The 57,671-nt window shown below is 60.1% G+C and carries 50 protein-coding genes and 1 pseudogene (2 of these 51 cut by a window edge); 22 read left to right on the top strand and 29 right to left on the bottom strand.

Going from position 1 to position 57,671, the window contains the following annotated elements; genetic code table 11:
* From gltB to ABTV22_RS01840, 9 genes are all read right to left on the bottom strand, one after another.
* Positions 1-2,693, bottom strand: partial view of a glutamate synthase large subunit gene (gltB, locus tag ABTV22_RS01880; RefSeq protein WP_433738296.1) — the 5' portion only. Its footprint begins 1,753 nt before the window's first position; only the first 2,693 of its 4,446 coding nucleotides appear in the window; it begins with the start codon at positions 2,691-2,693; the stop codon falls past the left edge of the window.
* Between the two features lie 349 nt (positions 2,694-3,042).
* Positions 3,043-4,635 (bottom strand): AAA family ATPase, encoded by a 1,593-nt coding sequence (locus ABTV22_RS01875; protein WP_433738295.1) that lies wholly within the window; start codon positions 4,633-4,635, stop codon positions 3,043-3,045.
* 10 nt (positions 4,636-4,645) lie between these two features.
* The gene (aroB, locus tag ABTV22_RS01870) at positions 4,646-5,746 is read right to left on the bottom strand and encodes a 3-dehydroquinate synthase (protein ID WP_433738294.1); all 1,101 of its coding nucleotides are present in this window, start codon (positions 5,744-5,746) and stop codon (positions 4,646-4,648) included.
* 151 nt (positions 5,747-5,897) lie between these two features.
* Positions 5,898-6,416 (bottom strand): shikimate kinase AroK, encoded by a 519-nt coding sequence (gene aroK, locus ABTV22_RS01865; RefSeq protein WP_015093141.1) that lies wholly within the window; start codon positions 6,414-6,416, stop codon positions 5,898-5,900.
* A gap of 4 nt (positions 6,417-6,420) precedes the next feature.
* Positions 6,421-8,490 (bottom strand): type IV pilus secretin PilQ, encoded by a 2,070-nt coding sequence (gene pilQ, locus ABTV22_RS01860; protein WP_433738293.1) that lies wholly within the window; start codon positions 8,488-8,490, stop codon positions 6,421-6,423.
* A gap of 13 nt (positions 8,491-8,503) precedes the next feature.
* Positions 8,504-9,031, bottom strand: coding sequence for a pilus assembly protein PilP (locus tag ABTV22_RS01855; protein ID WP_433738292.1), 528 nt, complete (start codon positions 9,029-9,031; stop codon positions 8,504-8,506).
* Positions 9,028-9,651 (bottom strand): type 4a pilus biogenesis protein PilO, encoded by a 624-nt coding sequence (gene pilO, locus ABTV22_RS01850; RefSeq protein WP_433738291.1) that lies wholly within the window; start codon positions 9,649-9,651, stop codon positions 9,028-9,030. The genes ABTV22_RS01855 and pilO overlap by 4 nt, the downstream gene beginning before the upstream one ends.
* Entirely contained in the window at positions 9,648-10,214 is a 567-nt protein-coding gene (locus ABTV22_RS01845; RefSeq protein ID WP_433738290.1) for a PilN domain-containing protein, read from the bottom strand. The genes pilO and ABTV22_RS01845 overlap by 4 nt, the downstream gene beginning before the upstream one ends.
* Complete coding sequence (locus ABTV22_RS01840; protein ID WP_433738289.1) at positions 10,214-11,275, bottom strand: pilus assembly protein PilM; 1,062 nt, start codon at positions 11,273-11,275, stop codon at positions 10,214-10,216. The genes ABTV22_RS01845 and ABTV22_RS01840 overlap by 1 nt, the downstream gene beginning before the upstream one ends.
* A 217-nt stretch (positions 11,276-11,492) precedes the next feature.
* Between ABTV22_RS01840 and ABTV22_RS01835 the strand changes: the two genes are divergently transcribed.
* A complete protein-coding gene (locus ABTV22_RS01835) occupies positions 11,493-13,931 on the top strand; it encodes a penicillin-binding protein 1A (RefSeq protein ID WP_433741271.1) in 2,439 nt (812 codons plus the stop codon).
* Between the two features lie 185 nt (positions 13,932-14,116).
* On the opposite strand, the gene ABTV22_RS01830 is transcribed toward ABTV22_RS01835, so the two are convergent.
* From ABTV22_RS01830 to rpmE, 3 genes are all read right to left on the bottom strand, one after another.
* The gene (locus ABTV22_RS01830) at positions 14,117-15,385 is read right to left on the bottom strand and encodes a malic enzyme-like NAD(P)-binding protein (protein WP_433738288.1); all 1,269 of its coding nucleotides are present in this window, start codon (positions 15,383-15,385) and stop codon (positions 14,117-14,119) included.
* A 183-nt stretch (positions 15,386-15,568) separates the two neighbouring features.
* Positions 15,569-16,357, bottom strand: a complete 789-nt coding sequence (locus ABTV22_RS01825) for a thermonuclease family protein (protein ID WP_433738287.1) — start codon at positions 16,355-16,357, stop codon at positions 15,569-15,571.
* A gap of 35 nt (positions 16,358-16,392) precedes the next feature.
* Entirely contained in the window at positions 16,393-16,611 is a 219-nt protein-coding gene (gene rpmE, locus ABTV22_RS01820; protein ID WP_008047849.1) for a 50S ribosomal protein L31, read from the bottom strand.
* A 285-nt stretch (positions 16,612-16,896) separates the two neighbouring features.
* On the opposite strand from rpmE, the gene ABTV22_RS01815 reads away from it, so the two are divergent.
* From ABTV22_RS01815 to ABTV22_RS01770, 10 genes are all read left to right on the top strand, one after another.
* Positions 16,897-19,116: a primosomal protein N' gene (locus tag ABTV22_RS01815; RefSeq protein WP_433738286.1), complete on the top strand. Its 2,220-nt coding sequence runs from the start codon at positions 16,897-16,899 to the stop codon at positions 19,114-19,116.
* 204 nt (positions 19,117-19,320) lie between these two features.
* Positions 19,321-21,057 (top strand): arginine--tRNA ligase, encoded by a 1,737-nt coding sequence (gene argS, locus ABTV22_RS01810; RefSeq protein ID WP_433738285.1) that lies wholly within the window; start codon positions 19,321-19,323, stop codon positions 21,055-21,057.
* A 1-nt stretch (position 21,058) separates the two neighbouring features.
* The gene (locus tag ABTV22_RS01805) at positions 21,059-21,775 is read left to right on the top strand and encodes an SPOR domain-containing protein (protein WP_433738284.1); all 717 of its coding nucleotides are present in this window, start codon (positions 21,059-21,061) and stop codon (positions 21,773-21,775) included.
* A 230-nt stretch (positions 21,776-22,005) separates the two neighbouring features.
* Complete coding sequence (gene hslV, locus ABTV22_RS01800; protein ID WP_110965957.1) at positions 22,006-22,545, top strand: ATP-dependent protease subunit HslV; 540 nt, start codon at positions 22,006-22,008, stop codon at positions 22,543-22,545.
* 52 nt (positions 22,546-22,597) lie between these two features.
* Positions 22,598-23,935 (top strand): ATP-dependent protease ATPase subunit HslU, encoded by a 1,338-nt coding sequence (gene hslU, locus ABTV22_RS01795; RefSeq protein WP_433738283.1) that lies wholly within the window; start codon positions 22,598-22,600, stop codon positions 23,933-23,935.
* 120 nt (positions 23,936-24,055) lie between these two features.
* On the top strand, positions 24,056-24,436 hold the full coding sequence (locus ABTV22_RS01790; protein WP_433738282.1) for a gamma-butyrobetaine hydroxylase-like domain-containing protein: 381 nt from the start codon (positions 24,056-24,058) through the stop codon (positions 24,434-24,436).
* Between the two features lie 271 nt (positions 24,437-24,707).
* On the top strand, positions 24,708-26,387 hold the full coding sequence (gene phaC / locus ABTV22_RS01785) for a class II poly(R)-hydroxyalkanoic acid synthase (RefSeq protein WP_433738281.1): 1,680 nt from the start codon (positions 24,708-24,710) through the stop codon (positions 26,385-26,387).
* Between the two features lie 130 nt (positions 26,388-26,517).
* Positions 26,518-27,372 (top strand): poly(3-hydroxyalkanoate) depolymerase, encoded by an 855-nt coding sequence (phaZ, locus tag ABTV22_RS01780; RefSeq protein WP_433738280.1) that lies wholly within the window; start codon positions 26,518-26,520, stop codon positions 27,370-27,372.
* A 125-nt stretch (positions 27,373-27,497) separates the two neighbouring features.
* Positions 27,498-29,180 (top strand): class II poly(R)-hydroxyalkanoic acid synthase, encoded by a 1,683-nt coding sequence (gene phaC, locus ABTV22_RS01775; RefSeq protein WP_433738278.1) that lies wholly within the window; start codon positions 27,498-27,500, stop codon positions 29,178-29,180.
* 174 nt (positions 29,181-29,354) lie between these two features.
* Entirely contained in the window at positions 29,355-29,975 is a 621-nt protein-coding gene (locus ABTV22_RS01770) for a TetR/AcrR family transcriptional regulator (protein ID WP_433738277.1), read from the top strand.
* Positions 29,976-30,159: 184 nt separating this feature from the next.
* Here the strand turns inward: ABTV22_RS01770 and ABTV22_RS01765 are convergent, their stop codons facing one another.
* The 3 genes from ABTV22_RS01765 to ABTV22_RS01755 all read right to left on the bottom strand — a co-directional run bounded on the left by ABTV22_RS01765 (position 30,160) and on the right by ABTV22_RS01755 (position 31,923).
* Positions 30,160-30,969, bottom strand: coding sequence for a phasin family protein (locus ABTV22_RS01765; RefSeq protein ID WP_433738276.1), 810 nt, complete (start codon positions 30,967-30,969; stop codon positions 30,160-30,162).
* Between the two features lie 10 nt (positions 30,970-30,979).
* Entirely contained in the window at positions 30,980-31,402 is a 423-nt protein-coding gene (locus ABTV22_RS01760; RefSeq protein ID WP_433738275.1) for a phasin family protein, read from the bottom strand.
* 245 nt (positions 31,403-31,647) lie between these two features.
* Positions 31,648-31,923 (bottom strand): polyhydroxyalkanoic acid system family protein, encoded by a 276-nt coding sequence (locus ABTV22_RS01755; protein WP_110965947.1) that lies wholly within the window; start codon positions 31,921-31,923, stop codon positions 31,648-31,650.
* A gap of 166 nt (positions 31,924-32,089) precedes the next feature.
* On the opposite strand from ABTV22_RS01755, the gene ubiE reads away from it, so the two are divergent.
* From ubiE to ABTV22_RS01700, 11 genes and pseudogenes are all read left to right on the top strand, one after another.
* Positions 32,090-32,860, top strand: coding sequence for a bifunctional demethylmenaquinone methyltransferase/2-methoxy-6-polyprenyl-1,4-benzoquinol methylase UbiE (gene ubiE / locus ABTV22_RS01750; protein WP_007989286.1), 771 nt, complete (start codon positions 32,090-32,092; stop codon positions 32,858-32,860).
* The gene (locus tag ABTV22_RS01745) at positions 32,860-33,483 is read left to right on the top strand and encodes a ubiquinone biosynthesis accessory factor UbiJ (protein ID WP_433738274.1); all 624 of its coding nucleotides are present in this window, start codon (positions 32,860-32,862) and stop codon (positions 33,481-33,483) included. The genes ubiE and ABTV22_RS01745 overlap by 1 nt, the downstream gene beginning before the upstream one ends.
* Positions 33,480-35,084 carry a ubiquinone biosynthesis regulatory protein kinase UbiB gene (gene ubiB / locus ABTV22_RS01740; protein ID WP_433738273.1) on the top strand — a complete coding sequence of 535 codons (1,605 nt, stop codon included), beginning with the start codon at positions 33,480-33,482 and terminating at the stop codon, positions 35,082-35,084. The genes ABTV22_RS01745 and ubiB overlap by 4 nt, the downstream gene beginning before the upstream one ends.
* Positions 35,085-35,166: 82 nt before the next feature.
* Complete coding sequence (gene hisI, locus ABTV22_RS01735; protein WP_433738272.1) at positions 35,167-35,568, top strand: phosphoribosyl-AMP cyclohydrolase; 402 nt, start codon at positions 35,167-35,169, stop codon at positions 35,566-35,568.
* A complete protein-coding gene (locus ABTV22_RS01730; RefSeq protein ID WP_007952422.1) occupies positions 35,561-35,893 on the top strand; it encodes a phosphoribosyl-ATP diphosphatase in 333 nt (110 codons plus the stop codon). Before hisI ends, ABTV22_RS01730 begins: the two co-directional genes overlap by 8 nt.
* A gap of 25 nt (positions 35,894-35,918) precedes the next feature.
* Positions 35,919-36,191: a twin-arginine translocase TatA/TatE family subunit gene (locus ABTV22_RS01725; RefSeq protein WP_433738269.1), complete on the top strand. Its 273-nt coding sequence runs from the start codon at positions 35,919-35,921 to the stop codon at positions 36,189-36,191.
* Positions 36,192-36,201: 10 nt separating this feature from the next.
* Positions 36,202-36,630, top strand: a complete 429-nt coding sequence (tatB, locus tag ABTV22_RS01720) for a Sec-independent protein translocase protein TatB (RefSeq protein WP_433738268.1) — start codon at positions 36,202-36,204, stop codon at positions 36,628-36,630.
* Entirely contained in the window at positions 36,627-37,421 is a 795-nt protein-coding gene (tatC, locus tag ABTV22_RS01715; RefSeq protein WP_433738267.1) for a twin-arginine translocase subunit TatC, read from the top strand. Before tatB ends, tatC begins: the two co-directional genes overlap by 4 nt.
* A complete protein-coding gene (locus ABTV22_RS01710) occupies positions 37,418-38,125 on the top strand; it encodes a 16S rRNA (uracil(1498)-N(3))-methyltransferase (RefSeq protein ID WP_433738266.1) in 708 nt (235 codons plus the stop codon). The genes tatC and ABTV22_RS01710 overlap by 4 nt, the downstream gene beginning before the upstream one ends.
* A gap of 167 nt (positions 38,126-38,292) precedes the next feature.
* Positions 38,293-39,327: pseudogene (locus tag ABTV22_RS01705) on the top strand (methyl-accepting chemotaxis protein); the annotation flags it as partial.
* A 39-nt stretch (positions 39,328-39,366) separates the two neighbouring features.
* Positions 39,367-40,230, top strand: a complete 864-nt coding sequence (locus tag ABTV22_RS01700) for a methyl-accepting chemotaxis protein (protein ID WP_433741269.1) — start codon at positions 39,367-39,369, stop codon at positions 40,228-40,230.
* Positions 40,231-40,345: 115 nt separating this feature from the next.
* On the opposite strand, the gene ABTV22_RS01695 is transcribed toward ABTV22_RS01700, so the two are convergent.
* The 14 genes from ABTV22_RS01695 to ABTV22_RS01630 form a co-directional block, all read right to left on the bottom strand.
* Positions 40,346-41,080, bottom strand: a complete 735-nt coding sequence (locus ABTV22_RS01695; RefSeq protein ID WP_433738265.1) for an amino acid ABC transporter ATP-binding protein — start codon at positions 41,078-41,080, stop codon at positions 40,346-40,348.
* Positions 41,073-42,032 (bottom strand): amino acid ABC transporter permease, encoded by a 960-nt coding sequence (locus tag ABTV22_RS01690; RefSeq protein ID WP_433738264.1) that lies wholly within the window; start codon positions 42,030-42,032, stop codon positions 41,073-41,075. Before ABTV22_RS01690 ends, ABTV22_RS01695 begins: the two co-directional genes overlap by 8 nt.
* Positions 42,033-42,162: 130 nt before the next feature.
* The gene (locus ABTV22_RS01685; protein ID WP_433738263.1) at positions 42,163-42,960 is read right to left on the bottom strand and encodes a transporter substrate-binding domain-containing protein; all 798 of its coding nucleotides are present in this window, start codon (positions 42,958-42,960) and stop codon (positions 42,163-42,165) included.
* Positions 42,961-43,223: 263 nt separating this feature from the next.
* Positions 43,224-45,794: a glucans biosynthesis glucosyltransferase MdoH gene (gene mdoH / locus ABTV22_RS01680; RefSeq protein ID WP_433738262.1), complete on the bottom strand. Its 2,571-nt coding sequence runs from the start codon at positions 45,792-45,794 to the stop codon at positions 43,224-43,226.
* Positions 45,787-47,607 (bottom strand): glucan biosynthesis protein G, encoded by a 1,821-nt coding sequence (locus tag ABTV22_RS01675; RefSeq protein ID WP_433738261.1) that lies wholly within the window; start codon positions 47,605-47,607, stop codon positions 45,787-45,789. Before ABTV22_RS01675 ends, mdoH begins: the two co-directional genes overlap by 8 nt.
* Before the next feature lie 321 nt (positions 47,608-47,928).
* A complete protein-coding gene (gene dtd, locus ABTV22_RS01670; RefSeq protein WP_103397253.1) occupies positions 47,929-48,366 on the bottom strand; it encodes a D-aminoacyl-tRNA deacylase in 438 nt (145 codons plus the stop codon).
* On the bottom strand, positions 48,363-49,334 hold the full coding sequence (gene pip, locus ABTV22_RS01665; RefSeq protein WP_433738260.1) for a prolyl aminopeptidase: 972 nt from the start codon (positions 49,332-49,334) through the stop codon (positions 48,363-48,365). Before pip ends, dtd begins: the two co-directional genes overlap by 4 nt.
* Positions 49,335-49,526: 192 nt before the next feature.
* A complete protein-coding gene (gene hutG, locus ABTV22_RS01660) occupies positions 49,527-50,330 on the bottom strand; it encodes an N-formylglutamate deformylase (protein ID WP_433738259.1) in 804 nt (267 codons plus the stop codon).
* Positions 50,331-50,340: 10 nt separating this feature from the next.
* A complete protein-coding gene (gene hutI, locus ABTV22_RS01655; protein ID WP_433738258.1) occupies positions 50,341-51,546 on the bottom strand; it encodes an imidazolonepropionase in 1,206 nt (401 codons plus the stop codon).
* Between the two features lie 98 nt (positions 51,547-51,644).
* Positions 51,645-53,177 (bottom strand): histidine ammonia-lyase, encoded by a 1,533-nt coding sequence (hutH, locus tag ABTV22_RS01650; protein WP_433738257.1) that lies wholly within the window; start codon positions 53,175-53,177, stop codon positions 51,645-51,647.
* A gap of 129 nt (positions 53,178-53,306) precedes the next feature.
* Positions 53,307-54,830, bottom strand: a complete 1,524-nt coding sequence (gene hutH, locus ABTV22_RS01645) for a histidine ammonia-lyase (protein ID WP_433738256.1) — start codon at positions 54,828-54,830, stop codon at positions 53,307-53,309.
* Between the two features lie 143 nt (positions 54,831-54,973).
* Entirely contained in the window at positions 54,974-55,804 is an 831-nt protein-coding gene (locus ABTV22_RS01640; RefSeq protein ID WP_433738255.1) for a quaternary amine ABC transporter ATP-binding protein, read from the bottom strand.
* Entirely contained in the window at positions 55,801-56,652 is an 852-nt protein-coding gene (locus tag ABTV22_RS01635; RefSeq protein WP_433738254.1) for an ABC transporter permease, read from the bottom strand. The genes ABTV22_RS01640 and ABTV22_RS01635 overlap by 4 nt, the downstream gene beginning before the upstream one ends.
* Before the next feature lie 71 nt (positions 56,653-56,723).
* Positions 56,724-57,671, bottom strand: the 3' portion of a protein-coding gene (locus ABTV22_RS01630; protein ID WP_433738253.1) for an ABC transporter substrate-binding protein. 21 nt of this gene lie beyond the right edge of the window; the window shows 948 of its 969 coding nt (coding positions 22-969); its start codon lies beyond the right edge, outside the window — the gene reads right to left on this strand; it ends in the stop codon at positions 56,724-56,726.

The following is a 57,671-nucleotide window of genomic DNA, read 5'->3' as shown; positions in this document are numbered from 1 at the left end:
TAGCGCGCCGGGTCTTCACCACCTTCGCCGGAGTTTGAACGCGCGCCGAGGCGGTTCATGGCTTCGGCCAAGGCTTCGTGAGCCTCTGGCGACAGGGCGCCCAGCGAGATACCGGCGGAGTCGAAGCGCTTGAGCACCGATTCCAGCGGCTCGACTTCGCTGATGTCCAGCGGCGTGTCGAGGGTCTTGACCTTGAGCAGGTCACGGATCATCGACACCGGACGGTTGTCCACCAGCGAGGTGTATTCCTTGAACTTGGCGTAGTCGCCCTGCTGCACGGCGGCTTGCAGGGTGTTGACCACGTCCGGGTTGTACGCGTGATATTCGCCACCGTGGACGAACTTCAGCAGGCCGCCTTGCTGGATTGGCTTGCGCGGGCTCCAGGCTTCGGTGGCCAGGGCTTTTTGCTCGGCTTCGATGTCGACGAAACGCGCACCCTTGATGCGGCTCGGTACGCCCTTGAAGCTCAAGTTGCAGACTTCTTCCGACAGGCCGATGGCTTCGAACAGCTGCGCACCACGGTACGAGGTGATGGTCGAGATACCCATCTTCGACAGGATCTTGAGCAAGCCCTTGGTGATGCCCTTACGGTAGTTCTTGAACACCTCGTAGAGGTCGCCCAACACTTCACCGGTACGGATCAGGTCGCCCAGCACTTCGTAGGCCAGGAACGGATAAACGGCAGAAGCGCCGAAACCGACCAGCACGGCGAAGTGATGCGGATCGCGAGCGGTCGCGGTTTCCACCAGGATGTTGGAGTCGCAACGCAGGCCTTTTTCGGTCAGGCGGTGGTGTACCGCACCGGTGGCCAGGGAAGCGTGGATCGGCAGTTTGCCCGGTGCGATATGACGGTCACTCAGCACGATCTGGGTACGACCGGCGCGCACGGCTTCTTCAGCCTGATCGGCGACATTGCGGATCGCCGCTTCCAGGCCGACGCTTTCCTCGTAGTTGAGGTCGATGATCGCGCGCTCAAAGCCCGGACGATCGAGGTTCATCAACGAGCGCCACTTGGCCGGGGAAATGATCGGCGAGCTGAGGATCACGCGCGAGGCGTGTTCCGGCGACTCCTGGAAGATGTTGCGCTCGGCACCGAGGCAGATCTCCAGCGACATGACGATGGCTTCACGCAGCGGGTCGATCGGCGGGTTGGTCACCTGCGCGAACTGCTGGCGGAAATAGTCGTACGGCGTGCGCACGCGCTGGGACAGCACGGCCATTGGCGTATCGTCGCCCATGGAGCCCACGGCTTCGTAGCCTTGTTCGCCAAGCGGACGCAGTACCTGATCGCGCTCTTCGAACGTGACCTGATACATCTTCATGTATTGCTTGAGCTGATCGACGTCGTAGAACGCCGAACCGTGGTCGTTGTCTTCCATGGTCGCCTGGATACGCAGGGCATTCTTGCGCAGCCATTGCTTGTACGGATGACGGGACTTCAGGCGGTTGTCGATGGCGTCGGTGTCGAGGATCTGGCCGGTTTCGGTGTCCACGGCAAAGATCTGGCCTGGGCCAACACGGCCCTTGGCGATCACGTCTTCAGGCTGGTAGTTCCAGACACCGATTTCCGAAGCCAGGGTGATGAACCCGTTCTTGGTGGTGACCCAGCGCGCCGGACGCAGACCGTTACGGTCGAGCAGGCACACCGCGTAGCGACCGTCGGTCATGACCACGCCAGCCGGGCCGTCCCACGGTTCCATGTGCATCGAGTTGTATTCGTAGAACGCACGCAGATCCGGGTCCATGGTTTCGACGTTCTGCCACGCAGGCGGAATGATCATCCGCACGCCACGGAACAGGTCGATGCCACCGGTGACCATCAACTCGAGCATGTTATCCATGCTGGAAGAGTCGGAACCAACGCGGTTGACCAGAGGGCCCAGTTCTTCCAGGTCCATCAAGTCGTTGGTGAACTTGGTGCGACGGGCCACGGCCCAGTTGCGGTTACCGGTGATGGTGTTGATCTCGCCGTTGTGCGCCAGGAAGCGGAACGGTTGAGCCAGCGGCCATTTCGGCAAGGTGTTGGTGGAGAAGCGCTGGTGGAACACGCAAATCGAAGTTTGCAGGCGCTCATCGCTCAGGTCCGGATAGAAGGCGGCGAGATCCGCCGGCATCATCAGGCCTTTGTAAATGATGGTCTTGTGGGAAAAGCTGCACACGTAGTGGTCAACGTCGGCGGCGTTGGCCACGGACGAACGACGGCGAGAGGTGAACAGCTTGACGGCCATGTCCTGGTCGCTCAGGCCTTCGCCACCGATGAACACTTGTTCGATCTGCGGCAGACGCTCCAGGGCCAGGCGGCCGAGGACGCTGGTGTCGATCGGCACTTTGCGCCAGCCGACGAGCTGCAGGCCGGCGGCCAGGATCTCGCGGTTCATGTTCTCGCGAGCGGCTTCGGCTTTGACCGGGTCCTGATTGAAGAAAACCATGCCCACGGCGTATTGCTTGGGCAATTCGACGCCAAAGGTTTCCTGGGCGATGGCTCGCAGGAACACGTCCGGCTTTTGAATCAGCAGACCGCAACCGTCACCGGTCTTGCCGTCGGCATTAATCCCACCGCGGTGGGTCATGCAGGTCAGGGCCTCGATGGCCGTTTGCAAAAGGGTATGACTGGGCTCGCCCTGCATATGGGCTATCAGGCCGAAACCGCAGTTATCCTTGAATTCATCTGGTTGGTACAGACCTGCTTTCATAGACACTTTCTCACCAGGCTGCCTCTCATCGAGGCAAATTTCTTTTTAATTCAACCACTTGCACACCGCGCCGAACGTACGCCAGCTTTGCGGGGGCAAAAGGGAGGTCATTGTACACACCGACACTTGGCCTCACAAATTTGACGACGAAATGTCGCAAATCTATGTCGCATTTGTGAAAGGTTTAAAGCGATCCGCTGTGCTAGTCAAAACTTTTTTAATTTTGACCGCTACGACTCAAAGACTACTGTGACGCAGACACCACAAGGCACGCAGCCTGGAAGGTTGCGCGCACTTGTAGAAATTTTGAGGTGCCGGGAGAGGCGGCCTGGGTAAGGCCGCCGAATCTTCAGCGAGTTGTTGCCAGTTCCTGTTGGACGCTGGCGACAGTGCGAGGCCAAGGTTTACCAGCCTGAACCTTCGCTGGCAAGGCCTTGATGGCAGATACGGCTGCATCGCGGTTGGCGAAGTTACCGTAGGTGATGACGTAAAGCGGTTTGCCATTGAGGACTTTCTTGAAATAACGGTACTCGCCGCCCTGTTCCTTGACGAAGTTTTGCGCGGTCGCTTCGGAGCTGGTGCCGAGGATTTGCACCACGTAGTTACCCGGAGCCTGACCGGCGTACCAGGTACCGCCAGCGGCTTTGGCTGCGGCAGCCGGCTTCTCGGCAGGCTTGGCAGCGGCGGCAACGGCAGGTTTGGCCGGCGCCGGGGCAGGCTTGGCAGCAGGCGCTGGAGCCGGTGCTGGCTTGGCGGTAGCCACTTGAGTCGGGGCTGGTGTTGGCTTGGCCGCAGGTGTCGGTGCAGGGCCGGCAGGAACGCCAGCAGGCGGTGCAATAGTGGTCACGGTCGGAGGTGTCGCGCTTGAACCTTCCACCGGTACACCATCGTCACCCTCGGTGATGCCACCGGCCGCTTCGGCCAGCGGTTTGCGCATCACCGGTTGCGAATTACCGACCAATGGCAGTGGCATCGGCTGCGTGTTACCCGCGAATTCGACGGACGGCGCACCACCCGTTTGCGGCTGACCCTGGCCAAGTGGCAGTTGCGCCTGCTCGTTGGCGGGCGCACCCGTGGTCGGTGCTTTACTGCGACCTGGCATCAACCAGGCGGCGGCTACCGCGACCACAACGACGGCGGAAATCGCCAATACGTGTTTCTTCGGCATATTGAACCCCATACTTGGACGCTTTACCGCTGAGCGGCTGGCAATCATGGCTTCGATCATTGCATCGCGGGCGACCTGATTGATGTTGCCAGGCCAACCTTCGGAGCTTTCGTGAATATCAGAGATCTGATCCGCGGTAAAAAGTTCGATACCCCGGCCCGCGCCCTCAAGACGCTGCTCCAGATATTCGCGGGTTTCTTCTTCGGTATAAGGCTGCAGCTCGATGACATGGAAGCGCTCTTCCTCGAGGTGCAACGCCTCAAGCTGAGCGATCAGCGACGACTCGCCGAACAGGAACACATGCGGGCGACCCTCCGGCGCACCAGCGCCCAGCGCCATCAACGCCTCCAGCGCGGACTCGTCGAGCTGCTCGGCATCATCAACCAGCAGATAGACTTCCTGACCGGTCAGGGCCAACTGCACCACTTGGTTCAGAATGGCACCAACTTCGGCCTGGGCAACGTCCAGCGCCTGGGCGACCTGACGCAGCACACCAGCAGAATCGCCAGCGCCACGGGCGGACACCACCACACTTTGTACTGACTGCTTGTTAGTGCTGGCCACCAAAGCCTGGCGCAACAGGGTCTTGCCACTGCCTTGCGGCCCGGTGACCACCAGCAGCAACTGGCTGTAACGCGCCAGGTGGTGCAATTGCCCCAACACCGGTTTGCGCTGGGCCGGGAAAAACTTGAAGCCAGGCACCCGTGGAGCAAAAGGGTCATGACTCAACTGGTAATGGCCGAGGAAAGCCTCGTCGGCATGCAAACTAGTCATCGCGTTCTTATTAACCTTTAAGCTGAGCCAGGGCGCGGTAATCCGCTCCCAGCGTGGCCTGTAGAACCTCTTTTGGATAATCGTCAGTCACCACCGCTTCGCCCATGCGGCGCAGCAGCACCAGGCGCAAACGACCGTCGATCACTTTTTTATCAATTGCCATATGTTCGAGGAAATCGGCTTCGGTCATCTCTTCAGGCGGGATAACCGGCAAACCGGCGCGCAGGAACAAGCGAATGCCGCGATCGCGATCCTGTTCACCGATCCAGCCGAGGCGCGCGGACATTTCCAGCGCCATCACCGTGCCAGCAGCCACGGCTTCGCCGTGCAGCCAGACGCCGTAACCCATGTGGGTTTCGATGGCATGACCAAAGGTATGGCCCAGGTTGAGCGTGGCGCGCACACCGGTCTCTTTTTCGTCAGCCCCGACGACCGCCGCCTTGGCCGCGCAGGAGCGCTCGATGGCGTAGGTCAGGGCTTGCTGGTCCAGATTGCGCAGGCGATCAACGTTATCTTCGAGCCAGGTCAGGAACGGCTCATCGCAGATCAGACCGTACTTGATGACTTCAGCCAGCCCGGCGGACAGCTCGCGTGCCGGCAACGTCTTGAGGGAGGCCGTATCGATCAGCACGACATTGGGCTGATAAAAGGCGCCGACCATGTTCTTGCCCAACGGGTGGTTGATACCCGTCTTGCCACCCACTGACGAGTCGACTTGCGACAGCAAGGTGGTCGGAACCTGAATGAAGTCGACGCCACGCTGGTAACAGGCAGCGGCAAAACCGGCCATGTCACCAATCACGCCGCCGCCGAGAGCGATGACCGTGGTGCGACGGTCGTGACGTGCAGTCAGCAAGCCATCGAAAATCAGTTGCAGGGTTTCCCAGGTCTTGAAAGCTTCGCCGTCGGGCAGCACCACGGAAATCACCGAGAACTGCGCGAGGCTGCGGGTCAGACGTTCGAGGTAGAGCGGCGCAACGGTTTCGTTGGAGATAATCGCCACTTGCCGCCCGCGAATATGCGGGGCCAGCAGTTCAGGCTGGTCCAACAAACCTTCGCCAATATGAATCGGGTAGCTGCGCTCGCCTAGGTCGACCTTGAGTGTCTGCATGTGTCCCCACAGTGAAGATGGAATCAGGCATCCTGCCTTGAGTTAACGAATGTCCACGGCCTCAGCGGGTGTGACGCCGTTCGGTAGCTGCTCGCCACAACCTAGAGCGATCGTGGCAGGACGCCGAGGATAGCGCATTTCGCGCTATGCATTAACGGGGAGGCAGCTGTTGCAAGCGTTCAAGAATGTCGAGCACGACCATTCGCGGTGGCCGCTCATCGGTTTCCACCACCAGATCGGCAATTTCCCGATAAAGCGGATCACGGATCGCCAGCAAATCCCGAAGGGTCTTGGCCGGATCGGCTGTACGCAGCAACGGCCGATTGCGATCACGAGCGGTACGACCGACCTGCTGCTCCACCGAAGCATGCAGATAGACCACCCGTCCGCCAGCGTGCAGCGCTCGACGATTGGCTTCGCGCATGACCGCGCCGCCACCGGTGGCCAGCACCACACCATCGTAATCGCATAGTTCGGCGATCATCGCCTGCTCGCGGTCACGAAAGCCCGGTTCGCCTTCCTTGTCGAAGATCCATGGGATATTGGCGCCCGTGCGCAATTCAATTTCCTTATCGGAATCTTTGAATGGCAAGCGCAGCTCTTTGGCCAGCAACCGGCCGATGGTGCTTTTTCCAGCCCCCATCGGTCCTACAAGAATCAAATTTCGCACAGAATCAATGACTCACAGCAATCGCCTGGTTATTCATGATACGCGGAGTGAGAAACACCAACAGCTCGGATTTTTTCTCCGACACCACGTCACGCCGGAAAAGGCGGCCAAGATACGGCACATCGCCAAGAAATGGCACCTTATCTACAACCTTGCTTTGAGTATTTGAGAAAACACCACCAATCACGATGGTCTCGCCGTCGTTGACCAGGACCTTGGCGTTGACCTCGTTTTTCTTGATGGGCGGCACATCCTGCACCTTGTTCAGGTAGTCCGGCTCGTCCTTGGTGACCTTGACCTCCATGATGATCCGGTTGTCCGGAGTGATTTGCGGTGTCACCTCCAGCGACAGCGAAGCCTCCTTGAACGACACCGACGTCGCGCCACTGGAGCTGGCTTCCTGATAGGGAATCTCGGTGCCCTTGAGGATTTTCGCGGTTTCCTTGTCCGATGTAACCACCTTGGGTTGCGAAACGATTTCGCCGTTGCCGGTCTTCTCCATGGCGGTCAGTTCCAGGTCCAGCAAGACGTTATCGGTAATGAACGCGATGCCAATCCCCGAGGTGTTGGATGCAGCCCCCATGTCGACGAACGGTGTATTGGTACTGGTGCTGCCTGGCGTGCCGATCGTCGTCGACCCGTTGGCGCCGTTGCTGACACCGGAGGTGTTCCAGTTGCCCTTGTTCTGGATCGAGCCCCCCCAGCGCACGCCTAGACTCTTGTCGTAGTCGACGTTGGCTTCGACGATTCGTGCCTCGATCATCACCTGGCGCACCGGGATATCGAGCTGCGCCACGATTCGCCGCAACTCGTCGAGCCGATCCTGGGTCTGGTAGGCAATGATGTTGTTGGTGCGATCATCGACGGTGATCGAACCCCGTTCGTCGATTTTCGTCTCGGCGCTGGTCACTGACTGGAACAGCTTTGCAATATCGGTGGCCTTGGCGTAATTGACCTGCAATAACTCCCGTCGCAGGGGCGCCAAATCGGCGATCTGTTTCTGCGACTCCAGCTCCTGGCGCTCCCGGGCGGCGATTTCATCGGCCGGGGCGACCAGCAGGACGTTACCGATCTTGCGCTTGTCCAGCCCTTTGGTTTTCAGCACCAGGTCCAGCGCCTGATCCCACGGCACGTTTTGCAAACGCAGCGTGATGCCACCTTGCACCGTATCGCTGGCCACCAGGTTGAGATTGGTGAAATCGGCGATCAGTTGCAGCACCGAGCGCACGTCGATGTCCTGGAAATTCAGCGAAAGTTTTTCACCGTTGTAGGCATAGCGGTCGGCGTTACGTTTCTGCAAGTCGTCGACGGTCATCGGGCGGATGCTGACAGTCAACTTGTTGTCAGTCTGATAAGTCGAGTAATCGAAGGCACCGCTGGGTTCGATGGTGATCGTGGCCCTGTCACCCGAGGCACTGGCATTGACGAACTGCACCGGCGTCGCGAAATCCTTGACGTCCAGGCGCACGCGCAGGGGTTCGGGCAATCGGGTTCTGGCGAAACCAAGCACGATCTTGCCTTCGCGCTCCTGAATATCCGGCGCGATGGACGGGTCCGACAAATCGATCACCACATTGCCTTCACCCTGAGTGCCACGCTGAAAATCCACTGCACGAATGGCCTTCGCCGCTGGCACAGTTGCGCGAGCCGGGGCCGGCACTACAGAAGCGGGCGGTCTGGAGGCCGTGCTTTTGGCACCCTGCCCCACCACCACGAACAAATTTTTGCCCTCGACCCGCGTGTCGTACGGCGTCAATTGGGTCAGATTGATGATCAGCCGCGTGCGATCCTTGGCTTCGACCACCGTCACACTTCGGGCATTGCCGCTGCCAAGGTCTCGAGTCTTGCTCGCCAGTTGATTGACGACACCGGGCAAATCCAGCGCGATCCGCGCAGGGGACTCCGTCGTATACCCACGGGGCGTCGGTGGTTGCTCATCGAACGCCAGCTTCAACTCGACGCGGTCTCCGGGCAGCGCAGCGACATCCAGCGCCTTGAGGTTGGCCGCTTGTACCATCGGCGACAGCAGCGCTATCCATAGCGACACTCCGAAGGTGGAGAAAATCCTGTTCATTTTTCGAGTTCCACTATGAGTGCTCTTTCAAAGGGATGGTCCGCGGCCGTTCCAGCCATGCACCTTCACCATCAGGGACGATTTCGACCACATCGACTTGCGAGGCGTTGATGGCGACGATCCGCCCCTCATTACGCCCCAGGTAATCTCCGACCTTGAGTCGATGCACCCCGCCAGCTCCACGTAGCAGCGCAAAAAAGCCTGTTGCATTGGAAATCGTGCCAACCATTTCAAACTGCTCGATGTTGAAACCTTCGAGGAACTGCTTGGCTCGGTAGGGATCGGGCTTGACGTTGCGTGAGCCGCGCTTCTGGCCGGCCAGGTCGACCCTGACTTGCTGCGAAAACGGACTGCGCAAGCTGGCGGCGTTGTAAGTGAATGTCGGGTAAGACCGGAATGTCGGCGTTGGTTCAATCTTTCCCGGTGCCCGCAGAAGCATTTCGTTCATGTAGGCGTCCAGGTCGCTGAAGTCATCACCGCTGCCACAGCCGGTCAGGACGGCCAATACGGCGACCAGGGAAAAAACACGAAGCGGGCTCATGGGTGCAGCCCTTTGTCGTTGTAGCGGTAGGTCTTGGCCAGAATGCTCATGCGCAACTTGGCGCCCTCGTCGGGATTGACCGGCGCCAGGTCGAAATCATGCAGGGTGACAATGCGCGGCAACCCGGCCACACCACTGACGAACGTCGCCAGAGCGTGATAGGCGCCAGTGACGGTAATTTGGATCGGCAGTTCGATGTAGAACGGCTGAGTGACCTCGGGTAGCAGCTTGATTTCTTCAAACTCCAGACCGCTGCCCAAGCCGGTACGGGTGATGTCTTCCAGCAGGCCAGGCACCTCGGTGTCGCTGGGCAGTTGCCGCAGTAGCACACCAAAGGAGTTTTCCATCTCCTTCATCTGTTGGGTGTACAGCTCCAGATTCGCGGCCATGCGGGCCTTGGTGGCAAATTGCTCCTTAAGCGTCGACTCCTCCTCGCGTTTGAGATCTAGCTGGCTCTCAAGCTCGCTCGTGGAAAAGCTGTAACCGAACGCCAGTACCAGCACCATGACCAGCACCCCCACCAGCACCTTGATCGCCGGAGGCCATGAACCAATGTTGTTGGTATCCAGATCATTGATGTCGATGTTGCGCAGCCCTTCAACCCATCCAGACAGATTCATTTCCCGTCCTCGACGGCAGCAGGCTGGGATTGACGGACTGTCAACTGGAAGACGTTGGCCTGATCCAATTGACCGGCGGTATTTGCCTTGACTTCAGTCAGACTGGGCGCATCGAACCAATCTGACGCCTCCAGGTTGCGCATCAGATCGGAAACACGGTTGTTGGATTCTGCCGCGCCGTTAATGGACAAGGTCTTGCCGGCCATTTTCACTTCCGTGAAATACACCCCGTCGGGCAGGGTCCGCGCCAATTGGTCAAAAATTCGCCCACTGATCGGTCGATTGCCTTGCAAGTCCTGGATGATGCGCATGCGTTCGACCAGTTGCTGGCGACGGGCCTTGAGATCGCTGATTTGCTTGATCCGCTCGTCAACCACGGTGATCTGCTTGTTGATGTAGTTGTTACGCGCAACCTGCCGGTCTATCGCGTTATTGATTGCCTGATTGGCGATCAACACCGCGCCTGCCGCTCCCGCCAGCACACCGACCAGAATCAGTAAAAAGCGCTTGCGACGCTGCTCGCGCAGTTCTTCGCGCCAAGGTAGAAGATTGATCCGCGCCATCAGTCAAAACTCCTGAGGGCGAGCCCGCAAGCGATCATCAAGGCTGGTGCATCGCTGGCAAGTGCTGTGGCGTTGACTTTGTTGCTCAGGGTCATGTCAGAGAACGGGTTGGCCACATGCGTCGGCGTGCCCAACTGCTGCTCGATCAGCCGATCCAGGCCTGGGACCGATGCCGTGCCGCCAGCGAGCAAAATATGATCGACCGAGTGGTATTGACCGGAGGCAAAGAAAAACTGCAACGAACGCGAGACCTGCTGGACCAATGCCTCGCGAAATGGCTGCAAGACTTCGCTGGCGTAATCGGCCGGCAAGCCACCCTGTTTTTTTGCCAGCCCCGCCTGTTCGACGGTCAGGCCGTATCGACGCTGAATTTCCTCGGTCAACTGGCGACCGCCGAACAATTGTTCACGGGTGTAGATGATCCGTCCGCCCAGCAGCACGCTCAGGGTGGTCATGGTTGCGCCGATGTCGACCACTGCCACCAGACGCTCCCGGGAAGCGATCCAGTGATTGCCCAGCAAACCAAAGGATCGCTCCAGGGCATAGGCTTCCACATCGACCACTCGGGCAGTCAGACCGGCCAGCGCCAGGGCGGCTTCACGAACCTCGACATTTTCCTTGCGACAGGCCGCAAGCAACACATTGACCCGCTCGGGGTTGCGCGCTGACGCCCCCTGGACTTCGAAATCGATGGAGACTTCATCCAATGGATAAGGAATGTACTGATCGGCTTCGACCTTCAGCTGGCTTTCCATCTCGTCGTCGCTAAGGCCAGCGTCCATCTCGATGGTCTTGGTGATCACCGCCGATCCGGCCACGGCCACAGCAACATTCTTGAGGTTGGTTTTGGCCTTAATCAGCACCCGAGAAAGCGCGAGCCCAACACCTTCGAGTTCGGCGATATTTTTTTCGATAACGGCGTTGGCGGGCAGCGGCTCAACCGCATAGGCCTCGACCCTGTAGCGATCACCCTGGCGACTCAGCTCCAGGAGCTTTACCGATGTGGAGCTAATGTCGATACCTAAAAGCGCATTGGCTTTTTTCTTGAAGAGTCCTGGCACTCGCAATTCCCTATGACTATCCGTGAGTTACGGACTCTGTAATGTGCGTTGCGTTCCATCCGCCCGTCTTGACAGCAGCCGCCAATGACGCCTGCGGCGGAAAAATGCTTATAATGCCCAGCGTTTTTTTCCGCTTTTTCTCAAGCGCGGGTCGTTCGCCATTACCCTGAACCCTGATGCCTAATTCATTCTTTGCCCTGGATATCCAAAAGCCTTGATTCGTCTGCTGAAATTTCTCGGTTGGTCCATCGTCGCGGTTTTCTGCGGACTGCTTCTGGGTCTGAGCGGGGCGTTTCTTTACCTTAGTCCCGGATTACCCTCCGTGGAGGCGTTGAGAAGCATCCAGTTGCAGATTCCATTGCGGGTCTATAGCAGCGACAACAAGTTGATCGCAGAGTTTGGCGAAATGCGCCGTACTCCCATCCGTTTTGCCGACATTCCGCCAAATTTCATCAATGCGTTACTAAGTGCTGAAGACGATAACTTCGCCAATCACTATGGCGTTGACCCCAGCAGCCTGATGCGCGCCGCCACCCAATTGGTCAAAAGCGGGCACATTCAGTCCGGCGGCAGCACCATCACCATGCAGGTGGCGAAGAACTTCTTCCTGACCAGCGAGCGCAGCTTTTCGCGCAAGACCACTGAAATCCTCCTGGCGCTGCAGATCGAACGGCAGCTGACCAAGGACGAAATCCTTGAGCTGTACGTCAACAAGATCTATCTGGGCAACCGCGCCTACGGCATCGAAGCGGCGGCGCAGGTCTACTATGGCAAGTCGATTCGCGACGTCAGCCTGGCGCAGATGGCAATGATTGCAGGCCTGCCAAAGGCCCCGTCGCGCTTCAACCCGCTCGCCAACCCCGCACGCAGCAAGGAACGTCGCGACTGGATCCTGGGGCGCATGTACAAGCTCGGCAAAATCAGCGAAGCCGATTACACCGCCGCGATCAACGAGCCGCTGAACGCCAGCTATCACGTACCGACGCCGGAAGTGAACGCGCCCTACATCGCCGAGATGGCCCGCGCCGAAATGGTCGGTCGCTATGGCAGCGACGCTTACACCGAAGGCTTCCGCGTCACCACCACGGTGCCGAGCAATCTGCAGGAAATGGCCAATACCGCCGTCCACGAAGGTTTGATGACCTACGACCAGCGTCATGGCTATCGTGGCCCTGAATCACGCCTGCCGGGCAAGACCCGCGAGGCGTGGGCGACCGAACTGACCAAGCAACGCACCATCAGCAGCCTTGAGCCGGCCATCGTCACCCAGGTCGAAAAGAACGGCCTGCAGGTCCTGACCCGCACCGGCAGCGAGCATGTCGGCTGGGACAGCATGAAATGGGCGCGTCCATTCCTGAACACCAACAGCATGGGCGCCAATCCGAAGCAGCCGTCGGACGTTGCGCAGGTCGGCGATCTGATTCGCGTACAGCGCCAACCGGACAATTCGTTGAAGTTCAGCCAGATTCCCCAAGCCCAGGGTGCACTGGTATCCCTCGACCCACAGAACGGTGCGATCCGATCGCTGGTCGGTGGCTTTGCTTTTGAACAGAGCAACTACAACCGTGCCTTGCAGGCCAAACGCCAGCCGGGTTCGAGCTTCAAGCCTTTCGTCTACAGCGCCGCACTGGACAACGGCTACACCGCCTCGAGCCTGGTGAACGACGCACCGATCGTGTTCGTCGATGAGTACCTGGACAAGGTCTGGCGCCCCAAGAACGATACCAACACCTTCCTCGGCCCGATTCGTCTGCGTGAAGCGCTGTACAAGTCGCGCAACCTGGTATCGATCCGATTGCTGCAAGCGATGGGTGTAGGCAAGACCATCGATTACATCACTCGCTTCGGCTTCAACAAACAAGACTTGCCACCTAACCTGTCCCTGGCGCTGGGCACTGCAACCCTGACGCCGATGGAAATCGCCACTGGCTGGAGCACCTTCGCCAACGGCGGCTACAAGATCACCCCGTACATCATCGACAAGATCGAAAGCCGCAATGGCGACACCCTGTTTGTCGCCAACCCACCAAGCGTTCCGAAAGGCGACGCTGCCAGCGACGGCATCGCTGCGCCAGCCGCACAGGCCTTTACGGTCAACGCCACGCCTGCCGACGCCCCGACCGCGCCAGCAGCGCCACAGGCACCCGCCGTGGCTGAACGCGTCGTCGATGGTCGCACCACCTACATCCTCAACAGCATGCTCGAGGATGTGATCAAACTCGGCACCGGTCGTCGCGCCTTGGCCCTGGGCCGTAGCGACATCGCCGGCAAGACCGGTACCACCAACGAATCCAAGGACGCGTGGTTCTCCGGCTACAACGCCGATTACGTGACCACGGTCTGGACGGGGTTCGACCAGCCGGAAAGCCTGGGCCGCAAGGAATTCGGCGGCACGGTCGCACTGCCGATCTGGATGAACTACATGGGCGCCGCGCTCAAAGGCCTGCCGCCACATACGCAGCAGGAGCCAGAAGGCATTCTGAGCCTGCGTGTCGACCCGATCAGCGGCCGCGCAGCCACCCCAAGCACGCCTGGCGCCTACTTCGAACTGTTCAAGGCCGAAGACACACCACCGTCGGTCAATGAACTGGGCAACGGCAATGCACCGGGCAGCCCGCTACCAGCGGATGAAGCGGCGCCGATCGATTTGTTCTAATAACGCAACGCATTGAAAGCCCCGCCTTCGAAAGAAGAGCGGGGCTTTTTATTGCAGTGCAAAGTCAAAAGATCGCAGCCTTCGGCAGCTCCTACAGAGTGTGTAGGAGCTGCCGAAGGCTGCGATCTTTTGATCCTATGCCCATAAAAAAACCGGCCATGGCCGGTTTTTTTATGATCTACGGCTTAGCCGTTGAACACATCATCCACGCTTTTGAGCGGGTAGTGCTTCGGATACGGCAGGGTCGCCACGCCAGTCTCGATTGCAGCCTTGGCTACAGCATCGGAGATCAGGGTGATCAGGCGCTTGTCCATTGGCTTCGGAATGATGTACTCACGACCGAATTCCAGTTTGATGCCGCCGTAGGCGTCGCACACTTCCTGAGGCACTGGCAGCTTGGCCAGTTCACGCAGGGCGTTGGCCGCAGCCACTTTCATTTCTTCGTTGATGCGCTTGGCGCGAACGTCCAGGGCACCACGGAAGATGAACGGGAAGCCCAGTACGTTGTTGACCTGGTTCGGGTAGTCCGAACGGCCGGTGGCCATGATCACGTCGTTACGGGTGGCGTGCGCCAGTTCCGGGGAAATTTCCGGATCAGGGTTCGAGCACGCGAAGACGATCGGGTTGGCCGCCATGCGCTTGAGTTGCTCAGGGCTCAGCAGGTTTGGACCCGACAGACCTACGAACACGTCGGCGCCTTCGATGGCGTCGTCCAGCGTGCGCTTCTCGGTAGCGTGGGCGAACACCGCCTTGTACTGGTTCAGGTCGTCACGGCCTGCATGGATCACACCGGTACGGTCGATCATGAAGATGTTCTCGACCTTGGCACCCATGCTCACCAGCAGCTTCATGCAGGAGATGGCGGCCGCACCGGCGCCCAGGCAGACGATCTTGGCTTCCGGCAGGGTTTTGCCGGCGATTTCCAGGGCGTTGATCATGCCGGCCGCGGTCACGATAGCGGTGCCGTGCTGGTCATCGTGGAATACCGGAATGTCGCACTGCTCGATCAGAGCACGTTCGATCTCAAAGCACTCAGGTGCCTTGATGTCTTCCAGGTTGATGCCACCGAAAGTGATGGAGATGCGCTTGACGGTGTCGATGAACGCTTGCGGGCTTTCGGAGTCGACTTCGATGTCGAAAACGTCGATACCGGCAAAGCGCTTGAACAGCACACCTTTACCTTCCATCACTGGCTTGGAAGCCAATGGACCGAGGTTGCCCAGGCCGAGAATCGCGGTGCCATCGGAAATGACTGCAACCAGGTTGCCCTTGCCGGTGTATTTGTAGGCCAGCTCCGGGTCGCGGGCGATTTCGCGTACGGGTTCGGCTACGCCGGGGCTGTAGGCCAGCGACAGGTCGCGGGCGGTAGCGGTGGCCTTGGTGAGCTCGACGCTCAGCTTCCCTGGACGAGGATTGGCATGATATTCGAGAGCGGCAGTTTTCAAATCAGACATAGGGGCATTCCGCTTTTACTGTTGGACAGACTGGTCAGCGAGGATACGCGCCTCGCAAAATCCCCACAAGACTGACCAGTCACCCCTGTCAAGCGCCTTGCCCTACGACTTTGGCCCAAGAGCCGCGGAACATAAGGGGTACGACTGTTCACAATCCACAGAAAAAATGTCTACAATTTTTTGTCAGGGCAACACTTCAAGCATTGCCGGGTCCGTCAGCGGCAACATCCAGCGCGCTTGTCCCTCCTTGAGTCCGCCGCGGCGCGAACGATCCAGCACCCAGCCACGGGCCTCGATTTGCTTGCCTTGGAGGTTTTCGAGCGAGAGCGCATCGAAACGGGCAAGCAGATTGGGTGCAACACGCAATACAACCGAATCCTGCAACTCGATCCAAACCCCGCCACGATTGCGTTGAACCTTGCTCACACGACCGCTGAGCACAGCAAAACCAGCGGCGCTGATCTGATCCGCTTTCAGTACAGGTGACTGACGCCACACACCAAGCCCGGACTGTCGGGCGATGCGTTCTGCGGCCTGCTGACAGCCAACCAGATCGACATTCGGAGCGACTGCCACCAGAAAACCGAGGCCTTCGGCGAGCATTTGCGCCTCAAGATTGGCGCCGTCAGCGCCATAAACATGGGCCAGGGTCCGTCCATAGCGGTCTTTGCTTTCTTTACCGGGCAGCAATCCGACTCGGCCGTCGCTCGCCGCCACCAAAGCTTCGAGGCGTTTGCGCGCGGCCACGGCAAAGGGTTCGTCGGAGCGGCCTTTCTTGCCCAGCTCCGGGGTATTCAAGCCGATCATGCGCACATTGCGGCCGTCGCTCAGTCGCAGCGTGTCGCCATCCACCACCCGCTGCACCGTGACGGAAGTCAGGCCGGCTGGCGCTGGGCAGAAGGCCTGGGCAGCCGACAGCCAAATCGCAGACACAAAAAAGGCGCCCGCAAGGGACGCCTTTTTCATCAGCATGGAAAAACCGTAGCGGCTTTCCAAGTTGATCGGCCTTAGGCCTTTTTCGCGCCGAAAGCACCGAAACGGTCGGCGAAGCGCTGAACGCGGCCGCCAGTATCCAGAGTCTTTTGCTTACCGGTGTAGAACGGGTGGCACTCGTTGCAAACGTCGATCGCCAGGGCTTTGCCGAAGGTCGAACGGGTTTCGAACTTGTTGCCGCAGCTGCAGGTAACAGCAACTGCTGGGTATTCTGGATGGATATCAGCTTTCATGGTGTCTTCCTCGGGCTAGCGTGCCGCCACCCAACACTATTGTTGAATACCGCACGTAATTAGGCCGCGGATTCTACCAGACAATCCCATTCACGCAAGCTGTCACTGAGACCGACCGTCTGCTAGGCTCCCGACCCAAAGTGCGATCCCTGTGGGAGCGGGCTTGCCCGCGATTTCGGAGCGCCAGCCAGCATTAATGTCGCCTGACACACCGCCATCGCGGGCAAGCCCGCTCCCACAGGTCAGTTGCGCGCCGCCCTTTTAGCTGCTGATTGAGACCCCCGCGTGCCCGACGCCATTTTGCGCCTCGCCTTGCCTTCGCCCTTGCGCCGCCTGTTCGACTATCGTGCGCCGGCCGGGGTCCTGCGCGCTCGGCTGCACCCCGGCATGCGCCTGCGGGTGCCCTTCGGTCGGCGGGAAATGATCGGGATTCTGGTGGAGGTCACCGACACCAGTGAGGTCCCGGCGGAAAAACTCAAGCGCGCCCTGGCGCTGCTCGATGCCACGCCACCGCTGCCACCCGCGCTGTTCAAGCTGTGCCTGTGGACATCCCAGTACTACCAGCACAGTCTTGGCGACACCTTGAGCTGGGCACTGCCAGTACTGCTACGCCAAGGCGAGCTGGCCGAAGCGCGCCAGGAGCGCTTCTGGTCTGCGGCCCCCGGCGCCAGCCTCGATGACCCACGCATCGCCCGCGCCCCGCGCCAGCGTGAAGCCCTGGCGACACTGGCCCAGCACCCCCATGGCGTCGCCCATCAGTTGCTGAGCAAATTGATGCTGAGCAAGGACAGCCTCGATCTGCTGCTGGCCAAGGACCTTGTGCAGGTCGAAGTCCGCCGGCACGCGCCCGGCGCTCGACATGAACACTGGCTGGCTCAACCGGAATTGCCGCTCAACCCGGAGCAACGCGCCGCTTGCGAAGCGGTTCGCGCCGGCTTCGACAGCTATCACGCATTCCTGCTGGCCGGCGTTACCGGCAGTGGCAAGACCGAAGTGTATTTGCAGCTGATCCGCGAAACCCTGGAGGCCGGCAAGCAAGCACTGGTACTGATTCCGGAGATCAACCTGGGCCCGCAAACCCTGGCGCGCTTCGAGCAGCGCTTCAATGCGCGCATCGCACTGATCCATTCGGCGGTCAATGATCGCGAACGCCTCGACGCTTGGCTCGCCGCCCGCGATGGCGAAGCCGACATCATTATCGGCACTCGCTCGGCACTGTTCACGCCCATGAAAAATCCGGGGCTGATCATCATCGACGAAGAACACGACGGCTCCTATAAACAGCAGGAGGGCCTGCGCTACCACGCGCGGGACCTGGCGCTGGTGCGCGCAAGACAGGAAAACATTCCGATTGTGCTGGGTTCGGCCACACCGTCACTGGAAAGCCTGCACAACGCCTACACCGGCCGTTACGGCTTGCTACGCCTGAATGAACGCGCCGGCGGCGCCCAACAGCCACGCTTCCTGCGCCTGGACGTGAAAAGCCGTCCACTGGACAGCGGTATTTCCGGGCCGATGCAACAAGCCATCGGCCAGACCCTGGCAGCTGGCCAGCAAGTGTTGGTGTTCCTCAATCGCCGCGGCTTCGCCCCAACTCTGCTTTGTCATGACTGCGGCTGGATGTCCGAGTGCCAACGCTGCGATGCCCGCATGACCGTGCACCAGCGCTATGGCGAACTGCGCTGCCACCATTGTGGCTATGTCGAACGAGTACCGCGCCAGTGCCCCAAGTGCAACAAGGTCGACTTGCGCCCGGTGGGAGCCGGTACCGAACGGGCCGAAGAGCGCTTGGCGATCCTGTTTCCGGACTACCCGGTTTTGCGGGTCGATCGCGACAGTACGTCGCGCAAGGACGCGATGAACCAATTGTTCACGACCATTCAAAAGGGTCAGCCATGCATTTTGGTGGGCACGCAAATGCTCGCCAAGGGCCATCACTTTCCACGGGTGACGCTGGTGTCGATTCTCGATGCCGACGGCGGGTTGTTCTCCGGCGACTTCCGCGCCAGCGAGCGCATGGCGCAATTGATCGTTCAGGTTGCAGGGCGCGCCGGACGGGCAGAAGAACCGGGAAAAGTGATCATCCAGACGCACTTGGCCGACCACCCGCTGCTGGTGCAGTTGACCGAGCAAGGTTATTTCGCCTTTGCCGAACAGGCCTTGAGCGAACGTCGTGCAGCCGGTCTGCCGCCATTCGCGCACCTGGCGCTGTTGCGCGCCGAAGCGCACAAACCGGGGCAGGCCGAAGGCTTTCTTGATGAGGCGTGCAGCGAGGCCGAGCGTTTGCTGGCAGAGCAAGGTTTAATGGGGATTGAACTGCTGGGACCGGTGCCCGCGCCGATGGAACGCCGCGCCGGACGTTTCCGAGCGCAGTTGCTGCTGCAGGCAAGCGCTCGAGCGTCGCTGCACCGGTTGTTGGCCAGCTGGTTGCTGGTACTTGAACAGATGCCGAGCGGACGGGCGGTGCGCTGGTCGCTGGACGTCGACCCCGTCGATTTGTATTGAAAGATCGCAGCCTTCGGCAGCTCCTACACCGAACGCATTTCCCTGTAGGAGCTGCCGCAGGCTGCGATCTTTGCTTTTTACAATGTCACCGCATATCCATAACCTGCCAGCTATAGTTGGCAAGCCCGCCTCGGCAACGGATAATGCCCAGTTTTTCCACCAGCGCACCATGCGCCGCCGCGCTTGCGGTCGAAAGAGAAGACCATGAAAGACACCATTCGCCAGCTGATCCAACAAGCCATCACCCAACTCGTCAACGAAGGTGTGTTGCCTGAAGGCCTGACGCCGGCGATCCAGGTGGAAAACTCCCGAGACAAGAAGAACGGCGACTTCGCCAGCAACATCGCCATGATGCTGGCCAAGCCTGCGGGCATGAAACCGCGCGATCTGGCGGAAAAAATCATCGCCGCACTACCGGCTGACGAAAACGTCTCCAAGGCTGAAATCGCCGGCCCAGGCTTCCTCAACTTCTTCCAGAACACCCAGGCCCTGGCCTCCCGCCTGGACGCCGCGCTGGCCGATGCCAAGATCGGCGTACGCAAGGCTGGCCCGGTACAACGCACCGTGGTTGACCTGTCCGCACCGAACCTGGCCAAAGAGATGCACGTCGGCCACTTGCGCTCGACCATCATCGGCGACGGCGTCGCCCGCGTGCTCGAATTCCTCGGCGACGAAGTCATCCGTCAGAACCACGTCGGCGACTGGGGCACCCAGTTCGGCATGCTGATGGCTTACCTGCAGGAAAACCCGATCACCAGCGACGAGCTGTCGGACCTGGAGAACTTCTACCGCGCCGCCAAGCAACGCTTCGACGAATCCGAAGAGTTCGCTGACCGCGCCCGTGGACTGGTGGTCAAGTTGCAGGCTGGCGATCCGGATTGCCTGGCGCTGTGGACCAAGTTCAAGGACATCTCGCTGTCCCACTGCCAAAAAATCTACGAGCTGCTGAACGTCAAGCTGACCATGGCCGACGTGATGGGCGAAAGCGCCTACAACGACGACCTGATCAACGTGGTCAACGACCTCAAGGCCGCCGGCATGCTGGTCGAGAGTAATGGCGCCCAGTGCGTGTTCCTCGACGAGTTCAAGAACGCCGATGGCGACCCGCTACCAGTGATCATCGTCAAGGCTGACGGCGGCTACCTCTACGCCACCACCGACCTGGCCGCCGTGCGCTACCGCAGCGGCAAGCTCAAGGCCGATCGTGCGCTGTACTTCGTCGACCAGCGCCAGGCCCTGCACTTCCAGCAAGTGTTCGCCGTGGCCCGCAAGGCCGGTTTCGTGACCCACCCGATGGAAATGGAACACATGGGCTTCGGCACCATGAACGGCGCTGATGGCCGTCCGTTCAAGACCCGTGACGGCGGCACCGTGAAGCTGATCGAACTGCTGACCGAAGCCCAGGAACGCGCCTACACCCTGGTGAAGGACAAGAACCCTGAGCTGGCCGAAGCCGACCTGCGCAACATCGCCAAGGTGGTAGGCATTGGCGCGGTGAAATACGCCGACCTGTCGAAACACCGTACCAGCGACTACAGCTTCAACTTCGACCTGATGCTTAACTTCGAAGGCAACACCGCGCCGTACCTGCTGTACGCCTACACCCGCGTGGCCGGCGTGTTCCGCAAACTCGGCAAGGACTTCAGCGAAGTCGAAGGCCAGATCGTTCTCGAAGCACCGCACGAGCAGGAGCTGGCAGCAAAACTCGCGCAGTTCGGCGAAGTGCTGAACAACGTATCCGAGAAAGGCACGCCGCACATTCTCTGCACCTACTTGTACGACGTTGCCGGCCTGTTCTCCAGCTTCTACGAGAACTGCCCGATCCTCGCCGCTGACACACCGGCACAAATGCAGAGCCGTCTGCGCCTCGCCGCGCTGACCGGGCGCACTCTCAAGCAAGGCCTGGAACTCTTGGGTCTGGAAACTCTGGAGCGTATGTAAGTTGGCTGCCAAGAAAAAACCTGCACCCAAGCGTGGCGCCAGCCGATACCAAGCTCCAGCGAAGCAGCCGATTCCGGGGTGGCTATGGATGGCTATCGGCCTGACGGTCGGTGCTTTCATCGTCTTCTTGATGAAACTGGAACCGGGCAAGGGCAGTGACACGGTCAAACGTGAAAAGATCGAGCAACAGCAACAACAGAAAGCCAGCAAGATCGCCGAGGCCAACAAGACGCCGCCGAGCCCGACGCAACCGGTGAAGCCGAAATACGACTTCTACACCCTGCTGCCGGAATCGGAGGTCATCGTGCCGCCGGATGCCGTGCCGGAAAAAACCCTGCCGACGCCGCAGGTGCCAGCCGTTCCGACTACGCCTGTTACTCCGGCGGAAGCCGCGAAGATCGACACGGCCCGCGCCCAGGCCGCCCTGTCCGGGATCACGCCGCCACCTGCGCCACCCGTGGCCAAGGCCGCGCCAGTGACCAAGTTCTTCCTGCAGGCCGGTTCGTTCCGCAAGGAGTCTGACGCGGACAAGGTGCGCGCACAGATCATCCTGCTCGGCCAGGCGGTGGCGGTTGAATCCGGCACGGTCAAGGACGAGACCTGGTATCGGGTATTGGTGGGGCCGTTCAGCAATCGCGAACAATTGACCACTGCGCAGAAACAACTGGCTGGCGCCGGCTTCAGCAATTTGTTGTTACAACAGCGCCAGAGCCGCTGATCCACCAAAAAACACCGCTTTATCGTTCATCGCCAGCAAGCCGGCTCCTACGAGTGACGCGTAAACCCTTGTAGGAGCCGGCTTGCTGGCGAAGACATCTGACCAAACATCACACCCTTTCCCGGCCACACCGCTCGTCCCCTCTCCCATCCGGCTGTTGAAATCCTTTTACACACCCCCATATGGGTTGGCATAAGGCACTTTCGCCCAGCTGCGTGGAGACTCTTCCCTTGACCACCATCGTTTCAGTTCGCCGCCAAGGCAAAGTCGTCATGGGCGGCGACGGCCAGGTTTCTCTCGGCAATACCGTGATGAAAGGCAACGCAAAAAAAGTTCGTCGCCTGTACCACGGTGAAGTCCTTGCCGGTTTTGCCGGCGCCACGGCTGACGCCTTTACCCTTTTCGAACGTTTCGAAGGCCAGCTGGAGAAACACCAGGGCCATCTGGTTCGTGCTGCCGTCGAACTCGCCAAAGAATGGCGCACCGACCGTACGCTGAGCCGCCTCGAAGCCATGCTCGCCGTCGCTAACAAAGACGCCTCGCTGATCATCACCGGTAACGGCGACGTGGTCGAACCCGAGCACGGCCTGATTGCCATGGGCTCCGGTGGCGCCTATGCCCAGGCGGCCGCCAGCGCACTGCTGAAGAAAACCGACCTGTCGGCCCGGGAAATCGTCGAGACCGCCCTCGGCATCGCCGGCGACATCTGTGTATTCACTAACCACACTCAGACCATTGAGGAGCAGGACTGCGCCAAAGGCGACGAGTAAGTCTGTTTCGGCTGTATGCCACGACTCACTTGTTTAAGGTCCGTCAAATATTATGTCCATGACTCCCCGTGAAATCGTCCACGAACTCAACCGCCATATCATCGGCCAGGACGATGCCAAGCGCGCCGTCGCCATTGCCTTGCGCAATCGCTGGCGCCGGATGCAGCTGCCCGAAGAGCTGCGCGTTGAAGTGACCCCGAAAAACATCCTGATGATCGGCCCGACCGGTGTCGGTAAAACCGAGATCGCCCGTCGCCTGGCCAAACTGGCCAACGCGCCGTTCATCAAGGTCGAAGCGACCAAGTTCACCGAAGTCGGTTATGTCGGCCGTGATGTCGAATCGATCATTCGTGATCTGGCCGATGCCGCGATCAAACTGCTGCGCGAACAGGAAATCACCAAGGTTCGCCACCGCGCCGAAGACGCCGCCGAAGAGCGCATCCTCGATGCACTGTTGCCGCCTGCACGCATGGGCTTCAGCAACGACGACGCTCCATCGTCCGATTCCAACACTCGCCAGCTGTTCCGCAAACGTCTGCGTGAAGGCCAGCTGGATGACAAGGAAATCGAAATCGAAGTCGCCGAAATGACCGGCGTCGACATTTCCGCGCCTCCGGGCATGGAAGAAATGACCAACCAGTTGCAAAGCCTGTTCGCCAACATGGGCAAGGGCAAACGCAAGAGCCGCAAGCTCAAGGTCAAGGAAGCGCTGAAACTGGTGCGCGACGAAGAAGCCAGCCGCCTGGTCAACGATGAAGAATTGAAGGCCAAGGCACTGGAAGCGGTCGAGCAGCACGGGATCGTGTTCATCGACGAAATCGACAAGGTTGCCAAGCGTGGCAATGTCGGCGGTGCCGATGTGTCCCGCGAGGGTGTGCAGCGCGATTTGCTGCCACTGATCGAAGGCTGCACCGTCAATACCAAACTGGGCATGGTCAAGACCGACCACATCCTGTTCATCGCTTCCGGCGCGTTCCACTTGAGCAAGCCGAGCGATCTGGTGCCGGAACTGCAAGGTCGTCTGCCGATTCGCGTCGAGCTCAAGGCGCTGTCGCCACAAGACTTCGAACGCATTCTCAGCGAACCGCACGCCTCGCTCACCGAGCAATACTGCGCCCTGCTGAAAACCGAAGGCTTGAAAATCGAGTTCCAGCCGGACGGCATCAAGCGCATCGCGGAGATCGCCTGGCAGGTCAACGAGAAAACCGAGAACATCGGTGCCCGTCGCCTGCATACCTTGCTCGAGCGCCTGCTCGAAGAGGTGTCGTTCAGCGCCGGCGACCTGGCCAGCGCCCACGATGACAAGGCAATCCAGATCGACGCCGACTACGTCAACAACCACCTGGGCGAATTGGCGCAGAACGAAGACCTGTCCCGTTATATCCTGTAGGTCTCCTGTTCCCATGTGAACGCTACACCTGTAGGAGCTGCCGAAGGCTGCGATCTTTTGATCCTGAAAAACAAAATCAAAAGATCGCAGCCTTCGGCAGCTCCTACAGGGTGCTTACGGATGACCTCCATGATCCCCACCGACATCAAACTGCATAAAGCCTCGAAAACTCTGACGCTCAAATACGCGTCCGGCGAGGAATACACCCTGCCCGCCGAATTCCTGCGCGTGCACTCTCCTTCCGCCGAGGTCCAGGGCCACGGCAAACCCATCCTGCAATTTGGCAAGATCAACGTCGGCCTGACCAAGATAGAACCGGCCGGTCAGTACGCACTGAAATTGACCTTCGACGACGGCCACGACAGCGGCCTGTTCACCTGGGAATACCTCTACGAGCTGGGGCGACGTTATGACGCACTCTGGGAGGACTACCTGGCCGAGCTCAAAGCTGCCGGAAAAACCCGCGACCCGAACGAATCTGTCGTCAAGCTGATGCTCTAGCCTGAGCCTCTTGTTCTTTAGAAGGCATTTTCTAATTTCATCTGTTTGAATGCTCCGCTTCGATGGCGGTGATTGGCCTGCTTGCGAAAAAAATTAAACTCGGGTAACCAATGGAGCTGGCAAGTTCCCTGCAGTGCTCTCTGCGAACAAAAAGCAGCGGTGCAGAATTAGATGCAGTATTAACGGTCACCTGGGCAGCAGTACCTGGTCATGGCTGTGTGACTGCACAACAGGACCCAGGTATTCGTCTCAGGACAATGGAGCGTCGTAGATGAGTAACAAGAATAACGATGACTTGAAGTATCAGGCCTCGGAAAACACCTTGGGACTGAATCCTGTCGTTGGGCTGCGTGGAAAGGATCTACTGGCTTCTGCTCGAATGGTGCTCAGGCAGGCCATCAAACAACCTGTGCACAGCGCCAAGCATGTCGCGCATTTCGGCCTTGAACTCAAGAACGTGCTGTTCGGCAAGTCCGAGCTGCAACCGGCTGGCGATGACCGTCGCTTCGCCGATCCGGCCTGGAGCCAGAACCCGCTCTACAAACGTTATATGCAAACCTATCTGGCGTGGCGCAAGGAGCTTCACGACTGGATCGACGACAGTAACCTGGCCCCCAACGATATCAGCCGTGGGCACTTCGTGATCAACCTCATGACCGAAGCCATGGCCCCGACCAACAGCGCAGCCAACCCGGCAGCGGTCAAACGCTTCTTCGAAACCGGGGGTAAAAGCCTGCTCGACGGTCTTTCGCATCTGGCCAAGGATCTGGTGCACAACAACGGCATGCCGAGCCAGGTCAACATGGGCGCGTTCGAGGTGGGCAAGACCCTGGGCGTCACTGAAGGGGCGGTGGTCTTTCGCAACGATGTGCTGGAGCTTATCCAGTACAAGCCAAGCACCGAACAGGTCCACGAGCGCCCACTGCTGGTGGTGCCGCCGCAAATCAACAAATTCTACGTTTTCGACCTCAGCCCGGAAAAAAGCCTGGCGCGGTTCTGCCTGCGCAGCAATGTGCAGACGTTTATCGTCAGCTGGCGCAACCCAACCAAGGAGCAGCGTGAGTGGGGCCTGTCGACCTACATCGAGGCGCTCAAGGAAGCGGTCGACGTGGTCACCGCCATCACCGGTAGCAAAGACGTGAACATGCTGGGCGCCTGCTCCGGCGGCATCACCTGCACCGCGCTGTTGGGTCACTACGCCGCGATCGGTGAGAACAAGGTCAACGCCCTCACCCTGCTGGTGAGTGTGCTCGACACCACGCTGGATACCGACGTCGCCCTGTTCGTCAACGAGCAGACCCTGGAAGCCGCCAAGCGCCACTCCTATCAGGCCGGCGTGCTGGAAGGCCGCGACATGGCGAAAGTCTTCGCCTGGATGCGCCCCAACGACCTGATCTGGAACTACTGGGTCAACAACTACCTGTTGGGCAACGAGCCGCCGGTTTTCGACATCCTGTTCTGGAACAACGACACCACCCGACTGCCTGCAGCGTTTCACGGCGACCTGATCGAGTTGTTCAAAAACAACCCACTGATTCGCCCGAATGCACTGGAAGTGTGCGGTACCCCGATTGACCTGAAGCAAGTGAAGGCCGACATCTTTTCCCTGGCCGGCACCACTGACCACATCACTCCGTGGAAGTGCTGCTACAAGTCGGCGCATCTGTTTGGCGGCAATGTCGAGTTCGTGCTGTCCAGCAGCGGCCATATCCAGAGCATCCTGAATCCGCCAGGCAATCCGAAATCCCGCTACATGACCAACAGCGAAGTGGCAGACACTGCCGAAGAATGGCAGGAGAACTCCACCAAGCACACCGACTCCTGGTGGCTGCACTGGCAGGCCTGGCTGGCCCACCGCTCGGGCGAACTTAAAAAGGCGCCTTTGAAGTTGGGCAACAAGGCTTATCCGGCGGGCGAAGCAGCACCGGGTACTTATGTGCATGAGCGGTAACTGACACACCCTGCCCCTCCTGTAGGAGCTGCCGCAGGCTGCGATCTTTTGATCTTGCCATTAAAAGATCGCAGCCTGCGGCAGCTCCTACAGGGGAGTTGGGGATGAATTCATAAACAGGGCTTGAAGCATGCCGCAACCGTTCATATTCCGTACCATCGACCTGGATGGCCAGACCCTCCGTACGGCGGTGCGCCCCGGCAAGCCTCATTTGACGCCCTTGCTGATTTTCAACGGTATTGGCGCCAACCTGGAGTTGGTGTTCCCGTTTGTCGCAGCGCTGGACCCGGACCTGGAGGTCATCGCCTTCGACGTACCCGGTGTCGGTGGTTCGTCGACACCCAAACGTCCCTATCGATTTCCGAGCCTGGCGAAGCTCACAGCACGCATGCTCGACTACCTCGACTACGGACAGGTCAATGTGATCGGCGTGTCCTGGGGGGGTGCCCTCGCCCAGCAATTCGCCTACGACTATCCCGAACGTTGCAAGAAACTGGTGCTGGCCGCCACGGCGGCAGGCGCAGTGATGGTGCCGGGCAAGCCGAAAGTGCTGTGGATGATGGCCAGCCCGCGACGCTATATCCAGCCATCGCACGTAATCCGTATCGCGCCGATGATCTACGGCGGCTCATTTCGCCGTGATCCGACGCTCGCCGCCAGCCACGCGGCCAAGGTGCGCTCGGCAGGCAAGCTTGGTTATTACTGGCAACTGTTCGCCGGCCTCGGCTGGACCAGCATTCACTGGCTGCACAAGATCAATCAGCCGACTCTGGTACTGGCCGGGGACGACGATCCGCTGATCCCTCTGATCAACATGCGCTTGCTGGCCTGGCGGATTCCCAATGCCCAGTTGCACGTTATCGATGACGGGCATCTGTTCTTGATCACCCGCGCCGAGGCCGTGGCGCCGATCATCATGAAGTTCCTGGAGGAGGAGCGGCAGCGTGCAGTGATGCATCCACATCCGTCGTCACTGGGCGGTTAATCCGTCCGGTTTTTTATGAAAAGCGGGCGGCAGGACGCCGCGCCGCGCAACAACCCGCTACAGCGTCTATGGTGTTCTGGTTCGGTGTGTTTGTATTTGGCCTGAAGACGAAGGAGTGTTGACTCATGCGCGACAAATCAGCGAGGGATGTCTTGCCCTCTCCCGCCGCGTTCATCAACGCACAAAGTGCGATTACCGGCCTGCGTGGCCGGGATCTGTTTTCAACGCTGCGCAGCGTGGCCGCCCATGGTTTGCGCAATCCCGTGCACAGCGCCCGGCACGCCTTGAAACTGGGCGGTCAATTGGGCCGTGTGTTGCTGGGTGAAACCCTGCACCCAACCAATCCTCAGGACAGCCGCTTCACCGACCCGGCCTGGAGCCTCAACCCGTTCTATCGCCGCAGCTTGCAGGCCTATCTCAGTTGGCAGAAGCAGGTCAAATGCTGGATCGACGAAAGCAGCATGACCCCGGATGACCGTGCTCGCGCGCACTTCGCCTTCGCCTTGCTCAATGATGCTGTATCGCCGTCCAATAGCCTGCTCAATCCACTGGCCATCAAGGAAATTTTCAACTCCGGCGGGAACAGCCTGGTGCGCGGACTCGGCCATTTGGTGGACGATCTCCTGCACAACGACGGCCTGCCCCGGCAGGTCACCAAACAGGCGTTCGAGGTCGGCAGGACTGTCGCGACCACCACCGGCGCCGTGGTGTTTCGCAACGAGCTGCTGGAACTGATCCAGTACAAGCCGATGAGTGAAAAGCAGTATTCCAAGCCGCTGCTGGTGGTTCCGCCACAAATCAACAAGTACTACATTTTCGACCTGAGCCCTCACAACAGCTTCGTTCAGTACGCGCTCAAGAATGGCCTGCAGACCTTCATGATCAGTTGGCGCAACCCGGATGTTCGCCACCGTGAATGGGGGCTGTCGACCTACGTCGAAGCCGTCGAAGAAGCCATGAATGTCTGCCGGGCGATTACCGGCGCCCGTGAGGTCAACCTGATGGGTGCCTGTGCCGGCGGGCTCACCATTGCAGCGCTGCAAGGCCACTTGCAAGCCAAGCGGCAGCTGCGGCGAGTATCGAGTGCGACCTACCTGGTCAGCCTGCTCGACAGCCAACTCGACTCTCCCGCCACCCTTTTCGCCGATGAACAGACCCTCGAAGCCGCCAAGCGCCGCTCCTATCAGAAAGGCGTGCTGGAGGGGCGGGACATGGCCAAGGTGTTCGCCTGGATGCGCCCCAACGACTTGATCTGGAGCTACTTCGTCAACAACTACCTGCTGGGCAAGGAGCCGCCAGCGTTCGATATCCTGTACTGGAACAACGACAACACGCGCCTGCCGGCAGCCCTGCATGGCGACTTGCTGGACTTCTTCAAGCACAACCCGTTGAGCCATCCGGGCGGATTGGAAGTGTGTGGCACGCCGATCGATTTGCAGAAGGTCACCGTCGACAGCTTCAGCGTGGCCGGCATCAATGACCACATCACGCCGTGGGATGCGGTGTATCGTTCGACACTGCTGCTGGGGGGCGAGCGCCGTTTCGTGTTGTCCAACAGTGGTCACGTGCAGAGCATTCTCAACCCGCCAGGCAATCCAAAAGCCAACTACGTCGAGGGCGCCAAACTGAGCAGCGACCCACGTGCCTGGTACTACGACGCCAAGCAGGTCGACGGCAGTTGGTGGACGCAATGGCTGTCCTGGATTCAGGAGCGCTCCGGGGCGCAAAAGGAAACGCTCATGACCCTCGGTAACCAGAACTATCCACCCATGGAGGCGGCGCCGGGCACTTATGTGCGCGTTCGCTGACGTTCAAACACCCCACGGCCAGCACCCTTTTCACTGTAGGAGCGAGCAGGCTCGCGAAAAACGTTCAGGCAACGCGTTCACCCAGACAGCACGCGTTATCGTAAACGTCCATCGCGAGCATGCTCGCTCCTACAGAGATGAGTGTTGGCTTGGCAAAATCATTAAGAAGACTGGATGAAAACCCGCGACCGCATCCTCGAATGTGCCCTGCAGTTGTTCAATCAGAAGGGCGAACCGAACGTCTCCACCATGGAAGTTGCCAATGAAATGGGCATCAGCCCGGGCAATCTCTATTACCACTTCCACGGCAAGGAGCCGTTGATACTCGGGCTGTTCGAACGCTTTCAGGCCGAACTGGCGCCGCTGCTCGATCCACCGTCGGACGTTGAACTGTCCCCCGATGATTACTGGCTGTTCCTGCACCTGATCGTCGAACGCCTGGCCCACTACCGCTTTCTGTTCCAGGATTTATCCAACCTGGCCGGGCGCTTGCCGAAACTCGCCAAGGGCATTCGCAACCTGCTCAATGCCCTCAAGCGCACACTGGCTTCGTTGCTGGCGCAATTGAAGGCGCAAGGGCAATTGGTCAGCGACACCCAGGCCTTGGGGCAACTGGTAGAGCAAATCACCATGACCCTGCTGTTCTCATTGGACTATCAGCGGATTCTCGATCGCGAAGGTGAAGTGCGGCTGGTGGTGTACCAGGTCATGATGCTGGTAGCGCCACACCTGTTGTCGCCGCTCAAGTTGGCGACCGAAAGAATGGCACTTCAATACCTCGAAGAACACGAATAACCCCCGCCTCTGTAGGAGCCGAGCTTGCTCGCGATGGCATCGTATCAGCCGATATTGATTTGGCTGACACTCCGCCATCGCGAGCAAGCTCAGCGCCTACAGGGGAACGTGGAGTTCATTGGATCGTGCACAAACAAAAACGCCCGACCTTGGCAGGCCGGGCGTTTTTTTGAGCCCTGACGAATCAGGACTGACTGGTTGGCGTCGATGGAGCTGGCGCGGCAGTCGGGGTTACAGCAGGGGCGGGTGCAGCGGCGGAGTTCGCCGGGCTGACCGGGGCGGCAGGCGTTGCCGGTTTAGCGGCGGCCACTGCTGGTTTAGGTGCGGCGGCTTTTGGAGCGGCCGGCTTTTTCACAGCTGGTTTCTTCGCGGCAGCTGGCTTGGCGGCGGCCGGTTTGGCGGCAGGCTTGGCAGCAGGTTTAGCCGCGGCTTTTGCTGCAACAGGTTTAGCCGCTGGTTTGGCAGCTGCTGGTTTCGCAGCGGCCGTTTTAGCAGCAGGTTTGGCAGCCGGCTTAGCAGCAGCCTTGGCCAGTGGTTTGGCGGCCGGCTTGGCTGCGGGCTTGGCTGCGGCGGTTTTCGCCGCAACAGGTGCGACCTTGGCACCGGTGAGTTTTTCGATCTGCGCGGTCAGTTTCTCGACCTTGGCGTGCAGCGCCTTGACCTCATTGCGGCTTGGTACGCCCAGGCGCGAAATGGCGCTGTTCAGGCGCTTGTCGAAAGCCCCTTCCAGCTCATCCCACTTGCCCAGCGCCTTGTCTTTCACACCACTGATGCGCGACTTGGCCGAGGACGCAGAGTCCTTGGCGACTTCGACTTTCTTGCCAATGGCCTTTTCGGCTTTCTCGCCATCCTTAACCAATGCCTCGAAGACTTTGCTGCCGTCAGTGTCGATCTTCGAGTACACGCCTAAACCAGCCAGCCAGATCTTGCGGGAATATTCTTCAATTTTCCCGGCCCACGAGCTGCTTTTCTCGGTGTTCTTTTTAACAGCCATCCCGTTCTCCTTAAGATTTACGCGCGACGCGTTCGAGCAATGCCGTCAACTCATCGAGCTTGACAGAGAGTGTCTCAACGTCATGTTTAGACGGAATGCCGATACGATTCAAGGCACTCGCGACACGCGAGTCGAACGCCTTCTCGACCTTGTCGAGCTGAACTTCGACCCGGCCCTTGAAAGTGCTCACTTCATTCTTGGCTTCATCGATCTCGGCATTGGCTGCCTCGAGCTTTTCGGCGACCGCTTTTTTGCCTTTGGTTTCAACAGCTTGACCGGCCTTGATCAGCTCCTGGAAGTACTCGCTGCCCTCTTGGCCAACCTTGGCGTAGGCGCCCAGGCCAGCCAGCCAGATCTTGCGAGCATAGGATTTGACGTCACTCAGAGCAGCTGTCGAAGCGTCGATTTTTTTCTTCAAAATTACTTTGGCCATGGGGCACCTCACGCGCAATAGGTTTGAGGAACTGCCCGCGCAAGTGTCGGGCTCTGGCACAAAGTAGGGAGAAAAATTAGAAACGGCACCCTAACAACCGCAACATTTGCGTGCCGTAAGATATCTGTAGGAGCGAGGCTTGCCCGCGAAGAGTCTGGAACAGTCGCTACCTATCTGAAGGCAGGAACACCGCCTTCGCGAGCAAGCTTCGCTCCTACAGGAAACCCTCAAACGCAAGGACTGGTTTAGACCAGAGCTTTGTCGAGCGCCTTTTCGATTTCCGCTTTGATCATGCCGCTCATGGCCGACATCATCAGGCCCAGTTCCACGTCGACGCGGATCGAATCGTCGCTCACATGCACCGCGCCTTTCACGCCCGAGCGCTTGAGGTTCAGGGTGTCGCCGGACCATTGCGGCTCCAGGCCATATTGGTCGCGCAGTTTCTGCGCCAACTTGTCGGCCTTCTCGCGCGCCGCTTCCTTACCCAGGCCATGGGCACGCTCAACACTGATATGGGCCATCGAATGACTCCTGTTTTATGACTGCGGCTCTATGAATATTGCTCGGAGAATCCTGACTGCCTGCGGCAAAACGTCCCGAGGGTGACCCATCTTACCTTCAGCCATGCCAAGACAAAGCATCCCTTGAGGATTAGAATGTCGCGCATTCTCTTTTGGTGACAGCGATATGACTGATCAGCGCAAAGGCAGCGATGCCGAACCCACCACTCACTTCGGCTTCAAAAACGTTCCGGAAAGCCAGAAAGCGGAAAAAGTCGCTGAAGTTTTCCATTCGGTAGCCGCCAAGTACGACCTGATGAACGACCTCCTGTCGGGTGGCATGCACCGTCTGTGGAAGCGTTTTGCGATCGAATTGTCGGGTGTACGCACCGGCAACCGCGTGCTGGACATCGCCGGCGGCACGGGCGATCTGACCCGCAAATTCTCGCATCTGGTTGGCCCGACCGGCCAGGTTGTACTGGCCGACATCAACGAATCCATGCTTAAGGTCGGTCGTGACCGCCTGCTGGATCTGGGTGTGGCCGGCAACGTCGAATTCGTCCAGGCCGACGCGGAAAAACTGCCGTTCCCGGACAACCACTTCGACTGCGTAACCATCGCCTTCGGCCTGCGCAACGTCACGCACAAGGAAGACGCCCTGCGCTCGATGCTGCGCGTGCTCAAGCCCGGTGGCCGCCTGCTGGTGCTGGAGTTCTCCAAGCCGACCAATGCGCTGATGTCCAAGGCCTACGACGCCTACTCGTTCGCCTTCATGCCGCTGATGGGCAAGCTGATCACCAACGACTCGGAAAGCTATCGCTACCTGGCCGAATCGATCCGCATGCACCCGAACCAGGAAACCCTGAAGTCGATGATGGTTGAGGCCGGTTTCGACCGTGTGACCTACCACAACATGACCGCAGGCATCGTCGCCCTGCACCGCGGCATCAAGCCCTGATGCTGCTCGCCGGCCTGCTCGCCAGCGTTGAACTCGGCCTGAACCGGGTGCTGCGCCTCGACAGCACGGCGCTGCCGCGGCTCGCGCATTTGAGCGGCAAGGTGATTGCCGTCGATTGCCGCAGCCCGGCGTTGCACTTGTTCATCCTGCCCAGCGATGAAGGCCTGATGCTCGCTTCCCAGTGGGAAACCGGAGCCGACTGCACCTTGCGCGCACCGGCCTCCAGCCTGTTGAAACTGGCGATGAGCAAAGACAAGACATCGGTGCTGCACGCGCCTGAGGTCGAGCTCGACGGCGACAGCGGCGTGCTGCTGGAACTGGCCGCCATCCTCCAGGACCTCGAGCTGGACTGGGAGTACGAACTCTCACGCTGGCTCGGCCCCGTTGCCACGCAACTGGTAGGTGGTCATCTGCGCAGCCGCGCCCGCTGGTACCAGCAAGGCTTTGCCAGCCTGGGCCAGAACCTGGGCGAATACCTGGCCGAAGAATCGCGGGCCCTCGTCGGTCAGCGCGAAGCCGAAGCCCGATTCAGTGAACTGGACCAGATCAAACTCGATCTGGAACGTCTTGAGGCGCGATTCGAACGCCTTTCCCGATCCCTCGACCCAAGCGATAACGCATGAAGCTGCTTGCCGTCCGCCGTTTGTTGCGCATCCAGCGCGTCGTGATCCGCTACCGCCTCGATGACCTGCTTTTCGCCCTGCCGCTGCCCTGGTTTTTACGGGCGCTGCGTTATGCCTTGCCGTGGCGCTGGTTCCCACGCAAGACCCTGGACTTGAGCCGTGGCGCGAGCTTGCGCCTGGCGCTGCAGGACCTGGGGCCGATTTTCATCAAGTTCGGGCAGATCCTGTCCACCCGCCGCGACCTGTTGCCCGAAGACATCGCCGATGAGCTGATGCTGCTGCAGGACCGCGTGCCGCCGTTCGATTCGCAAGTATCGGTCAAGCTGATCGAAGACCAGCTCGGCAAAAAAATCAGTGAAGTGTTCAGCCGTTTCGACGTCGAACCCTTGGCCTCCGCCTCGGTGGCGCAGGTGCATGCCGCGCAACTGAAAACCGGCGAAGAAGTCGTCGTCAAGGTGATCCGCCCGGGTCTCAAACCGGTCATCAAGCAGGATCTGGCGTGGCTGTTCATTCTCGCGCGCGCAGCCGAAAGAGTGTCTGCCGATGCACGCCTGCTGCACCCGGTGGACGTGGTCAGCGACTACGAAAAAACCATCTACGACGAACTCGACCTACTGCGCGAGGCTGCCAATGCCAGCCAGTTGAAGCGCAACTTCGAAGGTTCGCCGATGCTCTATGTGCCGCAAGTCTATTGGGACTGGTGCCGGCCAAAAGTGCTAGTGATGGAGCGCATCTACGGTATCCAGGTGACCGACCTGACCACTCTGGCCGACCAGCGCACTGACATGAAAATGCTCGCCGAACGCGGCGTGGAGATCTTCTTCACCCAAGTGTTCCGCGACAGCTTCTTCCATGCCGACATGCACCCCGGCAACATTTTCGTCAGCACCGTGAGCCCGTGGAGCCCGCAGTATATTGCGATCGACTGCGGCATCGTCGGCAGCCTGACCCCGGAAGATCAGGATTATCTGGCGCGCAACCTGTTCGCCTTCTTCAAACGTGATTATCGCCGCGTGGCGCAGTTGCACATCGATTCGGGCTGGGTGCCGGCGGAAACCAAACTTAATGAATTCGAAGCGGCGATCCGTACCGTGTGCGAGCCGATCTTCGAAAAGCCGTTGAAGGATATTTCTTTCGGCCAGGTGCTAATGCGCCTGTTCCAGACTGCGCGCCGCTTCAACATGGAAGTGCAACCGCAGCTGGTGCTTTTGCAGAAAACCCTGTTGAACATCGAAGGCCTGGGCCGTCAGTTGTACCCGGACCTCGACCTGTGGAACACCGCACAACCGTTCCTTGAGCGCTGGATGCGCGAGCGCGTCAGCCCCAAGGCCTTGTTTGGCAACGTGCAAAGCCAGATCGAGCAGATCCCGCACCTGGCCAACATGACCCGTGACCTGCTAGAGCGTATGTCCCAGCCCCACGCCAACGATCCGCCGCCACCCTGGCACCGACGCCGCGACGACTGGTTCCTGCGCCTGCTGGGCACCGCTCACCTGGCAGGCGGTGCCATCCTCGCCGCCGGCGGGCCGCTGAACCAGTTGGCCTATTGGCCAGCGGGCATCATGATGGCCGTCGGCTTGTATCTGGTCGTTCGTCGATAGCCAGTTGTGTCGCACGCTGGCACACTGTTTCAACGCCTGAGCTCGACTATACGAAGTGTCGAGCCCGCTGTCGGAGTCAAAGATGAAAAACTGGCTGGACGAGATCAAGTGGGACGTCGATGGACTGGTGCCAGCGATTGCCCAGGATCACAAGACTGGGCGCGTCCTGATGATGGCCTGGATGAACCGTGAAGCACTGGAACTGACCGCTGCCGAGAACCGCGCCATCTACTGGTCGCGCTCCCGTGGCAAGCTGTGGCGCAAGGGCGAAGAGTCCGGTCACGTGCAGGCCCTGCATGAGATGCGCCTGGATTGTGACGCCGACGTCATCATCCTGATGGTCGAGCAAATTGGCGACATCGCCTGCCATACCGGCCGCCAGAGTTGCTTCTACCGCGTCTTCGAGAACGGCGACTGGAAAACCGTCGATCCGGTCCTCAAGGACCCGCATGCCATTTATTGCGCAGGACACACACATGAGTGACACACTGACCCGTCTGGCCCAGGTACTGGAAGAGCGCAAAGGCGCCGCCGCCGACAGCTCGTATGTCGCCAGCCTGTACCACAAGGGCTTGAACAAGATTTTGGAAAAAGTCGGCGAAGAGTCGGTCGAAACCATCATTGCCGCCAAGGATGCCGCCGTCAGCGGCGACTGCAGCGATGTGATCTACGAAACCGCCGATTTGTGGTTCCACAGCATGGTCATGCTCGCCCAATTGGGGCAGCATCCGCAGGCTGTACTCGATGAACTGGACCGCCGCTTCGGTCTCTCCGGACATGTAGAGAAAGCGTCGCGTCCGTCTGCCTGAACAATTATTAGAGAGGAGCAGCACCATGGGTATTTTTGACTGGAAACACTGGATCGTCATTCTGGTGGTTGTCGTACTGGTGTTCGGCACCAAGAAACTGAAAAACCTCGGCACCGACGTTGGTGAATCGATCAAGGGCTTTCGCAAGGCCATGAACGATGACGAAAAACCTGCCGACCCTACCGCGACCCCTTCGCAACCGGTTCCACCGGTTCAGCCACAGGCCTCGGTGAACCAGCCGCACACGATCGACGTGCAGGCGCAAAAAGTCGAAGAGCCGATCCGCAAAGACGTGTGAGCACTGACTAATGTTTGGTATCAGCTTCTCTGAACTGCTGCTCGTTGGCCTCGTTGCCCTGCTGGTGCTGGGCCCCGAGCGCCTGCCGCACGCCGCGCGCACCGCCGGCCTGTGGGTCGGGCGTCTGAAGCGCAGCTTCAATGCGATCAAACAGGAAGTTGAACGTGAAATCGGTGCCGACGAAATTCGTCGGCAACTGCACAACGAACACATTCTGTCGCTGGAACAGGAGGCGCGGAAGATCTTCACGCCGACCCAGCAGGAGCCGACACCGGTTACCCCCGAGGCAACGCCGACCGTCGCGGCGCCAGCCGCCGAAGCTGCACTTGTCGAGGCGACGCCTGCTGTTGCAGCGACGCCGGTTGAACCCGTGGTACCTGCGGCTGCGCCTGTCGCGCCAGCCCCTCATGACCCTACACTGCCGCCGCGAGCCCCATGAGCGATCTCCCTGAAAACGACCAGCACATGCCGCTGGTTTCGCACCTCACCGAGTTGCGTACCCGTCTGCTGCGCTGCGTAGCGGCGGTGTTCATCATCTTCGCCGGGTTGTTCGCCTTCACCCAGCAGATCTACACCTTCGTTTCGACGCCACTGCGGGCATACCTGCCAGCCGGCGCGACAATGATCGCCACCGACGTGTCGTCGCCGTTCCTGACGCCACTGAAGCTGACGATGATGGTGTCGCTGTTCCTGGCGATCCCGGTGATCCTGCACCAGATCTGGGGCTTTATCGCACCGGGCCTATACAAGCATGAGAAGCGCATTGCCGTGCCGCTGCTGGTTTCCAGCATCGTGCTGTTCTACACCGGGATGGCATTTGCCTATTACCTGGTGTTCCCGCTGATCTTCAAATTCTTCGCCGCCGCCACACCGGCCGGCGTGGAAATGATGACCGACATCACCAGCTACCTCGATTTCGTCATGACGCTGTTCTTCGCCTTCGGCGTGGCGTTCGAGATCCCGGTGGCCGTGGTGCTGCTGGTGTGGATCGGCGTGGTCGACGTCAAATACCTGAAGAAGATCCGTCCGTACGTGATCATTGGCTGCTTCGTGGTCGGCATGATCCTGACGCCACCGGACATCTTCTCGCAAACCCTGCTGGCGGTACCGATGTGGCTGCTGTTTGAAATCGGTGTGCTGTTCGGCGGTTTGATCAGCAAGCGCGGCGAACACCCGGACGATCAGCCGGCTGACGATCACAACGACCAGCCGCCAGCGACCCAAGCGTGAACCTGCTGCTCCTCGAAGAGGCCGACTTCATTGCGGCCGACCGGGTGATCCTGCGCGATCGCCGGTTGACCCATATGCAGGAAGTCCATCGCTGCGAAGTCGGCGACAGCATGCGCGTCGGTCGTATTGGCGGCCTGATGGGCTCGGCCGAGGTGCTGCGCCTGGATGCCGGCGAAGCGGAGTTGCGCGTCACCCTCGACCAACCGCCGCCCGCCAAGCTGCCATTGACCCTGGTATTGGCCCTGCCACGCCCCAAAATGCTCCGTAGGGTGTTTCAGACTGTGGCGGCCATGGGTGTGCCGCGCATCGTGTTGGTCAACAGCTACCGCGTCGAGAAGAGCTTCTGGCAGACTCCGTTCCTGGAGCCGGAAGCGATTCGCGAGCAGTTGATCCTCGGTCTCGAACAGGCCCGGGACAGCGTATTGCCGGAAGTCACCATCGAGAAGCGCTTCAAGCCGTTCGTGGAAGACCGCCTGCCGGCCATCAGCGAAGGGACCCTCGGCCTGGTCGGCCATCCGGGCAACTACCCGCCCTGCCCCCGCGCGTTGACCGAACCGGTGACCCTGGCCATCGGCCCCGAAGGCGGTTGGATTCCTTACGAGATCGATTTGCTCGGCAAGTCCGGCCTGCAACCGGTGCAACTGGGCGAGCGCATCCTGCGCGTTGAAACCGCCGTCACCGCCCTGCTCGCTCGCCTCTTCTAACAACATCGCCCCCTGTAGGAGCTGCCGCAGGCTGCGATCTTTTGATTTTGATTCTTTAAAGATCAAAAGATCGCAGCCTTCGGCAGCTCCTACACCGACCACCTCTTGTCAGACTGTTCCTACAGAACCCCCATCTCCTGCCGATATACCCCCCAGTAAACCAATACATGGTTCGAGGGAGTTGCAGCATGTACCAATGGCTGGCCGATAAGCTGGGAAATGTAAGCGTCAATCGCAAACTGGGCGTCGGCTTCGGGCTTGTATTACTGCTGACTTTATCGATCACCGTCACAGGCTGGAACGGCCTGAGCGAAGTCAGCAATCGTGGCGACAAGCTGGGGCTCATTTCCGACATCAACGGGATGACCAAAGACCTGCGCGTTGCTCGCCTGGACTATGAAATGCGTCGTGGTGAACAAGGTCCCGGCGCCGTGAACGACATGCTCGGCAAGCTCGATAGCAACCTGCAGACCGCTCGCAAGTTGATCGAGCAACCTGCCGATATCGCCATGCTCGACCAGCAACTGGCCGCAGTCAGTCAGTATAAGCAAGCCTTCGCCGCCATGACCCAGGCAGGCGCCAACCGCGAAGACGCCCGCAGCAAACTCGGCGCTACCGCAGACAATGCCGTGGCGAGGGTTGCCGAAGTCGAAAAATCCATGCTGCAAGGCGACAGCGTCGCGCAGTTCAACAGCGTGATCGACCTGAGCAAACTGATCCAGCAAGCGCGCTTCCAGGTGCGTGGCTACACCTACAGTGGGAAGACCGAAGCCGAGCAGCCCGCGCTGGACGCTATCGACAACGCGCTCAAATACCTTGAAAGCCTGCCGTCGAAACTGCCGGAACAGCATATCGCCAACCTGCAGCAGGCTACCGAGTCACTCAAGGCCTATCGCGCTGCAGTCAGCCAGTACCGTGACTCCCAGGTGGCCAGTATCGATGCGCTCAAACACATGGCTACCCAGGGCCAGATCCTGCTGGATATCAGCACCCAACTCACCGCCTCGCAAACCCACAAACGCGACATCGACGTGGCAAACGCCAAGAATATGTTGTTGCTGTCCACCGCCCTGGCGCTGGTCTTTGGCCTGTTTGCCGCCTGGGCCATCACCCGGCAGATCGTGATCCCGCTAAACCAGACCCTCAAGGTGGCCGAGCGCATCGCCGCTGGCGACCTTACCCACAGTCTGATCTCAAAGCGTCAGGACGAGCTGGGCCAGCTGCAACGTGCCATTCAAGGCATGACCCAGGGACTGCGCGAGCTGATCGGTGGCATCAGCGATGGCGTGACCCAGATCGCCAGCGCCGCAGAAGAACTGTCGGCTGTTACCGAACAGACCAGCGCCGGGGTCAACAGCCAGAAGGTAGAGACCGATCAGGTGGCCACGGCCATGAACGAAATGACCGCCACCGTGCAGGAAGTTGCGCGCAATGCCGAGGAAGCCTCCGAGGCAGCCGTTGCTGCCGACCAGCAGGCTCGCGAAGGTGACAAGGTGGTCGGCGAAGCCATCGCCCAGATCGAGCGCCTGGCCCTGGAGGTGGGACACTCCACCGAAGCCATGGGCGAGCTCAAGCGTGAAAGCGACAAGATTGGCAGCGTGCTCGATGTGATCAAGTCCGTGGCCCAGCAAACAAACCTGCTGGCACTCAACGCCGCCATTGAGGCCGCCCGGGCCGGTGAAGCCGGCCGCGGTTTTGCCGTGGTCGCCGATGAAGTGCGCAGCCTGGCCCAGCGCACCCAGAAGTCCACCGAAGAGATCGAGGAACTGATCGTAGGCCTGCAAAACAGCACCGAGCAAGTGGCGACCATCATGGACAACAGCCGCAGCCTGACTGACAGCAGCGTCGAACTGACCCGTCGCGCTGGCGGCTCACTGGAAAGCATCACGCGCACGGTGTCAGCGATTCAGGCCATGAACCAGCAAATCGCCGCCGCGGCCGAACAGCAAAGCGCCGTGGCCGAAGAGATCAACCGTAGCGTGCTGAATGTGCGGGATGTGTCGGATCAAACGTCGGCGGCGAGTGAAGAGACGGCCGCGTCCAGCGTTGAACTGGCGCGGTTGGGGACGCATTTGCAGATGTTGGTGGGCAAGTTCAGGGTTTGACGGTTCACTCAAGACCGAGGTGATGCCATTCGCGGGCAAGCCTCGCTCCTACGGGAGAATGCATTCCAAAGTAGGAGCGAGGCTTGCCCGCGAAGCTTTTGAGCAGACGCTGAAGTCAGAGAACCTGCCGCAAAAACGCCTGCGCCCGCGGATCCTTCGGCGCATCGAAGAACTCCGCCGGCGAGGCATCTTCCAGCAACCTGCCGTGATCGAAGAACAGCACCCGGTCCGCCACTTCCCGCGCAAATCCCATCTCGTGGGTGACGCAGACCATGGTCATGCCTTCCAGGGCCAGGTTTTTCATCACATCCAACACCTCGCCGACCATTTCCGGGTCGAGCGCCGAGGTCGGTTCATCGAACAGCATGACTTTGGGCTCCATCGCCAGCGCCCGGGCAATCGCCACGCGTTGCTGCTGGCCACCGGACAGGCGCGAGGGAAACTCGTGAGCCTTCTGCGCAATCCCGACCTTTTCCAGCAATGCCATGGCCTTGGCCTCACGCTCCTTCTTGCCGCGCTTGCGCACGACTTTCTGCGCCAGGCACAGGTTTTCCAGCACGGTCATGTGCGGGAACAGGTTGAAGTGCTGGAACACCATGCCGACTTCACGGCGATAGGCATTCACATCGGTTTTCGGGTCGGCCAGTTGCAGGCCGTCGATGCTCACCGAACCTGAGTCGAACGCTTCCAGGCCATTGAGGCAGCGCAGGAAGGTCGACTTGCCGGAGCCGGACGGACCGATCACCACCAGCACTTCGCCCTTGGCGACGTTGGTCGAGACGTTATCCACCGCACGGACCACCTGGCCACGGGTGTCGAAGACTTTTACCAGATCGCGGACTTCAATCACTTTGCGCGAGCCTCCGCTCAAGCCGGCCGGCGATTTTCGACAGCGGCAGGTTGATCAACAAATACAGACCTGCCACGCAGAACAGGATTTCGAACGGCGAAAACGAGGTGGTGATGACTTCGCGACCGCTTTTGAGCAGTTCGGTAATCGCGATCACCGACACCAGCGAAGTGTCCTTCACCAGGCTGATGAACTGCCCCGCCAGCGGCGGCAGCACGCGCTTGAACGCTTGCGGCAGCACCACGTGACGCATCGACTGCCCCGCGCTCAAACCCAGGGACCGCGCGGCTTCGTTCTGGCCACGGGCGATCGACTGCACGCCAGAGCGGATGATTTCCGCTACGTAGGCGCCGGTGAACAGCGACAATGCCGCGATCCCCGCGAATTCCCGGGACAGGTTCATTACCGTGCCGATGAAGAAGTAGAAAATGAAGATCTGCACCAGCAGCGGCGTACCGCGCACCAGTTCGACGTAAATGGTCGAGAGATCACGCAGGGTCGGGTTGTTCGACAACCGGCACAGGCCTGTCACCAAGCCGATCAGCAGGCCGAGCACGCCAGACACCACGGACAGCCACAAGGTGGTCCAGAGTCCCCACATCAAAGGCCCTGCGGCCCAATGACGGGTCACGCCGATGACATCGCCTTCTGCCACGTCATCGCCTTGGGCGACTTGCAGGCTGTTTTCATCGACCGTCAGGTGCTGCTCATCACCCGCGTCGTTGCGCAGGGTGACGTCAGCCTTGTCGCCCTTGCGCACCAGCTCGCTGACAGTGGAAATGTCGGCGGCGCGCTGAGACTCCTCGGCGTGGTAGGCGAAGTACTGCGGCACGCGGTTCCAGCGCCACTCGTAGGACATCAGCGAAGTGGCGTAATACAACGCGCCGGCCAGGCCGATCAGCACCAGCACGGTCAATGCGTGCCAGGGCCATTGGGCTTTTTTCTGTTTCATTGCAAGTTCCGGGATTTGTGTTGCCTGTCAGGCCGCCATCGCGGGCAAGCCTCGCTCCTACGGGGATCGCATAAATCCTGTAGGAGCGAGGCTTGCCCGCGAATGGACCGACTCGGTCTATCTGACCAAGTTATTCCATGTCCTTGAGCCACTCGGAGCTCTTGAACCACTTGTCATGGATGCGATCGTAGGTGCCGTCTTCGTGGATCTGGTGCAGGAAGTTGTTGATGAAGTTGATGCTGTCGTAGTCACCCTTCTTCAGACCGAAGGCCAATGGCTCGTAGGTGAACGGCTTGTCGAGGAACACCAATTTGCCGTTGCCGACCTTGTTCAGTGCCACGACGTTGTAAGGCGCGTCGTAGATGAAGGCGTCGGCCTTGCCGTTGACCACGTCGAGCACGGCTTCCTGCTCGTTGTCGTAGCCGTGGTACTTGGCTTTGGAGATCAGCTTCTTGGCGACCATCTCGCCGGTGGTGCCGAGCTTGGAGGTGATGCGGTAGTCGGCGGTGTTCAGGTCTTTATAGGACTTGATGGTGCCTTCCAGATCCTTGCGGATCAGCAGGGTCTGGCCGACCACGATGAAGGGTTCGCTGAAGTTCAGGCGCAGGTTGCGTTCCTGGGTCAGGGTCATGCCACTGCCGATCATGTCGAACTTGTCGGTCAGCAGGGCCGGGATGATGCCGTCGTATCCGGTGGACACCAGTTCCAGCTTGACGCCCATGGCCTTGGTCATGGCTTTGAGGATGTCGACCTCGAAACCGATGATCTCGCCGCGCTTGTTGGTCATTTCGAACGGCATGTAGGTCGGGTCCATGCCGACTTTCAACGTGCCGCGTTTGACCGCGTCATCGATGGCACCGGCCTGCGCCGCGCTGACTGCAACCAATGCCGTGACGCCGACCAGCAGCATCGACAGATACTTCTTCATCTTCAAGCCCCCAAACCATTGCATTTGCGGCGCGAAATCGACAGTTTTCCTTTGAAAACCGATAGATACGGACACACAGCGGTCCGGGCGCACCTTTTTCGGGGGCGGATGCTAACGTACTGGGTCGAATGCACAAGGGTTAAAAGCAAAAGATCGCAGCCTGCGGCAGCTCCTACTGGGTGTAAACGATCCCGTGTAGGAGCTGCCGCAGGCTGCGATCTTTTCGAAAACACCCCCGCTCCTGAGCGGAACGGGGGATCAGGTCACGCCAACTGAGGCTGCACGCTCAACGGTTTGAGCGGCAACAGCGGCGCATGGGGGTCGGCCTTGACCGACTTGCGCCATGCGCCCAACCACTCAGGATGGCCTTCGCTCCAGACTTGCTCATGCAAGCGGGCCAATGCCACCGGGTCGCTCAGCAGTTGCACACGCTCGTTGTTGGTCAAGCCTTCGGGGCCGACTTTCATGGCGTGGCGTACCCGCTCGATCCGCATCCACTCGATCGGCTCGGCCTGACGGTGACGGGAAGTCGCCAGCGAGCACGCCAGGGCGTTCTGCTGTGGATCGACCACCGAGCGGATGAAGCCGTCGTTCAGTGCGTGATAACGGTTTTCGTGGGTGTACTGGTCGGTGGCCAACAATGCCTGTGGCGGATTGTATTCCTCAGGGATCAGGAACAGGCTCTCGTCACGGGACTTGAGGCCCAGGCCGACGCGACTGGAAATCACCGACACCGGGATCGACAGCATCAACGAACCGACGATCGGCACCAGCCACCACAGGAAGCTCGGGTTCAGCCAGATCACCAGCAAGGCCCAGAAAAAGCCCAGCAAGGTTTGCGGACCGTGGCGCTTGACCGCTTCGCTCCATGGCGTGGAGTCGTCGTCACGCTGCGGCGAGTTCCAGGTCGCGGCCCAGCCGAGGAACGCGGCAAGGACGAAACGGGTATGGAAAATCATCCGCACCGGCGCCAGTAGCATGGAGAACAGCATCTCCAGCAGCATCGACAGCGTCACCTTGAACTTGCCGCCGAACTCTTTCGCGCCCTTGGCCCAGATCAGGATGATGCTCAGCAGCTTGGGCAGGAACAGCAACACGATCGTGGTCGAGAACAGCGCGATCGCCTTGTCCGGATGCCATTGCGGCCACAACGGATAGAGCTGGCGCGGTTCGAGGAAATACTGCGGCTCCATCAAGGTGTTGACCGCCAGCAGCGCCGTCGACAGCACCAGGAAGAAGAACCACAACGGCGCCGACAGGTAGGACATCACGCCCGTCAGGAACACCGCGCGGTGTACCGGGTGCATGCCCTTGACCAGGAACAGGCGGAAGTTCATCAAGTTGCCGTGGCACCAGCGGCGGTCGCGCTTGAGTTCGTCCAGCAGGTTCGGCGGCAGTTCTTCGTAGCTGCCCGGCAAGTCGTAGGCAATCCACACACCCCAACCGGCACGACGCATCAGCGCGGCTTCAACGAAGTCGTGAGACAGGATCGCACCGGCGAACGCGCCTTTACCGGGCAGCGGCGCCAGGGCGCAGTGCTCGATGAACGGTTTCATGCGGATGATCGCGTTGTGGCCCCAGTAGTGCGACTCGCCCAGCTGCCAGAAGTGCAGGCCGGCGGTGAACAGCGGGCCGTACACACGGGTAGCGAACTGCTGCATGCGTGCGTACAGGGTGTCCATGCCCGACGCACGTGGCGCGGTCTGGATGATCCCGGCGTCCGGCGTGGCTTCCATCAGGCGTACCAGGCTGGTCAGGCACTCGCCGCTCATCACAGAGTCGGCGTCGAGTACGACCATGTATTTGTAGTCACCGCCCCAGCGACGGCAGAAGTCGTCGAGGTTGCCGCTTTTGCGTTTTACGCGACGACGGCGGCGGCGATAGAAGATCTTGCCGAAACCGCCAGCTTCGCGGCAGACGTCCAGCCAAGCCTGCTGCTCGGCGACACAGATATCGGCGTCGTTACTGTCACTGAGGACGAAGAAGTCGAAACGATCCAGGTCACCCGTGGCCGCGACCGACTCGAACGTCGCGCGCAGACCGGCAAATACCCGTGGCACGTCTTCGTTGCAGATCGGCATCACCAGTGCGGTGCGCGCGTCTTTCGGAATCGGCTCGTTGCCAGCGCTGGCACCGGAAATGCGGTATTTGTCGTGACCGGTGAGCAACTCGAGAAAGCCCATCAGCGCGGTCCAGAAACCGGCCGACACCCAGCAGAACAGAATCCCGAACAGGATCAGGATGCTGGTCTGCAGCGCATACGGCAGCACCTGCGTGGCGGTTTGCAGCAGCGGTTGATGCAGGACTTCTTCCAGGTCGACGAACGACCAGCCCTGGTACGGCATGATGCCTTTCATGTACCAGCCGGCGACGATGGTCTGGCCCAGCATCAGCAGCAGCAAAATGTAGCGGCGGATCGAACCGACGGTGCGCCAGCGGGCGGCCGGCAGCACGTTCTCGTCTTTCGGCGGCTTCGGCGGGTTGGTGCGACCGGTGAGGCGGCGCCAGCCACGCACCAGAATGTTGGTGCGCCACGGCTCCGGTACGACCTTGGTCCGGCGAATCGGCGGGGTCGCCTTGAGGCATACCCGGCCGTTGGCGTCGAGCGCCAGCATTTCGGCGTCTGCCAGTTCTTCGGCGGTACTCAGGGTCAGGCGCTTGCCGACCGAAGCCTGTGCGGCCTCGGTCGGTGCGTCGAACGTAGAGGACGACAGACGCTCATGCAGTTCGCTGAAAGACTGGCAGCCCGCGAGTTCCGCGCGCTGCTCGTCGGTCATCGGCAGATGTGCCAGATACTCGGACAGAGTCTCTGGCTGTACTTGAGAATTACTCATCGGCAGGCAACTGATAGCTCCAGGTCTCGGTCAGGACTTCTTCAGTCGGTGCCGATTCCGGTGTGGCTGGGGCCGCGTCGGCAGCGGCAGGCTGCTTGGCGTCTTTGTTGTTCGCCTTGTCCTTGGCATCGGCAACTGGCTTGGCTTCAGCCTTGTTGGCTTCGGCGGCGGCCTTCGCGTCCTTGTCCGCTTTTTCCGCTTGCTTGGCGGCGACTTTGTCGGCCTTCACTACGGAGGAGCTGGACGCTGGAATCGAGGTCTTGGCCAGATCGGCAGGCACGATGTTCTGCACCAGTGCCGCACGCATCTCGGTCGATTTGCTCGGGTCCTTGATCTTCATGCGCAGGGTCAGGCGCCAGCCCTTGGTTTCAGGGTTGTAGCGCACGCTGTTCTCGACCAGCTCGGCGTTGTCGCCGACGCTGACCTGGCTGCGCACGTCTGTCTCCGGTGGCAATGCCGCCAGGGACGGGCCTTCGAAGTCGACCAGGTAGGCAACGCTGCCGTCCGGCTGACGAATCAGGTTGGACTGCTTGACGTCACCGGTGGACTTCAGGGTCTGGCTGACCCAGGCGCTGTCCGGTGCGTGCAACGAAGCTTCGTCCATGGTCCAGTGCATGCGATAGGCGAAGTCCAGCGGCTGGCCTGGCTCCGGCATGGTTCCCGGGCTCCAGAAAGCCACAATATTGTCGTTGGTTTCGTCGGCGGTCGGAATCTCGACCAGATCGACGGTGCCCTTGCCCCAGTCGCCTTTCGGCTCGATCCAGGCGCTTGGACGCTTGTCGTAGCGATCGTCGAGGTCTTCGTAGTGGCTGAAATCACGGCCACGCTGCAGCAAGCCGAAACCACGCGGGTTCTCCACGGAGAAATTGCTCACGGCCAGGTGTTTCGGGTTGTTCAGCGGGCGCCAGATCCACTCGCCATTGCCGGCATGGATCGCCAGACCGCTGGAGTCGTGCAGTTCACGACGGTAGTTGAGGACTTTCGACGGCTGGTTGGCGCCGAACAGGAACATGCTGGTCAGCGGAGCGATACCCAGTTTGCCGACCTTGTCACGCAGGAACATCTGCGCCTTGACGTCGACAATGGTGTCGCTGCCCGGACGCAGGGTCAGGCGATAGGCACCGGTGGCCCGTGGCGAGTCCAGCAACGCGAAGATCACCAGATGCTTGTCACCCGGCTTCGGTTGCTCGATCCAGAACTCGCGAAAACGCGGGAATTCCTCGCCGGACGGCAACGCGGTATCGATCGCCATGCCGCGCGCGGACAAACCATAGACGTGACCCTTGCCGACAACGCGGAAGTAGCTCGCGCCAAGCATGGTCATGATTTCGTCTTGCTTGTCGGCCTTGTTGACTGGGTAGAGCACACGGAAACCGGCGTAGCCCAGTTGTTCGGTGGCCTTGGGATCGAACTTCAGATCGCCGAAATCGAAACGACTCGGATCATATTTGATCTCTTCGACGGTGTTCGCTGTGATTTCGTTGATTTTCACCGGGGTATCGAAGTGCATGCCCTGATGATAGAACGACAGCTTGAACGGGGTCTTCTGATCCGCCCACTCGGCTTTTTCCGTCAGGAAGCGGATTTTCTGGTAGTCCGCGAATTTCATCTCGCGGAACTCGTTCGGCAAGTTACTGCGCGGCGCTTCGTACTTCTGGCCGGCCAGCTCTTTTGCCTTGGCCGATACATCATCCAGGTTGAATGCCCAAAGCTGGCCGGCGCTGAGCAGGCAGAGCATCGCCGAGCCTGCTACCAGAGCGCTGCGCAACCGTTTGGCAGACAATTTTGGTGCGTTACAGGGACTAACAATCACGAGCAACCCTCGCCGAAAACAGATCAAAAAACCAACGGCCAGTTAAAGGGTCTGTACGGATCCCGGTACAAAAAAACCGGCCTTGCAGACCACTCTTGCCAAGTTGGCGAGCATTGTTCCGACTCCGCTGGGGCAAAATGATTCCCCAATCGGATCCAGACAAGTCTCTACCTAAGTCAAAATGGACCAACGAACGCTGATCCCCGTAGCGCGCGATTATCTAGTAGCCCGCGTTACAACGCATCAGGGGTAACAAAGTATTTATCGCGAAAAATGCCTGTTTTCAGTCGAAAAACCCGTAAAAAGATGTTTCACGAGCCTTTAGGTCTGTAACAGAAAGGTTACCGGGCCGTCATTGACCAGGTGCACCTGCATATCCGCGCCGAATCTACCTGATGCCACAGTGCCATGCACCTGTTTCGCTTTGCTTAATAGATAGTCGAACAGCTCCTCGCCCAAGGCCGGAGGAGCCGCCGTCGAGAAACTCGGGCGCAACCCGCTCTTGGTGTCCGCGGCCAGGGTGAATTGCGAGACCAGCAGTAATCCGCCGCCCACATCCGCCAAGGACAGATTCATCTTGCCCTCGGCATCGCTGAACACACGATAGTTAAGCAGCTTATTGAGAAGTTTGTCGGCGCTGGCCCGAGTGTCATCGGGCTCGACGGCGACCAGCACCAGCAAACCCTGATCAACCGCGCCTACCACCTCACCCGCAACCTCGACTCGCGCGCCACGCACGCGCTGCAGCAGGCCCTTCATGCTTCTTCGGGGGCCAGGTTGAGCAGTCGTCGCGCCATCCGGTCGGCAGCACGTACCAAGGCATCGGTTATCCCGGGCTCAGCGGCGGCATGACCTGCATCACGGATGATTTGCAGTTCGCTGTTCGGCCAGGCCTGGTGCAGTTCCCAGGCGTTGTCCAATGGGCAGATCACATCGTAGCGACCATGGATGATGACGCCCGGCAAGTGAGCGATCTTGCCCATGTCGCGAATCAACTGATTGGGTTCGAGGAAGGCGTTGTTGGTGAAGTAATGGCATTCGATCCGCGCAATCGAAAGCGCGCGCTGAGGTTCGGAGAAGCGATCGACCACCAATGGGTTCGGGCGCAGGGTTGCGGTCCGACCCTCCCAAATGGACCAGGCCTTGGCCGCGTGCATCTGGGCGATCTGATCGTTGCCGGTCAGGCGGCGGTGGAACGCACCGAGCAGATCGTCGCGCTCATCCATCGGGATTGGCGCGATGTAGTCTTGCCAGTAATCGGGGAACAGGCGGCTGGCACCGGCCTGATAGAACCACTCGATTTCCTGAGGACGGCAGAGAAAAATCCCGCGCACGATCAGGCCATGTACACGCTCCGGGTGGGTTTGTGCGTAAGCCAGCGCCAGGGTCGAGCCCCAAGAGCCGCCGAACAGCACCCATTTTTCGATGCCCAGGTGCTGACGGATTTTCTCAAGGTCGGCAACCAGATCCCAGGTGGTGTTGTTTTCCAGGCTGGCGTGGGGCGTGGAACGACCACAGCCACGCTGGTCGAAGGTGACAATGCGATACAGGTTTGGATCGAAGTAGCAGCGACTCGCCGCATCGCACCCGGCACCGGGGCCGCCATGAATGAACACCACCGGCAAACCTTGCGGTGAACCGCTTTCGTCGACATACAGCGTGTGAGTCTTGTCGACGGCCAGATCGTGCCGGGCGTAGGGTTTGATCTGCGGGTACAAAGTCTGCATTGCGCGCTCCGTAAGGGGTCGGGTCATCCCTGGGGGGAATTCTATTATTCTGCCGTTGGGCATCATAAACCCGATTTACGTCAATGAGCATGCTCATGTAGGAGCTGCCGAAGGCTGCGATCTTTTGATCTTGAAAAACAGAATCAAAGGATCGCAGCCTGCGGCAGCTCCTACAGGGGATCGCGTCAGGGTCTAGCGTTGGTAGCGTTCCTGTCCCCATGCCAACAGGCCTTGCAGCAGTTCCTTCAGGACCACCTGCGTCGGCTCAGCCAGATCCGCCCGATAACGGAACGGCTCGAACTCTTCCATATAGGTGCACTGGCCCAGCTCCAGTTGCACGGCATGGATGTTTTGCGCCGGATTGCCGTAATGGCGAGTGATGTGTCCGCCCTTGAAACGACCGTTCAGCACATGGCTGTACTGGGTGTGCCGGGCGCAGATGGCTTCCAGTTGAGTCGCCAGCTGTGGGTCGCAACTGGCGCCATTGAAGGTGCCGAGGTTGAAGTCCGGGAGTTTGCCGTCGAACAGATGCGGGATCAGCGAGCGGATCGAGTGCGCATCGAACAGCAGCGCGTAGCCGAACTCGGCCTTCAGGCGCGCCAGCTCCTGCTGCAAGGTGTTGTGGTACGGCGTCCAGATCTGTTCCAGATACGTTGCGCGCTCGGCTTTGGAAGGCTCCTGCCCTTCGCGGAACAATGGCACGCCATCGAACAACGTCGCCGGGTACAGACCGGTAGTGGCGCCCACATACAACGGTTTGTCGTCAGACGGCCGGTTCAGGTCGATGACGAACCGCGAATACTCGGCAGCCAGGGTACTGGCGCCCAATTGGGCGGCGAAATCGTACAGCTGCGGGATGTGCCAATCGGTGTCCGGCAGGCTTTTGGCCTCGGGGATCAAGCCGGCTTCGACCGCAGGCGTCAGACGCAAGCCAGCGTGGGGCATGCTGATCAGCAGCGGTACGCGGCCTTGTTTGAAGTTCAAAACCTTATCCACAACGACTCTCCTACAGGCTCGTTTCAACGCCGTGGCGCACGACGCGTTTTTCCAGATCACCGCCCAGCCAGTACGACAGGTCGGCCGGACGATCAATTTGCCAGGCAACGAAATCCGCGACCTTGCCGGCCTCGATCGATCCGTGGGTATCGGCCATGCCCAGCGCAGTGGCGGCATGAATCGTCGCGCCCGCCAGGGCTTCTTCCGGGGTCATGCGGAAACAGGTGCAGGCCATGTTCAACATCAGGCGCAATGACAGACCTGGCGACGTCCCGGGGTTGAGGTCGCTGGCGATGGCGATTTTCACGCCGTGCTTGCGCAAGGCGTCCATCGGCGGCAATTGGGTCTCGCGCAGGAAGTAGAAGGCGCCCGGCAGTAACACCGCGACCGTGCCGGACTGGGCCATGGCGATGGCATCGTCCTCGGTCATGAACTCCAGGTGATCGGCCGACAGAGCGTGGTAACGCGCGGCCAGCGTAGAACCGTGTAGCGATGACAACTGCTCGGCATGCAGTTTCACTGGCAGGCCCAACTCCTGGGCCTTGATGAATACTCGCTCAACCTGCGCCGGGGAAAAGGCCAGGTACTCACAGAACGCGTCTACCGCATCCACCAGACCTTCGGCGGCCAGGGCCGGGAGCATTTCAGTGCAGATGTGCTCGATGTAGTCATCGGCGCGATCGGCGTATTCCGGTGGCAAGGCGTGGGCCGCCAGGCAGGTGCTGCGCACGCTGACCGGCAGTTCGGCGCCAAGACGACGTGCAACCCGCAACATCTTGCGCTCGTTGGCCAGGTCAAGGCCGTAGCCGGACTTGATTTCGATGCTGGTGACGCCGTCGCGCATCAGGCTTTTCAGGCGCTTGGCGGCGCTGGCGAACAACTCGTCTTCGCTCGCCGCACGGGTGGCGCGCACGGTGCTGGCAATGCCGCCACCGCTGGCAGCGATTTCCGCGTAGCTGACGCCTTGCAGGCGTTTTTCGAACTCGCCACTGCGATTACCGCCGAACACCGTGTGGGTGTGGCAGTCGATCAGGCCTGGTGTAACCCAGGCCCCGTTCAAATCATTGACCGCCGGGTATTCGCCAGACGGCAGTTCACTGCGCGGGCCGACCCACTCAATGTGCGCACCGGCCGTCACGATGGCCGCGTCCTCGATGATCGAGTAAACGCCCTGGGCCATGGTTGCAACGTGGCAGTGTTGCCAGAGGGTTTTCATCCCAAATCCTCACTTTGTTCAAAATCGATCGCCAGCAAGCCGGCTCCTACAAATTTATGCGGCCCCTTGTAGGAGCCGGCTTGCTGGCGATGAGGCCCTTACAGGCTCGGTAACAACTTCGCCGTCACCAGCTCGGTCAGGCACCGCGACGCCAGCAGTTCAGTTGCCGCATTGATGTCCGGGGCAAAGAAGCGGTCCTTGTCATAAGGCACCACTTCCTTGCGCAGAATCGCCCGAACCTGTTCCAGTTTTGGCGAGGTCTTCAGACCGTTGCGCAGGTCCAGACCCTGGGCCGCCGCCAGCCATTCCACCGCGAGAATGCCGCGAGTGTTTTCGGCCATTTCCCACAGACGCTTGCCGGCGGCCGGGGCCATGGACACGTGGTCTTCCTGGTTGGCAGAGGTCGGCAGGCTATCCACCGAATGCGGATGGGACAGCGCTTTGTTCTCGCTGGCCAATGCCGCCGCTGTCACTTGGGCGATCATGAAACCTGAGTTCACGCCGCCATTGGCCACCAGGAACGGCGGCAGTTGCGACATGTGCTTGTCCATCATCAGCGAGATGCGACGTTCGCTCAGGGAACCGATTTCCGCGATCGCCAGCGCCATGTTGTCGGCGGCCATGGCCACCGGCTCGGCGTGGAAGTTACCGCCGGAAATCACATCGCCTTCGGCGGCGAACACCAGCGGGTTGTCGGAAACGGCGTTGGCTTCGATCGCCAGTACTTCGGCAGCTTGGCGGAACTGGGTCAGGCAGGCGCCCATGACTTGCGGTTGGCAACGCAGGGAGTATGGGTCCTGGACCTTTTCGCAATTCTCGTGGGAATCGGACACTTCGCTGCGCTCGCCGAGCAGATCGCGATAGGCGGCAGCGGCATCGATCTGGCCTTGCTGGCCACGAGCGGCGTGGATACGAGCGTCGAACGGCGAGCGCGAGCCCAACACGGCTTCGACGGTCAGGCCACCCAGGGCCAGTGCGCCGGCGAACAGGTCTTCGCCTTCGAACAGACCGCGCAAGGCGAACGCGGTGGACACTTGCGTGCCATTGAGCAGCGCCAAGCCTTCTTTCGCGGCCAGGGTCAGCGGGGTCAGGCCGGCGACTTTCAGCGCGTCCTTGGCTTGCATCCACTCACCCTTGTAGCGCGCCTTGCCTTCGCCAAGCAGCACCAGCGACATGTGCGCCAACGGCGCCAGGTCGCCGGAGGCACCGACCGAACCTTTCAAGGGAATGTGCGGGTACACCTCGGCGTTGATCAGGGCGATCAGCGCGTCGATCACCACGCGACGAATACCGGAGAAACCACGGCTCAGGCTGTTGACCTTGAGCACCATGATCAGGCGCACCAGCTCGTCGCTGATCGGCTGGCCGACACCGGCGGCGTGGGACAGCACCAGCGAGCGTTGCAGGTTTTCCAGGTCTTGGCTGGCGATGCGGGTCGAAGCCAGCAGGCCGAAACCGGTGTTGATGCCGTAGGCGGTGCGATTCTCGGCGAGGATCTGTTCCACGCAGGCGACACTGGCTTCGATCTGGGCCGAGGCGCTGTTGTCGAGGGTCAGTTTCACCGGTTGCTGATAGACCTCACGCAGCTGGGCGAGGCTCAGTTGGCCGGGAACAAGGTTTAGCGCAGTCATTTTTGGCTCCTTTTGAGAGTTCTTCTCTTGGTTAAAGAGAACTACCAGACGCTCCGGAGATATCCGTTGTCCGTCGCTTCCCCCTTTTTGAGGGGGCTGGCGCCTTGGCACGCTGGTTTTGCAGGGAAATCAGTTCAGATTCGGTAACGCCTTCTGCAACAAAGCCGGGTCTTTCAAAACACTTGCGGCAGCGGCGATGTCCGGTGCCAGCCAACGATCCTGATCGTAAGCCGGAACGCGCTCACGCAGTAGTCGCCACGCTGTATCGGTACCGGCGCCGAAGCGCTGCTCTTTCAGGAACTCAAAGGCCTGTGCTGCCAGCAGATACTCGATGGCGAGGATCTGCGTGCAGTTTTCCAATGCGCGATGCAGCTTGAGCGCGGCGTTGGTGCCCATGCTCAGGTGATCTTCCTGCAGGCCCGAAGTGACGTAGTTGTCGAGCACCGCTGGTTGCGCCAACTGCCGGTTTTCCGCGCACAGGGACGCGGCGACGTATTGCACAATCATCATCCCGGAATTCACCCCCGGATTGGCCACCAGGAACGCTGGCAGACCGCTGACGTGCGGGTTAATCAAGCGGTCCAGGCGACGCTCGGCGATGGAGCCGATCTCGGCCATGGCCATGGCCAGCAAATCCGCCGCCAAGGCGACCGACTGACCGTGCGGATTAGCCTGGGACATGACGCGGAAGTTGTCCGGCGTCCCCAGCAGCAGCGGGTTGTCGGTGCAGCCGTTGAGTTCGGTTTCGATTTGCTTGATCGCATGATCGAGCTGATCGCGAGCGGCGCCGTGAACCTGAGGAATTGAACGGATGCTCAGGGCATCCTGAGTCCGAATACCCTTGCTCTGGGCAATCACTTCACTGCCATCAAGCAGTGCACGCAGGTTGACCCCAACCTGCTGCATGCCCGGATGCGGCTTGAGTGCGATGATCTCGGCGTCAAACGCGGCGATCTGCCCACGCTGGGCCTCGAAGCTCATGGCACTGATCACGTCGGCCCACTGCAACAGGCGCGTGGCGTCGGCAATGGCCAAGGTGCTGAGGCCGGTCATGCACGGCGTGCCGTTGACCAGACACAACCCGTCTTTGGCACCGAGCTGGACCGGCTGCAATCCTTCTTCGGCCAACGCCTGCTGCGCGGAAACGATTTGCCCGCGATAGCTGACGTTGCCGACACCCAGCAGCGCGATGCCGACGTGGGCCATGTGGGTCAGGTAACCGACCGAACCCTGGGACGGCACTTGTGGCGTGATGCCGCGGTTGAGCAACGCCAGCAGCGCTTCGACAACACGGCGATGGATGCCGGATTTGCCCTGGCTGTAGTTGCGGATGGCCGCGCACATGATTGCGCGAGTCTGCTCGTCGGTCAGTGGTGCGCCAACGCCACAGGCATGGCTGAGCAAGGTATTGCGCGACAACTGGCTGAGCTGTTCGTCTTTAAGCGAAACGTTGCACAACGCACCCAGGCCGGTGTTCACGCCATAGGCACGTTCGCCGCTGGTGACGATGCGCTGGACGATGGCCTGCGCGTTTTCGATACGAGCCCAGGCCTGCGCCGACAGCTCGAGCTGTGCGCCATGGCGGGCTACCGCAACCACATCCTGCCAACGCAACGGGGCATCGGCGATAACGATTTTTTCAGCCTGGGACATCTTCAACCTCGCGCGTACAAACCTGAATATTTATGCAGCTTTACTGGCCTCATCGCGAGCAAGCTTTGCTCCTACAGGGTTCAGCGCTGACCTGTAGGAGCGAGGCTTGCCCGCGATGGGCCCGCTCAATCACCGCAAATCTCTTAAACCACCGCAGCCCTGCGCTGCACGAACCGGTCGACATACTCATCCGCCGGCGAATGCAGGATCTCTTTCGGCGTGCCGACCTGGATCAGGCGGCCGTCCTTGAGGATCGCGATGCGGTTACCGATGCGCACGGCCTCGTCGAGGTCGTGGGTGATGAAAACGATGGTCTTGTGCAGGGTCTTTTGCAGCTCCAGCAACTGGTCCTGCATCTCGGCACGGATCAGCGGGTCAAGGGCGCTGAAGGCTTCGTCCATCAGGATGATGTCGGTGTCCGCCGCCAAGGCGCGGGCCAGGCCGACACGCTGGCGCATACCGCCGGAGAGCTGGTGCGGGTATTTGTTTTCGTAGCCCTTGAGGCCCACGGTGTTGATCCAGTGCAGTGCACGCTCGGTGCACATTTGCTTGCTCTCGCCGCGCACTTTCAAGCCGTAGGCGACGTTGTCCACCACGGTTCTGTGGGGCAGCAGGCCGAAACTCTGGAACACCATGCTGATCTTGCGCCGACGAAATTCGCGCAGGGCTTCCATGTCGTATTGCAGGATGTCCACGCCGTCCACCAGGATCGCGCCGCTGGTCGGGTCGATCAGGCGATTGAAGTGGCGCACCAAGGTGGACTTGCCGGAGCCCGACAGGCCCATGATCACGAATATCTCGCCGCTACCGATACTCAGCGACAGGTCGTTGACGCCGACCACGCAGCCAGTTTCGGCCAGCACTTGGTCCTTGGTCTTTTTCTGGCGAATCATTTCCAGCGCGTCTTTGGAACGGTTGCCGAAAATCTTGAAGACGTTTTTGACTTCGATCTTGCTCACGGTTGCGTTGTTCATTTGCTCACCTCATGCCGTGCGCGACCGTACGCCTGTGTAATGCGGTCGATCACCACTGCCAGAATCACGATCGCCAGACCGGCTTCCAGGCCACGGCCAACGTTGAGGGTCTGAATCCCCACCAACACGTCTTCACCCAGGCCACGGGCACCGATCATCGAGGCGATTACGACCATCGACAGGGCCATCATGGTGGTCTGGTTGATCCCGGCCATGATGCTCGGCAGGGCCAGCGGCAATTGCACGCCAAACAGTTGCTGCCAGCGGTTGGCACCAAAGGCGTTGATCGCTTCCATCACTTCACCGTCGACCTGACGGATGCCCAAATCGGTCAGGCGGATCAGCGGCGGCGCGGCGTAGATCACGGTGGCGAAAATCGCCGGGACCTTGCCCAGACCGAACAGCATCAGCACCGGGATCAAGTACACGAAGCTCGGCATGGTCTGCATGATGTCCAGCAGCGGCATCAGCACCGAACGCAGACGATTGCTGCGTGCCGACAGGATGCCCAGCGGAATGCCGATCAGCACCGAGATGACTGTCGCCACCATCATCAGCGCCAGGGTTTGCATCAGCTTGTCCCAGAGGCCGACCGCCCCCACCAGAAACAGCAAACCGACGATGACCGCGGTGGTCACCACTTTACGGGTCGCATGCCAGGCCACGCCCGCCACGATAGCCAGCATCAGCCACCAGGGCGCCGCGCGCAGCAGACTTTCAAGATTGACGATGGCCCACAACAGGGTGTCGGAGATGTGCCGGAACACGTCGCCGTAGTTGGTGACCAGCGAATCGACCCAACCGTTGACCCAGTCGGCGATGGAAAAGGTAAAGCTTTCGGGAAACATAAAGAGACTCTCAATCAAGGGGTTGCGATCAAGCGTTCGGCTGCCGTTGCCAGCAGCCGGGAAGGCTCAACCTACAAGGCCGCGTCGATCTTTTTGGCTGCGTCTTCGCTCACCCATTGGTGCCAGACTTCAGGATGTTCCTTCAGGAAGATCTTGGCCAGTTTTGGCGACTCGATTCGCTCTTTGCTCATGCGACCCAGGTTCTGGTTCAGCAGGTCGATCGGCAGGTTGACCTTTTCCAGCACGGCCACCAGTTCCGGGGCTTCGTCGTGAAAAGTCTTGGACAGGCCGACCTTGATGGTCACGCTCTTGTCCACGCCCGGCTTCTCTTCAAGTTTCACTACGTCGACTTGGCCCATCAGCGGCGTTGGCGACCAGTAGTAGAACAGGATCGGCTCGCCACGCTTGTAGCTCGACAGCACGGCGGCATCCAGCGCCGGGCCGGTGCCTGGGCGGAAGTTGGTGTAGCTGCTTTCCAGGCCGTAGCTTTTCAGCATTTCGCTGTTGTCCAGCTCACAGGTCCAACCGGCCGGGCAGTTGTAAAAGCGGCCCTTGGAAGGTTCTTCGGCGTCTTTGAACACCGCGGAATATTTGGCCAGGTCGGCAATGTTTTTCAGGTCTGGCGCCTTGGCTTCCAGCTTACGCTTGGCATCGCCTTCGATCACATAGCGCGGCACGTACCAGCCCTCAACGGCACCGACCACCGGAGCGCCGACACCGACGACCTTGCCGGCTTTCTCGGCCTTGTTCCAGACCTCGCTGCGGCCGACCCACTCCTCGGCAAACACTTGGATATCGTTGCTGCTCAGGGCGTTTTCCATGGTGATGGAGTTGCCTGGCAGGCTGTCGGTCTTGCAGTCGTAGCCTTTCTCCAGCACGACTTGCAGAACGTCGGTCAGGAGCATGGCGCTTTCCCAGTTCAGGCCGGCGAATTTCACCGGTTTGCCCGATTCGCACCAACCCGCCGCCTGAGTGGCGCCGGCGCTGGCCAGCAGGCCCATGGAAAGCAATGCGGTCAG

The sequence above is a fragment of the Pseudomonas putida genome (assembly GCF_050990305.1).
GTDB lineage: Bacteria > Pseudomonadota > Gammaproteobacteria > Pseudomonadales > Pseudomonadaceae > Aquipseudomonas > Aquipseudomonas putida_AH.
Note: the sequence above shows the minus strand (reverse complement) of the source record. Positions and strands in the feature narration are given on the sequence as shown.

Excerpts from the sequence above, each read along its gene's own strand:
- hutH (WP_433738257.1), bottom strand. The coding sequence starts at position 53,177 with ATGACTGCGCTAAACCTTGTTCCCGGCCAACTGAGCCTCGCCCAGCTG.
- pilO (WP_433738291.1), bottom strand. The coding sequence starts at position 9,651 with ATGAATCTGTCTGGATGGGTTGAAGGGCTGCGCAACATCGACATCAAT.
- ABTV22_RS01825 (WP_433738287.1), bottom strand. The coding sequence starts at position 16,357 with ATGCTGATGAAAAAGGCGTCCCTTGCGGGCGCCTTTTTTGTGTCTGCG.
- hisI (WP_433738272.1), top strand. The coding sequence starts at position 35,167 with ATGAAAAACTGGCTGGACGAGATCAAGTGGGACGTCGATGGACTGGTG.
- hutI (WP_433738258.1), bottom strand. The coding sequence starts at position 51,546 with ATGAAAACCCTCTGGCAACACTGCCACGTTGCAACCATGGCCCAGGGC.
- pilQ (WP_433738293.1), bottom strand. The coding sequence starts at position 8,490 with ATGAACAGGATTTTCTCCACCTTCGGAGTGTCGCTATGGATAGCGCTG.
- ubiB (WP_433738273.1), top strand. The coding sequence starts at position 33,480 with ATGAAGCTGCTTGCCGTCCGCCGTTTGTTGCGCATCCAGCGCGTCGTG.
- ABTV22_RS01790 (WP_433738282.1), top strand. The coding sequence starts at position 24,056 with ATGACCTCCATGATCCCCACCGACATCAAACTGCATAAAGCCTCGAAA.
- ABTV22_RS01845 (WP_433738290.1), bottom strand. The coding sequence starts at position 10,214 with ATGGCGCGGATCAATCTTCTACCTTGGCGCGAAGAACTGCGCGAGCAG.
- ABTV22_RS01700 (WP_433741269.1), top strand. The coding sequence starts at position 39,367 with ATGACCCAGGGACTGCGCGAGCTGATCGGTGGCATCAGCGATGGCGTG.
- ABTV22_RS01725 (WP_433738269.1), top strand. The coding sequence starts at position 35,919 with ATGGGTATTTTTGACTGGAAACACTGGATCGTCATTCTGGTGGTTGTC.
- ABTV22_RS01640 (WP_433738255.1), bottom strand. The coding sequence starts at position 55,804 with ATGAACAACGCAACCGTGAGCAAGATCGAAGTCAAAAACGTCTTCAAG.
- ABTV22_RS01855 (WP_433738292.1), bottom strand. The coding sequence starts at position 9,031 with ATGAGCCCGCTTCGTGTTTTTTCCCTGGTCGCCGTATTGGCCGTCCTG.
- ABTV22_RS01765 (WP_433738276.1), bottom strand. The coding sequence starts at position 30,969 with ATGGCTGTTAAAAAGAACACCGAGAAAAGCAGCTCGTGGGCCGGGAAA.
- phaC (WP_433738281.1), top strand. The coding sequence starts at position 24,708 with ATGAGTAACAAGAATAACGATGACTTGAAGTATCAGGCCTCGGAAAAC.
- tatB (WP_433738268.1), top strand. The coding sequence starts at position 36,202 with ATGTTTGGTATCAGCTTCTCTGAACTGCTGCTCGTTGGCCTCGTTGCC.
- ABTV22_RS01875 (WP_433738295.1), bottom strand. The coding sequence starts at position 4,635 with ATGACTAGTTTGCATGCCGACGAGGCTTTCCTCGGCCATTACCAGTTG.
- dtd (WP_103397253.1), bottom strand. The coding sequence starts at position 48,366 with ATGAAGGGCCTGCTGCAGCGCGTGCGTGGCGCGCGAGTCGAGGTTGCG.
- ABTV22_RS01635 (WP_433738254.1), bottom strand. The coding sequence starts at position 56,652 with ATGTTTCCCGAAAGCTTTACCTTTTCCATCGCCGACTGGGTCAACGGT.
- hslU (WP_433738283.1), top strand. The coding sequence starts at position 22,598 with ATGTCCATGACTCCCCGTGAAATCGTCCACGAACTCAACCGCCATATC.
- ABTV22_RS01685 (WP_433738263.1), bottom strand. The coding sequence starts at position 42,960 with ATGAAGAAGTATCTGTCGATGCTGCTGGTCGGCGTCACGGCATTGGTT.
- hutH (WP_433738256.1), bottom strand. The coding sequence starts at position 54,830 with ATGTCCCAGGCTGAAAAAATCGTTATCGCCGATGCCCCGTTGCGTTGG.
- ABTV22_RS01690 (WP_433738264.1), bottom strand. The coding sequence starts at position 42,032 with ATGAAACAGAAAAAAGCCCAATGGCCCTGGCACGCATTGACCGTGCTG.
- ABTV22_RS01745 (WP_433738274.1), top strand. The coding sequence starts at position 32,860 with ATGCTGCTCGCCGGCCTGCTCGCCAGCGTTGAACTCGGCCTGAACCGG.
- ABTV22_RS01770 (WP_433738277.1), top strand. The coding sequence starts at position 29,355 with ATGAAAACCCGCGACCGCATCCTCGAATGTGCCCTGCAGTTGTTCAAT.
- tatC (WP_433738267.1), top strand. The coding sequence starts at position 36,627 with ATGAGCGATCTCCCTGAAAACGACCAGCACATGCCGCTGGTTTCGCAC.
- ABTV22_RS01755 (WP_110965947.1), bottom strand. The coding sequence starts at position 31,923 with ATGGCCCATATCAGTGTTGAGCGTGCCCATGGCCTGGGTAAGGAAGCG.
- phaC (WP_433738278.1), top strand. The coding sequence starts at position 27,498 with ATGCGCGACAAATCAGCGAGGGATGTCTTGCCCTCTCCCGCCGCGTTC.
- ubiE (WP_007989286.1), top strand. The coding sequence starts at position 32,090 with ATGACTGATCAGCGCAAAGGCAGCGATGCCGAACCCACCACTCACTTC.
- phaZ (WP_433738280.1), top strand. The coding sequence starts at position 26,518 with ATGCCGCAACCGTTCATATTCCGTACCATCGACCTGGATGGCCAGACC.
- argS (WP_433738285.1), top strand. The coding sequence starts at position 19,321 with ATGAAAGACACCATTCGCCAGCTGATCCAACAAGCCATCACCCAACTC.
- ABTV22_RS01830 (WP_433738288.1), bottom strand. The coding sequence starts at position 15,385 with ATGTCTGATTTGAAAACTGCCGCTCTCGAATATCATGCCAATCCTCGT.
- ABTV22_RS01730 (WP_007952422.1), top strand. The coding sequence starts at position 35,561 with ATGAGTGACACACTGACCCGTCTGGCCCAGGTACTGGAAGAGCGCAAA.
- rpmE (WP_008047849.1), bottom strand. The coding sequence starts at position 16,611 with ATGAAAGCTGATATCCATCCAGAATACCCAGCAGTTGCTGTTACCTGC.
- aroB (WP_433738294.1), bottom strand. The coding sequence starts at position 5,746 with ATGCAGACACTCAAGGTCGACCTAGGCGAGCGCAGCTACCCGATTCAT.
- mdoH (WP_433738262.1), bottom strand. The coding sequence starts at position 45,794 with ATGAGTAATTCTCAAGTACAGCCAGAGACTCTGTCCGAGTATCTGGCA.
- ABTV22_RS01760 (WP_433738275.1), bottom strand. The coding sequence starts at position 31,402 with ATGGCCAAAGTAATTTTGAAGAAAAAAATCGACGCTTCGACAGCTGCT.
- pip (WP_433738260.1), bottom strand. The coding sequence starts at position 49,334 with ATGCAGACTTTGTACCCGCAGATCAAACCCTACGCCCGGCACGATCTG.